Source organism: Neobacillus sp. SuZ13, from assembly GCF_030123365.1.
GTDB lineage: Bacteria > Bacillota > Bacilli > Bacillales > Cytobacillaceae > Neobacillus.
The window spans coordinates 5,078,603-5,136,273 of the sequence record NZ_CP126107.1; the positions used below are offsets into that span (position 1 = coordinate 5,078,603).

At 38.7% G+C, this 57,671-nt stretch carries 42 protein-coding genes and 1 pseudogene (2 of these 43 running past the window's edge); 6 read left to right on the forward strand and 37 right to left on the reverse strand.

Annotation, left to right across the window (positions count from 1 at the left end; genetic code table 11):
* Positions 1 to 720, forward strand: partial view of an ABC transporter ATP-binding protein gene (locus QNH17_RS25240; protein WP_283879597.1) — the 3' portion only. The gene continues 6 nt to the left of window position 1, outside the view; only the last 720 of its 726 coding nucleotides appear in the window; its start codon lies beyond the left edge, outside the window; the stop codon is at positions 718 to 720.
* Positions 717 to 1,772 (forward strand): ABC transporter permease, encoded by a 1,056-nt coding sequence (locus QNH17_RS25245; RefSeq protein ID WP_283875876.1) that lies wholly within the window; start codon positions 717 to 719, stop codon positions 1,770 to 1,772. Before QNH17_RS25240 ends, QNH17_RS25245 begins: the two co-directional genes overlap by 4 nt.
* 214 nt (positions 1,773 to 1,986) lie before the next feature.
* On the opposite strand, the gene QNH17_RS25250 is transcribed toward QNH17_RS25245, so the two are convergent.
* The 17 genes from QNH17_RS25250 to QNH17_RS25330 form a co-directional block, all read right to left on the reverse strand.
* On the reverse strand, positions 1,987 to 2,529 hold the full coding sequence (locus tag QNH17_RS25250) for an NADPH-dependent FMN reductase (protein WP_481858550.1): 543 nt from the start codon (positions 2,527 to 2,529) through the stop codon (positions 1,987 to 1,989).
* Between the two features lie 341 nt (positions 2,530 to 2,870).
* Positions 2,871 to 4,061, reverse strand: a complete 1,191-nt coding sequence (locus tag QNH17_RS25255) for a PDZ domain-containing protein (protein ID WP_283875878.1) — start codon at positions 4,059 to 4,061, stop codon at positions 2,871 to 2,873.
* Between the two features lie 484 nt (positions 4,062 to 4,545).
* Positions 4,546 to 6,003 (reverse strand): S41 family peptidase, encoded by a 1,458-nt coding sequence (locus tag QNH17_RS25260; protein WP_283875880.1) that lies wholly within the window; start codon positions 6,001 to 6,003, stop codon positions 4,546 to 4,548.
* Between the two features lie 154 nt (positions 6,004 to 6,157).
* Entirely contained in the window at positions 6,158 to 7,435 is a 1,278-nt protein-coding gene (locus QNH17_RS25265) for a murein hydrolase activator EnvC family protein (protein WP_283875881.1), read from the reverse strand.
* A gap of 163 nt (positions 7,436 to 7,598) precedes the next feature.
* The gene (ftsX, locus tag QNH17_RS25270; protein ID WP_283875882.1) at positions 7,599 to 8,492 is read right to left on the reverse strand and encodes a permease-like cell division protein FtsX; all 894 of its coding nucleotides are present in this window, start codon (positions 8,490 to 8,492) and stop codon (positions 7,599 to 7,601) included.
* Positions 8,482 to 9,168, reverse strand: coding sequence for a cell division ATP-binding protein FtsE (ftsE, locus tag QNH17_RS25275; RefSeq protein WP_026567745.1), 687 nt, complete (start codon positions 9,166 to 9,168; stop codon positions 8,482 to 8,484). The genes ftsX and ftsE overlap by 11 nt, the downstream gene beginning before the upstream one ends.
* Positions 9,169 to 9,422: 254 nt before the next feature.
* On the reverse strand, positions 9,423 to 9,767 hold the full coding sequence (cccB, locus tag QNH17_RS25280; RefSeq protein ID WP_283875886.1) for a cytochrome c551: 345 nt from the start codon (positions 9,765 to 9,767) through the stop codon (positions 9,423 to 9,425).
* Between the two features lie 51 nt (positions 9,768 to 9,818).
* A complete protein-coding gene (locus QNH17_RS25285) occupies positions 9,819 to 10,685 on the reverse strand; it encodes a YitT family protein (RefSeq protein ID WP_144554097.1) in 867 nt (288 codons plus the stop codon).
* 243 nt (positions 10,686 to 10,928) lie between these two features.
* Positions 10,929 to 12,030, reverse strand: a protein-coding gene (gene prfB / locus QNH17_RS25290; RefSeq protein WP_283875888.1) for a peptide chain release factor 2 whose coding sequence is annotated in 2 segments (ribosomal slippage) — positions 10,929 to 11,957 and positions 11,959 to 12,030 — 1,101 coding nt in all. Because the reading frame shifts where the segments join, the coding sequence is not laid out codon by codon here.
* Between the two features lie 361 nt (positions 12,031 to 12,391).
* A complete protein-coding gene (locus QNH17_RS25295) occupies positions 12,392 to 12,658 on the reverse strand; it encodes a hypothetical protein (RefSeq protein WP_283875889.1) in 267 nt (88 codons plus the stop codon).
* Between the two features lie 57 nt (positions 12,659 to 12,715).
* Positions 12,716 to 13,057: a hypothetical protein gene (locus tag QNH17_RS25300; protein ID WP_283875890.1), complete on the reverse strand. Its 342-nt coding sequence runs from the start codon at positions 13,055 to 13,057 to the stop codon at positions 12,716 to 12,718.
* Between the two features lie 186 nt (positions 13,058 to 13,243).
* Positions 13,244 to 15,277 carry a cytochrome c3 family protein gene (locus QNH17_RS25305; protein ID WP_283875891.1) on the reverse strand — a complete coding sequence of 678 codons (2,034 nt, stop codon included), beginning with the start codon at positions 15,275 to 15,277 and terminating at the stop codon, positions 13,244 to 13,246.
* A gap of 285 nt (positions 15,278 to 15,562) precedes the next feature.
* Positions 15,563 to 17,209 (reverse strand): cytochrome c3 family protein, encoded by a 1,647-nt coding sequence (locus QNH17_RS25310; RefSeq protein WP_283875892.1) that lies wholly within the window; start codon positions 17,207 to 17,209, stop codon positions 15,563 to 15,565.
* 364 nt (positions 17,210 to 17,573) lie between these two features.
* On the reverse strand, positions 17,574 to 18,542 hold the full coding sequence (locus tag QNH17_RS25315; protein WP_283875893.1) for an NHL repeat-containing protein: 969 nt from the start codon (positions 18,540 to 18,542) through the stop codon (positions 17,574 to 17,576).
* 17 nt (positions 18,543 to 18,559) lie between these two features.
* A complete protein-coding gene (locus QNH17_RS25320) occupies positions 18,560 to 19,252 on the reverse strand; it encodes a tetratricopeptide repeat protein (protein ID WP_283875894.1) in 693 nt (230 codons plus the stop codon).
* A 26-nt stretch (positions 19,253 to 19,278) separates the two neighbouring features.
* Positions 19,279 to 20,442, reverse strand: coding sequence for a cytochrome c3 family protein (locus QNH17_RS25325; RefSeq protein WP_283875895.1), 1,164 nt, complete (start codon positions 20,440 to 20,442; stop codon positions 19,279 to 19,281).
* A 28-nt stretch (positions 20,443 to 20,470) separates the two neighbouring features.
* Positions 20,471 to 21,850: a cytochrome c3 family protein gene (locus tag QNH17_RS25330; RefSeq protein ID WP_283875897.1), complete on the reverse strand. Its 1,380-nt coding sequence runs from the start codon at positions 21,848 to 21,850 to the stop codon at positions 20,471 to 20,473.
* 543 nt (positions 21,851 to 22,393) lie between these two features.
* Between QNH17_RS25330 and secA the strand changes: the two genes are divergently transcribed.
* Positions 22,394 to 24,904, forward strand: a complete 2,511-nt coding sequence (gene secA / locus QNH17_RS25335) for a preprotein translocase subunit SecA (RefSeq protein WP_283875898.1) — start codon at positions 22,394 to 22,396, stop codon at positions 24,902 to 24,904.
* A 305-nt stretch (positions 24,905 to 25,209) separates the two neighbouring features.
* Here the strand turns inward: secA and hpf are convergent, their stop codons facing one another.
* The 7 genes from hpf to QNH17_RS25370 form a co-directional block, all read right to left on the reverse strand.
* On the reverse strand, positions 25,210 to 25,758 hold the full coding sequence (gene hpf, locus QNH17_RS25340) for a ribosome hibernation-promoting factor, HPF/YfiA family (RefSeq protein ID WP_283875899.1): 549 nt from the start codon (positions 25,756 to 25,758) through the stop codon (positions 25,210 to 25,212).
* Between the two features lie 278 nt (positions 25,759 to 26,036).
* A complete protein-coding gene (locus QNH17_RS25345) occupies positions 26,037 to 26,753 on the reverse strand; it encodes a ComFC family protein (RefSeq protein WP_283875900.1) in 717 nt (238 codons plus the stop codon).
* A gap of 15 nt (positions 26,754 to 26,768) precedes the next feature.
* Entirely contained in the window at positions 26,769 to 28,256 is a 1,488-nt protein-coding gene (locus tag QNH17_RS25350) for an ATP-dependent helicase ComFA (protein ID WP_283875901.1), read from the reverse strand.
* A 4-nt stretch (positions 28,257 to 28,260) separates the two neighbouring features.
* Positions 28,261 to 29,232 (reverse strand): nuclease-related domain-containing protein, encoded by a 972-nt coding sequence (locus QNH17_RS25355; protein WP_283879598.1) that lies wholly within the window; start codon positions 29,230 to 29,232, stop codon positions 28,261 to 28,263.
* A gap of 532 nt (positions 29,233 to 29,764) precedes the next feature.
* Complete coding sequence (locus tag QNH17_RS25360; protein WP_283875902.1) at positions 29,765 to 30,613, reverse strand: DegV family protein; 849 nt, start codon at positions 30,611 to 30,613, stop codon at positions 29,765 to 29,767.
* Between the two features lie 123 nt (positions 30,614 to 30,736).
* Positions 30,737 to 31,423 carry a response regulator gene (locus QNH17_RS25365; RefSeq protein WP_283875903.1) on the reverse strand — a complete coding sequence of 229 codons (687 nt, stop codon included), beginning with the start codon at positions 31,421 to 31,423 and terminating at the stop codon, positions 30,737 to 30,739.
* Positions 31,424 to 31,487: 64 nt separating this feature from the next.
* The gene (locus QNH17_RS25370) at positions 31,488 to 32,630 is read right to left on the reverse strand and encodes a sensor histidine kinase (RefSeq protein WP_283875904.1); all 1,143 of its coding nucleotides are present in this window, start codon (positions 32,628 to 32,630) and stop codon (positions 31,488 to 31,490) included.
* A 323-nt stretch (positions 32,631 to 32,953) separates the two neighbouring features.
* On the opposite strand from QNH17_RS25370, the gene QNH17_RS25375 reads away from it, so the two are divergent.
* Positions 32,954 to 33,586 carry a YigZ family protein gene (locus tag QNH17_RS25375; RefSeq protein WP_283875905.1) on the forward strand — a complete coding sequence of 211 codons (633 nt, stop codon included), beginning with the start codon at positions 32,954 to 32,956 and terminating at the stop codon, positions 33,584 to 33,586.
* Positions 33,587 to 33,732: 146 nt separating this feature from the next.
* Positions 33,733 to 34,734, forward strand: coding sequence for an LCP family protein (locus QNH17_RS25380; RefSeq protein ID WP_283875906.1), 1,002 nt, complete (start codon positions 33,733 to 33,735; stop codon positions 34,732 to 34,734).
* Positions 34,735 to 34,854: 120 nt separating this feature from the next.
* Here QNH17_RS25380 and QNH17_RS25385 read toward each other — a convergent pair whose 3' ends face one another.
* The 13 genes and pseudogenes from QNH17_RS25385 to QNH17_RS25445 all read right to left on the reverse strand — a co-directional run bounded on the left by QNH17_RS25385 (position 34,855) and on the right by QNH17_RS25445 (position 56,955).
* Positions 34,855 to 35,904 carry a glycosyltransferase family 4 protein gene (locus tag QNH17_RS25385; RefSeq protein ID WP_283875907.1) on the reverse strand — a complete coding sequence of 350 codons (1,050 nt, stop codon included), beginning with the start codon at positions 35,902 to 35,904 and terminating at the stop codon, positions 34,855 to 34,857.
* 236 nt (positions 35,905 to 36,140) lie between these two features.
* Positions 36,141 to 36,872, reverse strand: coding sequence for a WecB/TagA/CpsF family glycosyltransferase (locus QNH17_RS25390; RefSeq protein ID WP_283875909.1), 732 nt, complete (start codon positions 36,870 to 36,872; stop codon positions 36,141 to 36,143).
* Position 36,873: 1 nt separating this feature from the next.
* A complete protein-coding gene (tagH, locus tag QNH17_RS25395; RefSeq protein ID WP_283875910.1) occupies positions 36,874 to 37,680 on the reverse strand; it encodes a teichoic acids export ABC transporter ATP-binding subunit TagH in 807 nt (268 codons plus the stop codon).
* A gap of 17 nt (positions 37,681 to 37,697) precedes the next feature.
* The gene (locus tag QNH17_RS25400; protein ID WP_283875912.1) at positions 37,698 to 38,528 is read right to left on the reverse strand and encodes an ABC transporter permease; all 831 of its coding nucleotides are present in this window, start codon (positions 38,526 to 38,528) and stop codon (positions 37,698 to 37,700) included.
* Between the two features lie 120 nt (positions 38,529 to 38,648).
* Complete coding sequence (locus QNH17_RS25405) at positions 38,649 to 39,857, reverse strand: CDP-glycerol glycerophosphotransferase family protein (protein ID WP_283875914.1); 1,209 nt, start codon at positions 39,855 to 39,857, stop codon at positions 38,649 to 38,651.
* Positions 39,838 to 40,236 carry a glycerol-3-phosphate cytidylyltransferase gene (gene tagD / locus QNH17_RS25410; protein ID WP_026567721.1) on the reverse strand — a complete coding sequence of 133 codons (399 nt, stop codon included), beginning with the start codon at positions 40,234 to 40,236 and terminating at the stop codon, positions 39,838 to 39,840. Before tagD ends, QNH17_RS25405 begins: the two co-directional genes overlap by 20 nt.
* Positions 40,237 to 40,452: 216 nt before the next feature.
* On the reverse strand, positions 40,453 to 42,228 hold the full coding sequence (locus QNH17_RS25415) for an SH3 domain-containing protein (protein ID WP_283879599.1): 1,776 nt from the start codon (positions 42,226 to 42,228) through the stop codon (positions 40,453 to 40,455).
* A 68-nt stretch (positions 42,229 to 42,296) separates the two neighbouring features.
* Positions 42,297 to 44,624 (reverse strand): SH3 domain-containing protein, encoded by a 2,328-nt coding sequence (locus QNH17_RS25420; protein ID WP_283875916.1) that lies wholly within the window; start codon positions 44,622 to 44,624, stop codon positions 42,297 to 42,299.
* A gap of 313 nt (positions 44,625 to 44,937) precedes the next feature.
* Positions 44,938 to 46,092: pseudogene (locus QNH17_RS25425) on the reverse strand (CDP-glycerol glycerophosphotransferase family protein); the annotation flags it as partial.
* A gap of 108 nt (positions 46,093 to 46,200) precedes the next feature.
* On the reverse strand, positions 46,201 to 47,085 hold the full coding sequence (gene galU / locus QNH17_RS25430; protein ID WP_283875917.1) for a UTP--glucose-1-phosphate uridylyltransferase GalU: 885 nt from the start codon (positions 47,083 to 47,085) through the stop codon (positions 46,201 to 46,203).
* Positions 47,086 to 47,157: 72 nt separating this feature from the next.
* Positions 47,158 to 49,632: a glycosyltransferase gene (locus QNH17_RS25435; RefSeq protein ID WP_283875919.1), complete on the reverse strand. Its 2,475-nt coding sequence runs from the start codon at positions 49,630 to 49,632 to the stop codon at positions 47,158 to 47,160.
* A gap of 191 nt (positions 49,633 to 49,823) precedes the next feature.
* On the reverse strand, positions 49,824 to 53,426 hold the full coding sequence (locus QNH17_RS25440) for a CDP-glycerol glycerophosphotransferase family protein (protein ID WP_283875920.1): 3,603 nt from the start codon (positions 53,424 to 53,426) through the stop codon (positions 49,824 to 49,826).
* A gap of 178 nt (positions 53,427 to 53,604) precedes the next feature.
* Entirely contained in the window at positions 53,605 to 56,955 is a 3,351-nt protein-coding gene (locus tag QNH17_RS25445) for a CDP-glycerol glycerophosphotransferase family protein (protein ID WP_283875922.1), read from the reverse strand.
* Positions 56,956 to 57,179: 224 nt separating this feature from the next.
* Here QNH17_RS25445 and QNH17_RS25450 point away from each other — a divergent pair, with 224 nt between their 5' ends.
* Positions 57,180 to 57,671, forward strand: partial view of a glycosyltransferase family 2 protein gene (locus QNH17_RS25450; RefSeq protein ID WP_283875923.1) — the beginning only. Its footprint extends 846 nt past the window's final position; 492 of the gene's 1,338 nt are visible here — the first part of the coding sequence; it begins with the start codon at positions 57,180 to 57,182; its stop codon lies off the right edge, out of view.

A 57,671-nucleotide genomic window follows, 5' to 3' on the forward strand; every position in this document is an offset into this window, starting at 1 on the left:
TCAACCATTAATGTAGAAGACGTCAGTAAAAGTTTTGGAAAAAAAACCGTCTTAAATGAGGTCAACTTAACGATCGAGAAGGGGCAATTATTTGGATTGATTGGACCATCTGGTGCCGGAAAAACCACCCTTGTCAAAATGATTGTTGGTATGGAAAAGGCGGATAAAGGTTCCATTCATGTATTAAATAAAAAAATGCCGAACCTTTCCTTACTTCAAGACATTGGCTATATGGCCCAAGCAGATGCCTTGTATGGTGAGTTAACGGGAGAGGAGAATCTAAAGTTTTTTGCTTCTCTATTTGGGTTGAATAAAGAAGCACAGAAAAAACGGCTATTGTATGTAGCCAATTTAGTCAACCTCACCAATGACTTAAACAAAAGAGTAGCAGCTTATTCGGGAGGGATGAAACGACGTTTATCCTTGGCAATCGCATTAATTCAAGACCCGCAAATCTTAATCCTTGATGAGCCAACCGTCGGCATTGACCCCGAACTAAAATTGTCGATCTGGAAAGAATTCCTGCGCTTGAAAAATGAAGAGCAAAAAACCATCATCGTCACCACCCACGTCATGGATGAAGCAGTGAAATGCGATTATGTCGCCATGGTTCGCGATGGTCGGATTTTAACAAGCGGCACGCCTAATCAATTAAAGGCGTTATACGGAACCGACGATTTCGATGAGGTATTCTTGAAAGCTGGGGTGAAACAATCATGAGAGTGTTCGCGTTAGTTAAACGAATCTTCCGGCAGATGTTTCGGGATAAACGTACGTTGGCCTTGCTGTTTGTGGCACCACTGCTCATTCTTACCCTGATGTATTTTTTATTCAACGGCAACACTGTCGATCCTAAATTAGGTGTCACTGGTGTGGATGATAATCTTGTCAGCGGATTGAAAAAGGCAGACATACAAGTGAAACAGTACGAAAAAGTCAATTCTCAAACGGTGGTAGATGACGACCTTGATGGATTGTTAGAACAAGAGAATGGACGTTTAAAATTAACATTACAAAATAACGACCCAGCAAAAGCGAAAGGCTTGCAAATGAAAGTCAGCCAAGCGGTCGCGGCCCAAAGTCAAGCTAAGTTAATTCAGCAAAATAAAGCAGCGGCAGGTCTGGCCCAGCAAAGCATCGATATTGATTATGTGTATGGAGATGCTGATACCGTCTTTTTTGATGTATTAAGCCCGATATTAGTTGGCTTCTTCGTTTTCTTTTTCGTCTTTATTATTTCAGGAATTGGATTATTACGTGAACGGACAACAGGAACACTAGAACGGTTGATGTCGACACCGATACGGAGATGGGAAATCGTTACGGCGTACTTGGTGGGGTATGGTATTTTTGCAGTCATCCAAACTATGATCGTGGTATTCTACTCTATTAATGTATTAGATATCGTTCTGGTCGGATCGATTGGGAATGTGCTTCTCATCAATTTAATTCTCGCGTTGGTAGCTCTCTCCCTTGGAATCCTTTTATCAACCTTCGCTGCTTCTGAGTTTCAGATGATTCAATTTATCCCAATTGCCGTTATCCCTCAAATATTTTTCGCAGGAATCTTTCCGCTGGAAGGGATGGCCGATTGGTTACAGGCAGTTGCAAAGGTTATACCGATGTACTATGCAGGGGACGCTCTAAAAGGTGTGATGTATAAAGGGTTGGGTTTTAGTGAGATTAGCGGCGACCTCTTGGCCTTACTTATCTTCGCAGCGATTTTCATTGTGTTGAATATCTTCTCATTGAAAAAGTATCGAAAACTATAAAGTGGAAGCGCCCGTTTAGCAGCGTAGGGACTGGAGCGCTTTGACTGAGATAAAGGAAACACGAAGAGCGTTAGCGCATTCGTGCTTGACTTATCGTAAGGAAAAGAGCGAAGTACACTAGCTGCTGGGTGTTGGAACTAGACTGTTTTCTAAGTTCAATCTTATTAAAAATAAAGGGAGAGATGATCAATGATTCATCTCTCCCTTGTTATTCTTATCGGATTGTTTTTAATGCTCCGCTCCATTGGTTAACTTCATCAAGCATAGCATTTACATTTGTAAGGTGTAATTCTGCTGGTTTGAAAACACTGCCGTTTTCAAAGTCTGTGAATAATGATAATGTTGGATGTGTACGAACATCCGCTACTTTTAACTCACCTAGGATTCCACGTAAATGTTCAGCAGCACGTGCTCCGCCTGTTGAACCATAGCTTACGATCCCGGCAGCTTTGTTATTCCATGCTTCACGTGCAAAATCAAGCGCATTTTTTAAGGCACCTGTGATGCTGTGATTGTATTCTTGCACGATGAAAACAAAGCCATCTAATTCCGCAAGTTTTGTATTCCATTGTGCAATTCCTGGTTCTGAACCGTCTGTTGTGCCTAAGAATGGTAAATTAAAGTCTGCGATATCAACGATTTCATAGTTTGCATCGCCGCGTTTGTCAGCAATTCCTTTCACCCATTCCCCAACTTGTGGGCTTACACGTCCTTGACGTGTGCTACCTAAAATAATCCCAATGTTTAATTTTGTCATTGTTTTTTCCTCCTTCGTTGATTCACCAAATAGTCTACCTAGAAAACCCAACTTCAACACCACCTATAAAAATTTTTTATATAAAAATTACGTAGTGTTCATGAATAAACAAAACGTTTCTTTGCAGGATTTCTTCCTACAAACATACTCACCAAGATATTATCAATTAAAATATTAATAAATTAAATATTATTAATTAATATATCTTTAATTCAAAGTAATTTTATAATATTTATGTTTTCTTGTCAATCGATTTAACTTTAGATTTTGCAAAGATATTATTAATTATTCTAAAACACATAAAAAAACCACTTAGCACACTAGCTAAGTGGTTTTGGGTGTCAGGCACCAACATCATATTTACGATCGTCCTGTACAAAGAGGATACCGAGTTCATGGTGGTCACCTTCGTATAGAGCGCGTTGGACGAAACGGATTTCTCCATTTGTATCGAGAACCTCTAGTTTGCAGTGGGCACGATTTTTTTGAAGTGCTTCGTAAAACACCTTTTCATCACGAACCAAGACACCATTCGCTTTCGTGATCACTTCCCCCACCTGCAAATCCATTTTACTTGCGGGTGACTCGGGAATAACCCCGATAATCATCAGACCTTGATTCTTTTTGGAAAAATAAAACGGGAGATTATCATCCTTCATACCAGCGAGTAAAATAATAAACTCACGGCCGAGAACAGCCAGAGCACAGGTTACAATCGAACTGAGCGGGAACCAATAGCCTAGAACAGAAAGAAGTGTAACAAACACTCCAAGCAGGATTACCCGGCGGCCATGAAGCTCAATCGCAATCTTAGGCAGCATTCCTTTAACTTGCTGATGAAATCCAATCGCAAATGGAACAAAAATCAGCGAGTATTCCTTGGCACCCAAATGGAAAACGGGCCACCAGTCGAATGGAAGCTGTAACGCATTGCCTGGTATAAGTAAGAAAATCGGCAGCATCCAGAGACGCTTTCCTTCGTGCAATCCTACATTTTGACCGCGTTTGCTTTTAGCTAGTTTAGGGGATGTCCCATAACTGCCATTTTTAAGGATTAGCATCCCTTCTGCGATTAGCATCAACCCCATCAAAACGACTATAGAAGGATAGATCTTGTCACTCAATGCCTGGAACGACTTCGAAAAGGGCGGGATTGTCCAATTATTTTCCGCTATCAATATGATAGAGAAAAAGGCTGCCCCCATCGTATAGGCAGGCGAGATCCAGCGAACATTTGTCGTTAGTGACCACAAAAAAGTAAATCCAGCAATAAGCAGGATGCTTGCGAATGGAACCGTGATCCCTGCTGCAATAACAACTACCGAAAGTACAAGTCCGATCAAAATGCCGGGTGGAAATAACTGTCGAAGTTCAAAATAGGCATCATGTGCCCGAATATGAAAATTTTTCCTTTCACGTTTCACCCTCATTACACCTAAAATTCCAGCCAGGAAAACGAGATAGTATAAAACAGGATGAAGAAATAACTTGCCTGTCCCTTTAAGAAGTTCTACAAGCCATATTTGCACCAATTCCTGCCACCTGCCTCTATTAAAAATTTCTAGTAGTCTATTAGGGAAAAGTCTCCTAAAGAGTATTTTACCAAATTGCCGCCATAAAACATATTGCTAGTTTTTAGAAAATGGTAAAAATATTGTATCACTACAAAAAGCGGAAGCGCCCGTTTAGCGGCGTATGGACTGGAGCGCTCCAACCGAGATAAAGGAAACACGAAAAGCGGAAGCGCCTTGCTCAGGGGCGACAGGCATAAGACGAGCCGGCATGAAGGTTGCTTTTTGACCTTCAGGACGGATTGGCTTATGACCCCGAGCTCCTAGGCGCTGGAGCTAGACAACACGAAGAGCGTTAGCGATTCGATGTTGACTTATCGTAGGGCGGAGAGCGAAGTACACTAGCCGCTGGGCGCTGGAGCTGGATTCAGAGAACTATATCAATTTATCTACAATTAATTATATAATTTGATATAAAAGAAAAACAGAGGCATAAGCCCCTGCTTTACTCTTTGGTTATTAATCGCAATGCGGTTTGTAACTGAAGATCGTTTTTCTCTTTTTTCATTTCCGCGATGGCTGCTTCTTCAAGTTTAGCTGCAGTCTCTGGGCCAATTTTTCCAGTTGGCTCCAAGTTCGCTTGGAGTTGGAACCCTTTAACAGCCATGGCAGTTTCCTTACTAAAATAACCATCCGTCCGGCCTGGTGCAAATCCTAAGCCAGCTAACACCTCTTGGGCGTTTTTCACTTGCTCATTGTTCATATCCTCTTCCAATATCTCTTCGACTTGAATCGGATGGGTAGCGAAGATCGCTGGTTGTTTAATGGCCACATCTGGCTCGATTCCTTTTTTATGAATCCAGTTGCCATCTGGGGTCAGCCATTTAAACAACGTCAGCTTGATGTTGCTTCCATCCCCCATCGGAACAGCCTGTTGAACGGTACCTTTTCCGAAGGTAGTTTCTCCAACAAGTTGGTAACCATCCGCTTCTTGAAGTGAACCGGCGAGAATTTCGGATGCAGAGGCACTACCTTTATTGACAAGGACAACCACGGGATAATCCTTTTTCTCCGAAAGATTGGAGAAGTATCGTTTTTTCTCACCATTCCGCTGCTCGATTTGGACATATGGCTTATTTTCTGGGACAAATTCCTTTAAGATCTCACCAACACTGTCGAGCAGACCGCCAGGGTTTCCACGCACATCAATAATCAGCCCTTTAATATGATCGTTTTCTAAGGCAGATAATTCTTTTTCAAAATCAGCAGCTGTATCCTCTGAAAAAGAAGTTAGTTCGATATAGCCAATTTTTTTGCCGTCATGTTCCTTAATTGAAGCATGGACTGTTTCAAGAGGAATTTCATCGCGGGTAACGTCAATCGCCAGCGGATCTTTTAACCCTTTTCTCGCAATTAATAATTGAACCTTCGTCCCTTTTTTACCACGAATCTTGAGTGTTGCCTTATTCAAGTCCAGCCCTTCTACACTTTTCCCATCCACCTTTAGAATTTGATCATTTGGCTTAATGCCTGCTTTTTCAGCAGGAGAACCTTTAAAAGGAGAGACGATTACAATTTTGCCATCAACCATGCCAACTTCTGCTCCAATCCCTTCGAATGAGGATTCCAAAGTTTGTGTAAATTGTTTGGCGGTTTCCTTGTCCATATAGACAGAGTACGGATCTTTTAGAACAGATAACATCCCTTGAATTGCGCCTTCTACCAACTTGTCCTGATCTACCTTTTCAACGTATCTGCTTAAAATAAGATCATAGGCATTCTCTACTTTTTCTAAATCTACAGCATTTTCCGCCGAACTGAATCCCTTATTATCTGAGGGTTTCACCAGTTCGAGTTTATTACTGCCATTTTTATGATCTAATAGCTGCATGCCTGCATATGTGCCCCCCGCCCCAGTCAGGAGCGAACCCGTCATCAAAAGGGCAATCCATCTACGATTCATCTAAGGTCCTCCTTAAGTTAAAAATGCCTGTCCTTTCTATTTTTCTAAAAAGGCACCAAATTCCTGCCCGATTATTAAGATATATGTAAAGAGTGGACGAGTTATGATGATTGATAGGTATAAAAAAAGAAGAAGCAAAAAGCTTCTCCAATTATTATGGTAATGGAACTATGCCGACAGGATTGATGGCATAACGCTTATCCTGTGTCCATGGACCTTTATGAAGTTCAAAATGCAAATGCTGTCCTCTTGAGGCACCAGTATTCCCCATCAGACCAATCTTTTGACCTTTTTTCACTCTTGCCCCGCTGCCAACATAACGTTGGGTCATATGAGCATAAACAGTTGTATACACTTGTCCATTAATCGAGTGAGAAACAAAAATACAATTTCCATACGTGCTAGAATAATAGGATCTGATTACCACTCCATTAGCTGCTGCAACGATTGGCACCTTCGTCCCGTTGGCAATATCGACACCATAGTGATTCCCATCACCACGACCGCCAAAACCAGAACTACGATATCCCGTTGTTGGCTGGGTCCAAACACCACTCGAAACATTCGGTGTGGTATTGGATTGAGATCCACTATCATTTCCATTGTTAGAGCTCGTGGTTCTTCTTTTCGCTTCTTCTGCTGCTTTAGCTTGAGCTTCTTTTTCCATTTGAATAGCTTGCTTTATCGCCGCCTCTTGAGCAGCAAGAATTTGCTCCTCTTCTTGTAACTCCATCATACCTTCATGGACTTCTTCTTCCTGGTCTTTAAGGCTAGCTAACATTTTATCTTTTTCTTTCTTTTGTACATTCAATTGCTGATTCATAGTTTTTAAGTCTGCTAACATCTTTTCGAGGCTAGCAAGATCTTTTTCTACTTTTGCCTGCTTCTGTGCCAGTTCCTGTTTATCAGCCTCATGCTGCTTAATAATATCTTGGTCAGCCTGTACGATCGTAGCAACTGCATTGGCCCGGTCAATGAAATCGCTAAAACTGGTTGATCCCATTAACACATCTAAATAATTGACCATGCCGCCATTTTCCTGGTAACTGCGTGCCCGGTCCTTCAAAAGCACATTTCGCTTATTAATTCGCTCTTTGATCACCTTTGTTTCAGCTTGAAGTTTCGTAACCTCTGCTTTGGTATCTTTTATCTTTTTGGATTTATCGTCTATTTTTGTGGTTGTATCTTCAATCGCAAAATCAAGGCGCTTCATTTCACTCTTTACATCAGCCTGCTGACTTTTTAAGGTATTGATCTTATCATTTGCTTGATTGATACCTGATTGTATATTAGTACGTTTATCGTGGATTTTATTTTGTTCACCTTTTAGACTAGAGAGTGATGCAGCTTCTGTTTTAACAGAAACTCCACCAAATATTGTTCCTAGTCCGACCGCTAGTGCAACCGCACTGGTGATTACTGATTTCTTCATTTTCGAATTTTCCTCCTATCTCTCTATGTACAGGTACATCAATTCCTGTTTGTGACGAATGCTGGTGTACGTAACATTCTGAAGGACATATGCGTCCATCCTAGTTATAGGTCGGATAACAGTAAATCAGGAAGGACACTGGTACCATCCTTCCTGATCTGGATTATACTTTTAAGAATTTTCGAACGGACATTAAGCTTCCCCAAATTCCTATCAGAGCACCCATTAGAATAAGAATTCCGGAAACCTGATACATAAACGGGTCAAATGGTAGTACCTTAATGAAAGTTCCTTCAAGCCGCGGACCAATATAATCATAAGCACGATAATAGGCAATGGAAATCAGGATAATTGGCAATATTGATCCAATTACACCCAGCCATAGACCTTCTAAGAAAAACGGCCAACGGATAAACGTATTTGTGGCACCTACTAACCTCATAATCTTGATTTCTCTACGTCTAGCAATAATCGTAATTTTAATTGTATTAGAAATTAAGAAAATAGCTGTAAAGAATAAGCCAATAATTAATACAATACCGACGTTTCGGCTTGCTTTAATGAACTTAAATAATTTTTCCACCTTGCCCTGGCCATATTTGACCTTGGCAACATAAGTGGATTTTTCGATTTGTTTAGCTACTTGCATCGTATCTGTCGGTTTTTTCGTTTTGACAATATAGACATCGTTTAAAGGATTATCCTGTTCAAAAAGTTTAAAGGACTTTCCTTCTTCGCCAAGACTATTTACTAAATTGTCTAGTTCCTGCTGTTTGGAGGAAAATGTGACACTTTTTACCTCAGGAATACTTTCAATCTCAGTTTTAAGCTTTTGCTGATCTTGAGCGTTTGCAGCTACATCAATATGAACGCGAATTGACACATCGTCTTCAATTGTTTCTGCTACTCTATTAAGATTCATCATAATAACGAAAAAGACACCAACTAAAATCAAGGTAACGGTAACAGCACTTACCGAAGCAAAAGTCATCCAGCCATTTCTGCTGATATTCTTTAAACTATCTCGTGAGTGACGGCCAATTGTTCTAATTTTCATAACCGTATTCACCTCTTTCATCATCACGCACGATTTTACCGCCTTCAATGGCAATCACTCGATGCTGTAATGTATTAACAATCTCGCGGTTATGGGTTGCCATAACGATCGTCGTACCTCTTGAATTAATCTCTTCAAATATTTTCATAATTTCCCAAGATGTTTCGGGATCAAGGTTTCCGGTAGGCTCATCCGCAATTACTACTTTCGGTGAATTGACAATCGAACGAGCTATCGAAACACGTTGCTGCTCCCCGCCTGATAGCTCAGACGGCAGCATTTTTATCTTATGCTTTAAGTTAACAAGATCAAGAACTTCCATCACTCGTTTTTTTATTACTTTCGGCTGAGCTTCGATAACCTCTAAGGCAAAAGCTACATTTTCATAAACAGTTAATCTCGGAAGCAGCTTAAAATCCTGAAAGACAACACCAAGATTCCGTCTGAAAATAGGAACCTTTTTCATTTTTAATTTTGCTAGGTTTACACCGTTCATAGTGATGGTCCCAGAAGTCGGAACCTCCTCACGATACATCATTTTTATAAATGTTGATTTTCCGGCACCGCTTGGTCCGACGACATAGACAAATTCGCCCTGGTTAATCCGGACGTCTATTCCATTAATGGCCGAAACTCCATTCGGGTACTTTTTATAAACATCTTGTAGTTCTATCATTTTTTATCACCTTTATTTAAAGACATCTCGAATTTTTTCGACAATTATCTTTTTTTATTTGCAAAATGGACTAGGATAACAAAAAAAATATGTGCATAATTTCGCATAATCCTATTATAACATCATAAATTGTTAAAAAAAGCGGTAAAAATATTACAGTTTCTTTTCAAAGAATTACAAAACCCGACAAATTTCTCATTTTGGCGCAAATAAAAAACGCTCTGTTTTTACAAACAGAACGCTTCCGAGTATTTTTATTTTTTCGCTGCAAGCCACTCAGCAACTTGGTTTGCATCATCGCCAGTTATTACGTTTGCAGGCATTTGCCCTTTACCATTTTTAATGATATTCAATATTTCGTCCTTAGAGTACTTTGAGCCAACCTTGGTAAGATTTGGACCCATACCACCTGTCAAATCACCGCCATGACAGCTGGAGCATTTTTGATCAAAAATCTTCGCCGCCGTATCACTGCTGGCTGTTTCCGTTCCTTTGTCAGTTCCTGTGTCTTTACTTGTGTCTTTATCCCCGCCTCCGCAGGCAGCAAGACCCATTACTAATGCAGTTCCCATCAACATTGTAAGCCACTTCTTTTTCACGTTGTTACCCCCTTCAGAAAATATTACCATCAATGCCCTATTATACCAATCCTATGCCCGTTTGAAACCCTCACCTAACACTTCAGCTGCATCCATGACAACGACAAATGCAGATGGGTCAAGGGCTTTAACCAATTGTTTCAATTTTGTGAACTCCGATTGATCTACAACGCACATAAGAACTGGCCGTTCATGGTCAGTAAATCCACCATATGCTGATAGTTTTGTCACACCACGGTCTATTTTATTCAAAATTCCGGCACGAACTTCTTCTTGTTTACCAGTAATGATCATTGCCATTTTTGAACGGCCGAAACCAACCTGAATCAGGTCGATTGTTTTGCTTGTTACATAAAGAGCAATCAATGCATACAAACCTTTTTCGATATCAAATACAATCGCAGCAGCAAGCACGATTAAACCATCAATTATGACGACGCATCGTCCCAGCGAAAACCCTGTATATTTATGAATAATTTGGGCTGCCAGGTCCGTTCCGCCCGTCGATGCTCTTCCCCTAAAGACTATGCCCAGTCCAAGTCCTACACCAATTCCCCCAAACAAAGCCCCAAGGAGGGCGTCATTGGTCCAAGGATCTAAATTCCTAGTAAAAAACACTACTAATGGTAAAAAAATCGTTCCCGCTAGGGTTTTCACACCAAACTGCTTTCCTAATAAAACTACACCAGCTACAAATAAAGGGATATTAAAAGCCCACTGAACATAGGCCGGTTCCCACCCAAGCACTGATTTTAGAATCGTACTAATACCACTTACTCCACCTGAAGCCACTTGGTTCGGAAGTAAGAAAACATTAAAGGTTAAAGCAATGATTGCTGCACCAATTAATACAAAAAGATAATCGATTGCTATTCTCGTTTTAGGATAGGTTAGTGTTAAATTACTTAAGATATTCATAAAGCTATTCTCCTCAAAATTTTAGATACTTTCTATTAGCTGAAAGTGAGTATAGCATGCGTAAATATTGGTGTAAATGGCAGTAAGTTGACGTGGTAAAGGATTAAAATTTTCCTTAGCATTTGCCAGTTAACTGGTTTTTATAAGACGTTAGAGAGGTTAGCGATGGTTTAGTATAGAAGGCGAAGGTTTTATAAAAAATAAGCCTGTGCCGAATTAGTCGGCACAGGCTATAAATACAATTTATGAAATTCTCGATCTGAGATACGAATTAATAAACTGATCCAAATCCCCGTCCATCACAGCCTGAACGTTCCCGCTTTCTGTGCTAGTTCTGTGATCTTTCACCATCGAATAGGGATGGAAAACGTAAGAACGGATTTGACTTCCCCAGCCGATTTCCTTCTGCTCGCCGCGAATTTCTAGAAGTTCTTGTTCCTGACGCTCAATTTCAAGTTGATACAGTTTGGCTTTGAGCATTTTCAGCGCCGCCTCGCGGTTTTTAATTTGCGAACGTTCTGCTTGACATGTAACAACTACACCAGTTGGCAGGTGGGTAATCCGGATGGCCGAATCGGTAGTGTTAATATGCTGTCCGCCCGCACCTGTCGCACGGTAGGTATCAATTTTTAAATCCTCTGTCCGGACTTCTATTTGAATGTCATCGTTAAGTTCAGGCATGACTTCACAGGAAACGAAAGACGTATGACGACGGCCTGAGGAATCGAATGGAGAAATCCTTACCAAACGGTGAACCCCTTTTTCCGCTTTTAAATAGCCATAGGCATTATGACCTTTAATCGCAAGTGTTACACTCTTAATCCCCGCTTCATCACCAGGTAAGTAATCGAGGGTCTCAACCTTAAAGCCCTTTTTTTCCGCCCAGCGGGTATACATCCGTAACAGCATCGAGCCCCAGTCCTGTGATTCTGTTCCGCCTGCACCTGGGTGTAGCTCCAGAATTGCATTATTTTTATCATACTCCTCACTAAGGAGAAGCTGAAGTTCAAATTGGCTCAAACGCGCTGTTAACTGCACGAGTTCATCTTCCAACTCAGCACGTAATTCTTCATCATTTTCTTCTTTAACAAGTTCGTAGGTTAATTCCAAATTTTCAAAGCTGCTATTCAAATCATAAAATTCATTGACCTGATCCTTCAATCCATTTGCTTCACTAATGACGGTCTGCGCTGCTTGCTGATCGTTCCAGAAATCAGGATGAAGCATCTCATCGTCTAATTCAGCAATTCTTGCTTCCTTATTCTCAAGGTCAAAGAGACCCCCTAAAGTCCGCTAATTTCTTAGCTGTTTTTTCAAGTTCATTACGAATTTCTGCTAATTCCATTATTTTCACCTCTATAAAAATTACCTATATCGTATTTTATTCCGAAATCAACGTTCAGTACCTTAACCATTATAGCGTGATAGCAGGGTAAATTTCAAAGTTTGGATTAAAAAAGGGCAACGGAAATATGAGATAGGTCCATGATAATAACGATATTTCCCTTAATCATGTATTAGGGGGCACCAAAAAGTCGACTAAATGACTTATTGGTGCCCCTTATGCTTAGGCTATTTCCCTGAATGTATATTAATGTACAGTTCGTGACTCTTCATAACTACCTTTTGAGTGACAGTCCGCACACTTCGCATGCACCTCTTTATGGGCGGTATCCTTGGAGTGGCAGGTCGTGCAGGATGTATTTTTATCTTTTATCGGCTTGGACGACTACAGGATTAGTACTTTTGTGACAAGTATTACATGTGATCGGATTACCATCTGCATCAATTCTGCCGTCACGGGCATGTTCATGGGTAAGTGATTTTGCATGGCATCCTGCACAGTCTGGTTCATTTGCTTTATGAAGCTCCGGTATGTCGTGGTGATTCAGAAGTCTCGTGGGTGTCGCTTGGTATCCTACATAACCTTTTACCTGGGATCCAGGCTGGTGGCAGAGAATACAATCATTCATTTCACGATTTTCCGTTATCCTGATTGGATTTTTGGATCAACATTGGTTGGCTGATATTTAAATTGTAGGTGTAGATCCATGTGGTGCATAAGCGAACTGTCCATCCGGATCATCATGACACTGACTGCATCCCGCGGAAACAGAAATATAATTATGACAATTATCACAACGACTGTTGGAATGTGTTCCGTGGAAATATAGTTTATTACTATGGACATTTTCCAAATCGCCGTTGCTGCCTGTAAAGCTATTTGATGGATGGCAGGCAGTACAGCTGGAAATATTTGAATCCCTCATGTCAGGGTAAGTATTGGTGTAAAATTTCCACTCTTCACTTATTGAAATACCTGAAATGTCGGAAGCAGCAATATAAACAGTATGGTAAGCCTCATTTTCCAATGACTCTGTTGGAGTATAACTTACTAAGCCTGAATTTGGATCATACTTGAAGCTAACAGCTTAGTCACATAAAAAAGCAGTGAGATTTCACGATGATGAAATTCACTGCTGGAAATTTTAAATAGATCCTAACTTGGATGCCAGGCAACGAGGGATGTATAAATCATAAATATACACACCTCTCTTTTATGGAGTATCAACAATGTTATTTTTGTCGACATCAGTTCCAGTTTCATCTGAAGCAGTAGTACTAGAATCTGTAGTTGTTTGACTACTATCAGTAGCTGTTGAACTATTTTCTGTTGTAGTTGAACTATTTTCATTTGTAGTTGAACTATTTTCCTCCATGGTGGCATCAGATGGCTTTTCTGTTGGACTACTCGTATCTGTTGTTGTTTCGCTTGTATTTTCAGTCGAACTAGGTGCTGTTGGTAAACTTTCTGTTACAGGTTCTGGTTCAGAAATTGGAACGTATTTTGGTCCATGTGCAGCACTTAATATTCTGTCTCTAGCCAACCCACCTGTACCATGGCATAGGGAACATGCCGCTGTTTGACTTGGATGATATTCTGGACTTAATGCCTTTGCCGTTACACCATAAAGCGAAGTAGAACCATTGTGGCACTGCAGACAAAAACGTCTCTCTGTACTAACATCCCAGCCTTTAATATCACCAGTAAACGAGAATGAAGTTGACGCTGGATTATCATGGCCAAACTGGCTTCTCAACAAGAAGGAATTGTTAGAACCATGGGTTTCGTGACATTCAGCACAAGGCATGAAGCCATTCAATTTCCTTCCGTCATCTGATGTAATCGAGTGTTGTGATGTTTCTTTAACTTTATAGAATTTTTTTATATTCGTATGACAGGACAGACATAATGAATAATCTTCCATGGCCCCACTAGATGTTAAAGATTTATTATATTTAAGATACTCATAATATCCTTGTTTAAAGGTTTCACTATCGAAAATACTCTTATTTGTGTTTGAAACAGTATCCAATGCCGTATTATCTTCATGACAGGTAGCACAATCTGTTTCTAAGCTATCCACACTCAATGTTGTTAATCCTCTTTGATTTAAATCAGCAGTCTTATGATTATATACATAGTGGTCTTTTAATAAGTTAGGATTTTCCACAGTCCAATCTAAATGTGGATTATGACATGTCGTACAGGACTCTTGTTGTTTTGCATCTAATCCAGCAGTGTGATGATTCTTACTATCACTATTATCAATAAGTGGTGCATTCGTGGTTCCATCATGACAAGCCAAACAATAGTTTTTGGTTGAATCATCACCAGGTTCTAATTCGAGTTTATCAGTTGAACCTTTATGTGAGCTATGACATGTGGCGCACATATTAGTATTGTTTGAATAATGCCCATGTGGATTGCTACTTGTCTTATGGGTCTCATCATCATAGTCATCCCAATTTACTGCACTTGTTCTTGTTGTAAACTTAAATGATTTTGCATTGACCTTGTTAAGAGTTACATCTCCTATAGCACTGGGAACTAGCTTAGCAGTAAAAGACTTATATAAAGAGAGTTTTTCGTCTGGTGTAAAAGTAATACTGTAAGCATGAATGCCTGGCACTTCAAGATCTTTCAGTGTTGAGGTTCCTTTAATTTCAGTGTCTCCTTGCATCACCTTGACTGCTTTGTCTTGATCAATTTGAGCAATAGGATACTCGTCCACAATAGTAAACTTTATTTTGGCGTTTTTAGGAGTACTTGTTAAATCATCCCCATAGAGGACTACATTATTTGGAAGAACAATCCCCGTACCGGAAATATAAAACTTTACTTTATCCGATTCTATAACATCAGCAGCTGTATCTTTAATTACCACTTTAATTTGATGCGCTCCGTCGCTTAGTCTTTTAGAGAATGTCCATGTTTTTTCTGTTGTATTGATAGTCCATTCGGCAGGATTGTCATCAGAGTTGGATATCTTTCTATCTGGGTCACCTACTTCGTACGCTGTTAATAGTAGATTTTTAGCCCGAACATTATCATAACTACCTTTAACAATAACTTTCGTATCATTCAGTAATGCTTCAGAATCTGTTGTGCTATCTGGTTTGGTAATACTAATTAACGGTAGATCTGCAGCAAAAACTATCATACTTGTGCAGCTGAATAAGGTTAGCAATAAAAAAAGAAGTAACAGACCACTGAGAAATACCTTATTATGACTCAACATAGGATTCATTCAATTCAACTCTTTTTCTGTAAATTTAATTATGTTTATTAAAGTTATTTTTTTATATAGGAGTTACAAATCAATTATAGCAGTGATTTCGGAGGAAAATAGGGCGGAATTTGAGCAATTTATTGTCTGTTTTGTGTCTTTAATATTGACAATTTTGTGTCAAATAGTAGATAATAATAGGAAAGCAAGGTAACATCAATTGCTACCTTGCTCTCTCTAAAAATGACATTTCAACTCTTCAAAGCTAACAAGTAGTGGCGCTATTTGTTGGCTTTTTTATTTGAACTATTCTCTAGTTCCTGGTTGTCCTGGCTTTAATGGGGCTTCACCGTCATCTATGCCAACTCCAGCATCATTAACACCTGAATGACTGCCGTAAATAGCACTAGTAGGACCATCAAGACGGTCGTTGTTTACGTTATTAATGAACTGACCGCCAGAACCGTGACAAGCGTAACATACTGACATACCAGTGTAACGTTTTAATGCAGAAGATGGGTTTGGATCAACATAATAACTTAAGTTTCCTGCGTGATCTCCTTCGTAATAAGACTCATCGTTAGAGTCCTTCATGATTGTAGCATCTGTACCGTGACCGTAGTGGCAACGTACGCAAGTAAGATTGTCTTTTCCAGTTGTGTGGCGGTGTGCTTGAGTATAAGTACCAGTTTTAATAGTACGTGTATTAGACAAATAGTCAGTGTGACAAGCTGAACAATATTTACTCATTTCTGTACCACTATCATAAACATAGTTTGCATAAGTACTATCAAATAAAGATCTAATATTAGTAGTAGTTTCAACATCAATACCTAAAGAGATTGTTGCTTTAGTAACTGCATCAACATCTGCAGAAGTACCAACTGCAAAACCATCTCTCCAGACAATTTTTAGGGTTGTAGGAGCACCAGTTAAGACAGTATTAGCTGCCTCACGGCTAGAACCTCTTAACCAAAGAGAGAAGTCTTTAGAATATGATTTTCCAGTCCATCTGTAGGTTTGGATGACCTTTTGACCTACTACAACACCTTCGCGGCTATACATGTAACCTTCTTTTGTTTTATCTGTAGAAAGATCACCGGCTGCTACAGTTTTCTTAGCAACAATATACGGTGTAGTCATTGATGATGGTAATGAAGCTGTATCTAAGTTAATGATAGTAAGATCTTTGAATAATTTACCATTTTTTCCGTCTGATGTAGATGTGTCATAAGCAACTCCACCCCAGCCGAGTGGATCCATGTTCAAGTTGTTTTCCATTGTTGAACCAGATCCGTGTGGTGCGTGGCAGCTAGCACAGTTAAATTCGTTTCCCCAGATTGTGTTATTGCCTGCTGCTTTGGTGTTTCCTCCAGGAGCCGCACTTACATTAATGGAACCGTCAGATTGGTGAAGGGAACCATTGTGTGTAGTATCTTGTTTAACGTTAAATGTACCAGCGATTTCTTTTGTTGTTTCTTCAGTAGTTGATGCAAATGCGTTGTATGCACCAGTTGTACCATCATGACAAGCAGAACATGTGCTGTATACGCCGTCTTTGAATAATAATGCTTCACCTTCAGCAGCAGTGTGAGTTTGGTGACAAGCAGCACAAGAGTTTGTGTTGTTTTGATAGAAACCGTGTTTATTACCGCCTTTACTAGCAGCTCCAGGTACGCCAGTATGGTTGGCATTAACTAGACCTGAACCATCAACATCTAAAAGTCCTTCAGGGTCATTAGCAATTGAGGCTAAGCTTGGATTCTCATGAGTCCAATTTACTGCATATTTTGTCTCAGTCTCAGTTGTTCCATCCATAAGAACAAATTTGTAAATTACTTTCTGTTCAAAATTAACACCAGCAGAACCATCAGCTGAATAAGGAATATTGATCGTTTTGTACTCAGCAGCTGCACCTGTTGGTTCCGGGTATGCAGGTACATCGCTTAGCATAGCAGATGTATATACTTCTGCATACTCCCCGTCTTGATTCTCATATACCTTTACGCTAAAGTCTTTCGAAGAATCATGACTAGTATTAATAAACTTAAAATCATATCCTGTGCCGTTTGCAGTCAAACTGCCCCAGAAAGCTCCTCTTGCAAATACTGAGGTGCTAAGTATTCCCACTAGAATAATCGTTAAGACTAGTGAGAAGCTAAGTTTCATCTTACTCATTCCAAAAAACCTCCCAGTTTTTCTGTCTCTATTTCTCTCTTTTTCTCTTTTTCTCTTTTTCTCTTTCTCTCTTTTTCTAATTTGTAATACTAATCTCTCCCTCTATTAATGCACCACCTCCTTTAATGTTAAAAAGTTATTAGTAATAAAGACCAACTCTTGCATTAACGGTATCGGTGATAAACACCTCTCCCTTATCATCTACAAACAATCCGTTAGGAAGATAAAATTGCTCTTTTTCGCTGCCAATTCCACCAATTTGAAAAACTTGTTTTCCTTCCTTATCGTATCCATAGAGATAATGAGTCATATTATCGACCATTAATAAAGTTCCATTAGCCTGAACTCCAATTCCTCTTGGATTAACGAATTTAGAACTGCCTTTGCCATCTGCTGAACCGTTAATAATCCGCTTATACTTTCCGTTTTGATCATAAACTACTAGACGTTGATTACCTGTATCGGAAACATAGATATTATTATCATCGTCAACAGTAACTGCGTTTGGCGCATTGAGAGCATCTTTTTTCCCTGTTGCGGTATTAATTTCAAGTAATTTTTTCCCTGTAAGATCAAAGACATTTACTTTGTTTTTCGGAATATCTGTTACATATAGTTTGTTATTGTAAATTCGTAAACCGCCGGGACCTTTTAATGAGTCCTTTTTATTGGCAACTTCAAAGTATTTAATGAATTTTCCCTTTGAAGTAAAAATGGAGATTTTGCCATTGTATAGGTCAGCGACATAAACATTACCATCTTTATCACCAGCAATACCGTATGGAAATTTAAATTGACCTTTATCGGATCCTTCCTTACCAAATTTGAAAATAGGCGTACCCGAAGTATCAAAAGCTTGAACTTGCTTGTGGTTTGTATCTGTTACATAGACATATTGTCCAACTTTCGTAACATCCATTGGTTTTTCAAGCGGGTCATTCATGTCCCCTTGAATGTAATAACTCAAGGTTGGAGGGCCACCTGCATCCACTTTACTAGCCACTTTTATAGCATTATCCTGAAGATTGAAAAAGTAAATCACGGCGAATAAAATGACACTAAGTGCGACAATGGTTCCCATCCATATATACGTTGTCTTTTTTTTCACGGATCCCATCTCCTTCCTTATTTCTTTTTAGTCTTTAGACGTTCTAATGCTTCTAGTGCTGGCTTAAATGTTGGATCATAAGAAAGAGATTCTTTATAAATATCTTCTGCATCTTTAAGTTTTCCTTGGTCCTCTGCCACTAAACCAGTTTCATAGATTACATCTGTATTTCCTGGTTTATAACGATTGGCTGTTTCCAGTGCCTCAGTTGCTTTATCATACATTTTTAATTTACGGTGGCTTCTTGCTTTTAATAAAAGACTTTTATAATCTTGCGGAGCAAGTTTAGATGCCTTACTAGCCATTTGCAGTGCATCGTCAGTGCGTTTTTGCTTGTCATAAACAATAGCCAAATTCAAGTAGGCAGCATAATAATCTTTATCCAAGCTTTTCGCTGTCTGATATTCTTTTATAGCTTTGTCATCGTCACCCTTTAAAAAGTAACTATAACCTAATTGCACTCTTAAACTTGCATCATTAGGTTTCTGTTCAACAAGTGCTTTGTTATATTCTATCTGCTTGACGATTTCATCATCATTTTTATTCCACAGGTATTTAGCACTTACATAATATCCTGCAGAGAGACAAATCGCTAAGGTCACAACAAGAATAATTAGCGATTGCCACCATGTAAAGCGGTCTTTCTTGACCTTTTTAATATTTTCTGTTCTGGATTGTTCCTGGGCATCAGGCTTAACTTGACTTTCCATATTAGCCCTCCTAATCTAATAAATTACTAATCTTCTTTATGGCATGATGTACATTTAGGTTTATTATGACAGGTATAACAAAAATCAGTTGGTCTTGTTGCATCTTGAATATTAACTGGATGTCTTTCTTTAAAATTCTTGTCAGCATGCATTGCTGGATGACAGCTATTACACGTAACATTATTCGTTTTATTAAATCCAGTCTTTTGTTTATCATGGCAGGCAAGACATGTTTCCGTACTCACCTTAGCTTTAGCACCATGAAGATTGACAAAACCTTTAACGTGATTTTTTGGTTTCGTCGTATGACAATCTTTACAAAACGTATTTTCCTTAGCATAATCTTGAGCTGAAATCTGGGTTGTTTTCGAGTCTGTATTACTTAAAAATTGTTGTGAAGCAGGGATTTCTACAAAACCCTTTATTTCAGTTTCGGACATATATGAATGACATTTATTACAGCTTTTTAAATCTATCTTAGCTAACTCTCCGTGACTACCAGTTTTAAAATCCGACTCTTTGTGGGATTTCGGTAACACACCAGTGGTATGACAAGTTATACACTCGGTAGATACGTCACGTACTTCATGACATTCCACACAAGTTTCCATTTTAGTCTTAGTAAACTTCAAATCACTCATCATTGATTTTCCCAGTGAGTCATCCCATTTTCCATAGTCTGTTTTGAAGGTTACTTGACGTTCTGCTATTTTCCCATGTGCAACGCCACTATGACACTGAGTACATTTAACATCCTTGGCTAAGTGCTTATCATGTGGAATAATAATATCCCCAGAAGGTGTTACTTCTCGTTTTTCCATATTGTGACATGATTCACATGCTGAATTTGGTATATTTTTTGGCATTTGAATTGGTGCTGAGTAGGTGTTCATCGTCTTTTTATATAACTCGACAACCCCGTTAGCTTTATTCTTTGCTAGATTCTTGGCCCCAGGCTGGATATGACAGCTAACACAATCCACTTCACTATGCGTGGAGGCTTTCCACGTATAGTACTCGGGTTTCATCTCATGACATGATGAGCAGTACCCTGAGCTAGAAGTAGCCTTTAGCCCAGAGAACCCAAGTGCAAGGAAGATTACTATAAAAAACAGTGCAAGAGTCATAAACTTAATTAATTTATACCGATAACGAGGAGGGGCCGATCGCATTTCCTTTTCCTCTTCCATAAAAGCGTCCCTCCAGATTGTTAATTAATTACTTTCCATCAGATTTAAAGCCAGTTCTATGGCAGTATTGGCAATAAACATCTGTAGGCGCTTTTGCATCAGTCGGGCCTGCTTTTGGTTTTTCACGATCATGACAGACCATACATTCAGATTTCTGGGTTGCTGTTTTTGCCTTATCAGCATGTGCTGTCAGCCATTGATCACTTTCACCATGTCCCGAAGGGCGATCAGCGTGACAGGCGCTACAGAATTTATTTGTTCGTGCTTGATCTTTTACAAGTGTTAAGTTTGGCGTGTATTTAACTTTTTGATTGCCCATTTTTAGAAGGGACATAATATCTTCTTTCGGAATTGCTCTAACCCATTTAGAATCTTGGTGACAGTTAACGCACTTATCTAGCAGTTGAACTGCGGTCCTGCCATGATTATTGCTCCAATTAACAGTTTGGTGTGTTTTTGGAATTTCCGTTTGCTTGTGGCAGGTTTTACATTCCATTGAAATCTTAACGTCTTTCTTTTGTTTACCAATCGCTTGTAAGATGATTTCTTGTGTTTTTACATCATGCTCTGCTGCAACTGCTTCCGGATTTTCTCCTTCAGTTGTGGCTTCAGTTGAGACTTTAGCTGTTGCTTCTTTTGATTTTTCTTCGAGTTTTTTCTCTAATTCTTCTGGATTTGGCGGAACGTTATATGCAGCTTCTTTCCAAGGCTTTTCGCCATTATTTACTTTGTCATGGCAGTCAATACAAGTGCCCATATTAGGCCTCAAGTATTTTTTTTCCATTAACTTTTCAGCACTTTCCTTTGTCCATTCACCACGTACTTCTTCAACGTTGATTCCGCGGGTTGCCATTTTTGCGTGAACAACACCAGCATGACAAGTAATACAAGGGATATCTTTCTCGATATGGCCTTTGTGATTAACCTTTAAGTCACCAGACGCTGTAACTAGACGGTTCTTCGAGTGACATTGCAAACAGTTTTCGTTTGAAACTGCTTCTTCTTCAGTTTGAACGATTTGTTCAGGTACTCCAGTTACGTGATAATATACTTCTTTCACCGATTTCATCTTGTGTGTGATCATGTTCGTAAAGCCAGGCTTGATATGACACTGAACACATGAAATCTGATTGTGGGCACTTGCAGTAAACGTTGAATATTCGGGTGCCATTTCATGACAACTCGCACAGAAAGTCGGGGAGTTTGTCATGGTTAAAACTCCATATCCTCCCCCAAAAACAACAATACAGCCAACAAGTGAAACAAACAGTAATTTCCACCTGTTCACTGGGTTCTTCCAGTCAATCCCTCGAAACTTTTGCCATAATCCTCGAATCAGGCCAGCCTTTTTTCTATCTTCTCTACTTTCGGGATCTTTATCTTTATTTTTTTTCCCCCAAATGGCCACTTAACTCACCCTTCCCATTTTGGATTCTTTCTCTCTCTATATTTTCCATATCAACCTCTCTAAAGGTAGTATCTAACATTGTAAGAGTATATTCCAATGTACAATTTGTGAATAATATTTCAAAGAAACGAAATGAGTAATTTCTACTAAAAACAACACATAAATGTTGTTATCACAATGATATTTAATACTATGTTAATGTTGTTTATTTTGCATACAAATGAGTATTTATTCATTTTCGTAATTTTTTATACATTTTTCAAGCTTTTTTCGAGCTTTGAATTTCTAGTTGAAAATACATTCTCAAAATCACGTCATATTTCTGACATATATGACGAAAAATCGAACTTATCGAAGTCCAAGCTGAAGTGATTGACTTGGAAGGAAATATAATAGATGATTGTACGAATCTTGTTTCCTTCTATGATTGTTGTCACTGTATTGTGGAAATGGTAAGATAAAAAAGGAAAATAGCGAATATTCTTGAATGGATTTTTTTTAAAATAGTGTATTAGTCTCGATAAAAAGGAGCGTTCATCAGATATGGGGATTTTAGATAAAGTGTTTGACTTGAACAAGCGTGAGCTGAAGCGCCTAGACAAGCTTGCGGTGAAAATTGACGCGCTGGCTGCGGAAACAGAAAGGTTGACCGATGACCAGCTGCGCGAGAAAACGGAAGAGTTCAAGTCCCGCTATCAAAACGGGGAGTCTTTAGATGATCTCCTGGTTGAAGCATTTGCTGTTGTCCGTGAAGGTGCTAAGCGTGTACTCGGTTTATATCCGTACCATGTTCAGTTAATGGGGGGGATTTCTCTTCATGAAGGGAACATATCGGAGATGAAAACAGGGGAAGGTAAAACGTTAACTGCGACCATGCCGGTTTATTTGAACGCACTTTCTGGTCGAGGTGTTCACGTTGTTACTGTCAACGAATACTTAGCAAGTCGTGACGCCGCCGAAATGGGTGAATTGTATCAATTCCTTGGTTTAACGGTTGGCTTAAATTTAAATAGTATGGATAAGGAAGAAAAACAAGCAGCCTATGCTGCTGATATTACGTATGGAACGAATAACGAATTTGGTTTCGATTACTTGCGTGATAACATGGTCCTATATAAGGAACAAAAAGTGCAGCGACCACTTTTCTTCGGAGTGATTGACGAGGTTGACTCTATTTTAATTGATGAAGCACGTACACCGTTAATTATCTCAGGGTCAGCACAAAAATCGGCTGTCCTCTATATTCAGGCCAATGGCTTTGTTAAGATGCTTTCAAAAGAAACAGATTATACGTACGATGAAAAAACGAAGGGCGTAATGTTGACCGAAGAAGGAATTAGTAAAGCTGAGAAAGCTTTTGGCATTGATAACCTTTTCGATATGTCCCACGTAACCTTAAATCATCATATTAACCAAGCCTTAAAAGCAAATGTCAGCATGCATCTTGACGTTGACTATGTGGTTCAAGACGGCGAAATTGTCATTGTTGACCAGTTTACCGGTCGTTTAATGAAAGGCCGCCGCTATAGCGAGGGCTTGCACCAAGCGATTGAGGCGAAAGAAGGCCTCGAAGTTCAAAACGAAAGTATGACTATGGCAACGATTACGTTCCAAAACTACTTCCGGATGTACGAAAAATTAGCAGGGATGACCGGTACTGCAAAAACGGAAGAAGAAGAATTCCGTAATATTTATAACATGAATGTTATTGTTATTCCTACGAATCGCCCTATTGCCCGTGATGACCGTCCAGATTTAATTTATTCTTCTATGAACGGTAAATTCCGTGCCGTTGTTGAGGATATCGCGGTCCGTCACCAGCAAGGACAGCCTGTACTTGTGGGTACGGTGGCAATCGAAACGTCTGAGCTTATCTCCAATTATTTAGTAAAAAAAGGGATTCGCCATAATGTGTTGAATGCGAAAAACCATGAACGTGAAGCTGAGATTATTGCCGAAGCTGGACACAAAGGGGCCGTCACCATCGCAACGAACATGGCTGGACGTGGGACGGACATTAAGCTCGGTGAAGGGGTATTAGAATTAGGAGGACTTGCTGTCATTGGAACGGAGCGTCATGAAAGCCGACGGATTGATAATCAGCTGCGTGGCCGTTCTGGACGTCAAGGGGACCCAGGTATTACTCAGTTTTATTTATCCATGGAAGATGAACTGATGCGCCGCTTTGGGTCAGATAATATGAAAGCAATGATGGAACGACTTGGCATGGATGATACACAGCCAATCCAGAGTAAAATGGTATCAAGAGCGGTTGAATCGGCACAAAAACGTGTTGAGGGCAACAACTTTGATGCTCGTAAACAACTCTTACAATATGATGATGTTCTTCGTCAGCAGCGTGAAATTATCTACACCCAGCGTGATGAAGTACTAGAGTCTGAAAATCTCCGTGACATCGTTCAAAAGATGATTTTAAACTCCATCGAGCGAAATGTCGATGCTCATGCATCACGTCATGAGGATGAAGAAGAATGGAATCTTGAAGCTATCATCGATTTTGTGAATGCCTCCCTTCTCCAAGAGGGTGACATTATAGTGGATGACTTGAAAGGAAAAGAACCTGACGAGATCCGCGATACGATTTTTGCAAAAGTGAAGGAACGTTACGATGAAAAAGAGGAGATTCTCTTCCCTGAGCAGATGCGCGAATTTGAAAAGGTTGTAACACTGCGTGCGGTAGATTCCAAATGGATTGATCACATTGACGCAATGGATCAGCTTCGTCAAGGGATTCATTTACGTGCCTATGGTCAAATCGATCCGCTCCGTGAGTACCAGCATGAAGGATTTGCGATGTTTGAAGCGATGGTTCAATCGATTGAGGATGAAGCGGCCATGTACATCATGAAGGCTGAAATCCGCAATAATCTTGAGCGTCAAGAAGTGGCAAAAGGTCAAGCGGTGAACCCAAAAGAAGACGGGGAAGCCGTTAAGAAAAAGCCAAAAGTTAAGCAACTTGATGTAGGCCGTAATGATCCATGTATTTGTGGCAGCGGCAAGAAATACAAGAACTGCTGCGGGGCAGGAAAATAAAATTTTGTTTTGATAGGCCGGCGATCATGTATCGCTGGCTTTTTTATTATTAGGAATTAGTGGCAACTGGTGGAATTGTAGATAAGTAGCCGGAATTTGTAGATATCTTCTGAAAATTGTGGATATTATTCACGGAATTGTGCGTGAATTTCAGTAATTCTCGGTTATCCACATGGGGATAACTTTCAATAGGAAATTTTATAAAGAAAAAACAAGTAAGTAGCTAGTAAATTAGAATAATGAAATTTATGCGCATATAAAAAAACGCCGCTCCGTTTAAGAGCAGCGTTCTTCTTTATATATGTTTAGTGTGCCTCGATTAAACCATATCGGCCGTCACGGCGCTTATAAACAACGTTTGTTCTGTGTGTGTCTGCATTAGTAAATACGTAGAAACTATGGCCCAACATATTCATCTGTAAAATAGCTTCTTCACTATCCATTGGCTTAAGGTCGAAGCGCTTTGTACGAACTAATTCTAAATCATCCTCATCTAATTCATGCACTTCTGTGTTTTCAGTTGTTGCAAATGTAATTGGAAAGTCGCCTTTTTCGCGGAATTTGCGGTTTACCTTTGTTTTGTGCTTGCGAATTTGGCGCTCTAATTTGTCAGTTATCAAGTCAATCCCAGCATACATATCAACATTTGTTTCTTCTGCACGAAGAACAAGTTGTGGAAGCGGAATCGTTACCTCTACTTTAGAAGTTTTATCTTGATTGAATCTTAGATTCACATTTACCTTTGCATCAGGTGCTTCTGTAAAATAGCGTTCCAATTTTGCGATTTTCTTTTCTACATACTCTCTAATTGCTGGAGTTACCTCAATGTTTTCACCACGAACGTTATAATTCATTTGTGGATTCCTCCTTTAGTTAAGGCTATGTATTAACATTTCTATTTTACCCTATGATTATCCTGCTAAATCAGAACAAAAATTTTGTCGATTTATTGACAAAAACAAAGGTAATATAGTGACAAGGTTTTACATGACCTTTGACATCAACAGGTGATTTTTACTAAAATGAATGGTTATTCACTATTATTGTAATCTTTCTTGGAACAACTATCCAGTCAGAAGCTCACAACAAAGTAAATTGAACATTCAACCGAATTGGATGATTCACTATCTAACTATCTAGCAATTGTCAGCGATTGAATGCTGGCTGCGCCTGCCTCCTTCAATCGTTTGGCAGCATGCCTTAGTGTGGAGCCGGTTGTGTAAATATCATCGATTAGGATCACTTTTTTTCCTATTACATTGACATCCGGATGAACCTGAAAGACTTGCGGGAGATGGATTCGCTCCGTCCGGGATTTTTTCGATTGCTTTTCAGAGTGAACCCGGCTGAGGAAACGTGCAGGGGAAAAGCCTGCTTCGATGAGAAGTGACTCTGCTTGATTAAATCCCCGCTCATATTGCCGTTCGCCACTTAATGGGATAGGCACCAGCAGTTCGGGGGATAATTCGCCTATTTTACCCTTGAAAAGTTCCGAAAATATCTTTGCTAATACATAATCACCGCGAAATTTAAACGTTGCAATGACTTCTTTTAAAAAATCATTATAGAGGAAAAAGGAATGGTTTTTCTCAAGGCTTCCTTGCCATTTTGGGTCTTCCTCCCAGCGGAAGCAATCATGACACACATCCCCATTACGAAATTGATCATTTATTTGGGATAACGGCCGGCAGCATATTCGGCATTGGTCCCCTTGAATTGGTTCTAATTTTCCTTCACAGACAGGGCAAATATGATGGTCCCTATCAATGGAGAAAATAGCTTGCCATCCGATGCTTGGCACAATCAATTCATGGCAGATTAGACATCGATTTTGATGGAATAAATTCATTATTAAAACTCCTTTTTACCTATCGAGTAATTCCCTTTTAATCCCTTCCCGGTTCATTCTGACGATTTGCTTTCTTGCCCTTACCATATCCTCGGTTTTTCCATAATGAAAATAAGTCACTACCCCCTCTGGATAATCCTTGCTCCTCCCCGCTCTTCCAGCAATTTGGACAAGGGCACTTTCTGAAAAAACAGCATCTTCTGCTCCTACCACGGCGACATCTATGTTGGGGAAAGTTACCCCTCTTTCAAGAATAGTCGTCGTCAAAAGCAATGGGATATCTTTGGAACGCATTCTTTGCACCTTCTCTTTGCGGTCAGGGTCTTCGGCATGGACTGCTTCTATGGTTGTAGCCAATTGCCGTAAGATAGGGAGAGCTTTTTCCATTAAAGGGATATGTGGAAAAAACACTAAGGCTTGCTTGTTTGCATGAATCCGCTCAGTTATCCAGCGGAGGACGTTGTTCGGAAGCTTATTCTTTTGCAGCTGCTTTTGCCAATTACCACACCATTCAAATTCAGGGACTGGGAGTGGATGGCGATGGAAACGTGCTGGAATCGTGGTAAATGTTCGTTTTCCTGTCCGGCATTCTCTTTGCCATTTTTGATTAGGTGTAGCAGTAAGGTAAATCATGGCGGAGGACGTCTTTCGAGCCTGGATAGCGGCATACTGAAGCGATTCCTCGACTGTAAACGGAAAAGCATCGACCTCATCTAATATAATAGCGTCAAAGGCCTCGTAAAAGCGGAGCAGCTGGTGTGTGGTTGCAATAGTGAGGGGAGCATAGACATGGCGGTCCTCACTTCCACCGTAAAGAGAGGCAACTTTTATTTCCGGGAAGGCGGCTTTCAATCTGGGTGTAAGTTCTAAGACGACATCAGTCCGTGGCGTGGCAATGCAGATTCTTTTTTTAGCAGCAAGTGCCGTTTCAATCCCAGCGAAAAGGACCTCAGTTTTCCCTGCCCCGCAAACGGCCCAGACTAAGTGTTCTTGATTTTGCTGAATAGCACTGGTTACATGGTCCGATGCCATCTGTTGCCCCTTAGAGAGCGTCCCCTGCCAGTGTTTGATGGTTGCTGGAAGTTTGGTGTCAGGCACCGGACCATTCCAGCCGATGAGCGTGGTGCAGGCACTGATCCTTCCCATCATGATGCAATGACGGCAATAGAGGCAAGTTTCTCCACATCTTGAGCATGGGTAGGAGGCAAACCAGTGCGGCTCTTTGTTGCCGCATCGGGCACAAACTGGCTTTTTCGCTACATAGTGAATTCCTTTCCGGTAGGTGATATAGCCATTTTCATAGTGGGTTTGGATTTCAGTGAAGGGTATGGGGATATCATCTGGGAGGAGCTGTTTGCCAGTGAGAAGCTGCTGCAGGTCAGGATTGTAAGAGAAGGATGGATTGAGCGGCGGCTGGGGGATGCTGGGCAGTTTTGAAATTGGAAATGAGTCTTCTTGTGTGGCGGTTGGTATTAATAGGTTGTTTTTTATAATAAATCGCACTGGGTCACCTTCTCTGGACGGAATAATATAGTCGATCTTTTGTTTTCCCTGTTGTTTTCAGTTCTAGTTTATGAAGTTGTTTTTGTGTGGTATGAATAGTTGGGAGATGAAGGAATACTCTTGCCTCTTGGTTAGTGATTGTTGGCTTGTAGAGGTAGAAATAGTGACTAAGGTTTTTTAGAATGACATCATTCGAGATAGTATGACAAGCGGGGCAGCTCCATCTCCCTCTTTTGTACTTCATCGGAATATAGTTGCATTGTTCATTGGGACAGCAAACACCACTGCGTATATCCTTTTCTGTTAGATTGTATTCTTTTAAGATGTTAATAGGCTTTGGGCTGTGTTGATTTAAGAGTAAGTTTCCTATTTTAGTCATTGTCTCAGGATCAATCCTTTCGTGATTATATCGTTGTTCCATGCCATCAATCTTATTAAAGAGGTCTCTTCCTTTGCATATTTTGGAAAAATCTAATTTGTCTCCGGAATTAGCTTTTAAGATTGTACTAGTGCTTTTGAAAAAAATTAGAGTATCAACCGGGAGTAGATTGCACTGGTTTTTGATCAACCAATTGCGCAGGAGGGATTGAAGTCGTTGACATTGAACGCGCGGGTCCTCGAAGGATTCCTCTGTTCCATCTTCATGTGTTCGGATCAGTTGTTTGAAGGTATTATCAAATGTTAACGTACCCAGGATGTTTTTGGCTTCGATGATAAGGATGTACCTTTGAGAAAGTAGAAGGGTGTCTATTTGGAAGTGGATACTATTGTATTGAAGTTGAAGGTCGTGGAAGATGTGGTATTTATCTTGTGGAAGTTCTTTAACGTAGTTTGCTAAGGCAACTTCTCCCCAGTATCCAGCCCATCGTTTCGCTAGGTCTTTTTCAATTTCTTGATATTTTCTGTGGCCGATGATGAGACGTAATTTTAAGATTTCTGTTAAAAATAGTCTTTGGGGTGGGATTAGCTTTTTCATGATCAAAGTATCGATCAGCTCCTTTATCGTTTTTGAGAAATTTCTACAAATTTTGAATGATTTCCTGCTTATTTGTGGAAGTTTTTTTTGGATATGTGTCAGTTTGATGTCTTTGCTCATGTGGTTGGGCGGATTTCGCCAACTTGGCCCAGGATTTCGCCAACTATCGGGGTTATTTCGCCAAACAGGGGAGGGATTTCGCCGATCTCGGAACTTATTTCGCCGAATTCCCAAATGATTTCGCCAATCCCCTTTTTGATTACCTATTTTAGAGACTTCGAGTCATATACCCGGGCTGATTTTCAGCTTGCTCTAGCTGGAGTGGATTTCGCCAACTTAGCCCTGGATTTCGCCACCTATGAAGTTATTTCGCCAAACCGGGAAGGGATTTCGCCGATCTCAGAACTTATTTCGCCGAATACCAAAATGATTTCGCCAATCCCCATTATAAAGGATCACAACAACACCAATCCTTCCACCCCCAAAAATAAAAACCATTCCGGCCCAAAAGACGGAATGGCAACTCACTTATTTACTTATCTAATTTTTTCATCCAGCCCAGGCCCATGGCTCCTTCGCCGAGATGGGTACCGATGACGGCGCCGAAGTAACTGATTGTAAATTCGACGTTAGGATACTTGGCTGCCAGCTCGTCTCTCCACTCCTTGGCTTCTTCCTCACGATTGGCATGGATAATGACAGCTTGATAGCTGTTGCCGCTAGAGGCATCCTCATCAAGAAGGTCAACGATTCGCTTCATCGCTTTCTTACGCGTGCGGATTTTTTCAAATGGGACAATGACTTTGTTTTCGAAATGGAGCAGTGGTTTCACCTGAAGGAGGCTGCCGATAAAGGCTTGAGCACTTGAGAGGCGTCCCCCTCGTTGCAGGTGAGCTAAATCGTCCACCATGAAATAGGCCCGTGCCGTCATTTTTAATGCTTCTAAATGAGCCATAATCGTTTCAGGATCCTCACCCTTAGATGCCAATTTTGCTGCCTCAATAGCATAAAAACCTTGCACCATGCAGCTGATTTCCGAATCAAAAGGGTGCACCTCAATGCCCTCAACCATCGAACTAGAAGTGACCGCCCCCTGAAATGTACCGCTGATTCCACTGGAAAGATGGATGCTAATGACTGCATCATGCTCCTTCGCAAGGCTCTCAAAAAGCTCAACAAACTGGCCAATGGGTGGCTGGGAAGTGGTTGGCAGCTCTTTTGTCTTAACCTCTTCATAAAACTGACTCCAAGTAATATCCACTTCTTCGTGGTAAACCTCGTTTCCAAAGATGACATGTAACGGGATCATATGTATATTCCATTTATCACGTAAATCCTTTGGGATGTACGCAGTACTATCTGTGACGACAGCTGTCTTCATAACAAAATACCATCCTTATCTTTTTACCTACTATATGGTATTTTATCTGAAACACAGCTAAATTGCATTAATTGGTCAAACAAAAAGAGCATACTTTTAAAAAGCATGCTCTTAAAAACCCGATTACTTTACCTCGACCCAGCCATTTTTAATGGCGACAACCACGGCTTGGGTGCGGTCATTGACGTTCATTTTTTGTAAGATGTTGGAGACGTGATTTTTAACTGTTTTTTCGCTGATGAATAAAGCTTCGCCAATACCACGGTTGCTTTTTCCATCGGCAAGCATTTGAAGAACTTCGCATTCGCGTCGTGTCAATAAATGCAACGGGCGGCGAATTTCCATTGTTTGCAGGTAAGCCCCGCCACTGCGAGCGACGCCCGCTGCCAGTTTGCGGTACTCGTTTACTAAATTATGAGTAACCTTTGGATGCAAATATGATCCGCCGTCAGCGACAACTTTGACTGCTTCTATTAAGGCATCCGCATCCATTTCTTTTAATAAGTAACCAATGGCACCGGTTTGTAAGGCATGGGTCACATAGTTTTCATCATCGTGAATGGATAAGATAATAATCTTCGTGTCAGGATATTTATCGACTAATTCACGCGTAGCCTCGACACCATTCACTTGTGGCATATTGATATCCATGATCACCACATCAGGTCTGAATTCTTCTACTAATCTTAAAGCTTCGCAGCCATCATCACCCTCAGCGACAACTTGGAACGATTTTTCAAACTCTAGTATTCTTTTAACGCCTTCTCTAAATAGTTGGTGATCGTCTATAATGACAATTTTCGTAGTCAATTGTAACGCCTCCTAATCCTTCTAATTTCGAAATTTTCTCCATTGACGGTAGGTTCATAGTTTTCTAGTTAATTAGTGGTACTCGAATCAGTACAGCGGTCCCCTTACCTATTTTTGAGTCAAAGGTAAGTTCCCCTTCAAGCAGGTCAACCCGCTCACGCATTCCGATCATGCCAAATGACTCAGGTTTCTTTTCTGTGATATCAAAACCAATACCATTGTCCTTAATTAAGACGGTAACTGATGCATTGGTTATTTCTAACCGTACTTTGATTTCACAGGCATTGGCATGTTTTAATGCATTTTGCACTGATTCCTGTATCATCCGGAAAAGCGCGACTTCATACTTAGTTGGAAGTCGGCGCTCTAGTCCGATATTCACAAAATCAATTTTCGATTGGTTATGATATTCTTCGATGGTTCGCAGGTATTTTCTGAGGGTAGGAACAAGACCTAAATCATCTAATGCCATCGGACGAAGGTCATAGATAATTCTTCGGACTTCATAAAGTGCCGAACGGACCATTTTTTTAAAGCTGCTGACTTCAGAAAAAGCCTCATCCGCGCCCTTTTCCCTATAGACACGTTCAATTAAATCAGAACGCATAATGACATTAGCTAGCATTTGAGCGGGGCCATCGTGGATATCCCGTGAAAGCCGCTTACGTTCCTCTTCTTGTGCTTCAATGATTTTTAATCCAAAATCCTGTTTGGCTTTAGCATGTTCAAGTACTTTGCCAACCTGCTTAAGATCACTAGTTAAGTAATTCATCACAACAGAAATTTGCGATATCAATTGGTCGGCACGATCAATCGTTTCGTCCAACCCTACCAGACGATTTTCAAGGTCTGCCCTTTTATCCAAAAGTTGCTTTTTGTATTGCCAATTAATAGAAAGATCCATTTGCAATTGATGGGCCTTTTCATAGGCATCACGGACCTCTTCTTCCGAATAATTTTTAAAATTCATACTGACTTCTGACAGCATGCTCCTTGCTTCAAGGACTTGTTTTTCAAGTCCCTCGCCTTCAGTAGTGAGTTTTACCATCATCTGCTTAATATTGTCTAACTCATTGATCATGTTTTCATAATCTTGACGGCATTGCTCACCTATCTGGAAGATGTCACTTTTTGAGCAAGTAACGGTTTCAATCATTTCTTCACGAATTTCATCAATTGATTTCATATTGATTTGCTTAATCTTCATACACATTCCTCCGATAAGAAAAGCAATAAGCGTTTGAACGCTATGGTTAAACAATATACTAATTTCAAACAAATGATTTCATTATCTTTGGATTTTACCTAAATGTCTTGTAACATATTTTACATTGGATTGAATCAATTTGCTAATCTTATCATACACGTTACCATTAATTTAAGTAAAAAGTAGTAGTATAATAGGAATGCCACTATCTGCCCATAAAACAGGTTTCCACTACTTTTATCTGTTTTATTATAACATGGATATTTTACTGCCATATTAAAGTTATATTACACCATTATGAAATTTAGAAAGGAGTGCACTGAATGCTGCCTCGATACAATACCGTAAAACAAGCTGGTGAACATGAAATTATTATACAAAAATCACGATTTATTGCCCATGTCCAAAGAACGGAAACTGAATTGGAAGCTCAAGAATTTATCCAATCCTTGAAAAAAAAGTATTGGGATGCCACCCATAATTGTTCTGCCTATCTCATTGGTGAGAATGATCATATTCAAAAAGCCAATGATGACGGAGAACCAAGTGGTACAGCAGGAGTACCTATTCTTGAGGTATTGAAAAAAAGAAAATTGAAAGATACCACAGTTGTCGTTACCCGCTATTTTGGCGGAATCAAATTAGGGGCCGGCGGTCTTATCCGTGCTTATGGGAAATCTGCATCAGAAGGCCTGGATGCAGTCGGAATCGTCGAAAGAAAGTTGATGCAGATCTTCCATATTACAATGGATTATTCTTGGCTTGGAAAGATTGAAAACGAATTAAGATCATCCAATTATATACTTAAGGATATTCAGTACCAAGAAAATGTCGAATTTGAAGTATTTGTGGAAGAGGTGCAACAGCAGGCATTTACCGAATGGATGATCGAATTAACAAATGGACAGGCTCAGATCACAAAAGGAGAAATGACCTATCTAGAATGTGATATTTAGGCATTTCTTTTCTCTCACTTTGTCCAAATGCAGGAAATTTCAATTTACAAAAAATTTCATTTTACCAATCTCCATAAATATTATAAAATAGAGTAGATTTTCAACAAAAGCTGACATTTTTCTACTTTGATACTAGGAGGCAATCTATGTCTATCAATAGACAAGTTTATAAAAATAAGAAAAAAGGTAAGAAAAAGCGAAAACGAATTTTGCTATGGATCATCATGCCGATTCTATTATTGATTATCGGTGCAACTGCATACGGAGGATTTCTATATAACAAAGCTGAATCAGTCATGAATAAATCCTATAAGCCGATTGAACGCGATACAAAGTCAACAAAAACCAATGTTAAACTTGAAAATACATCGATCTTATTTATTGGTGTAGATGACAGTGAAAAACGGAAGGAGAGCGGCAGTTCTCGTTCCGATGCGTTGATGCTGGCTACTTTTAATAAAGAAGAAAAATCTATTAAACTATTAAGTATTCCACGTGATTCCTATGTTCATATTCCTGAGAAGGATATATATACAAAAATTACTCACGCCCACGCGTACGGCGGCGTGAAACTTACGCTTGAAACAGTAGAAGAATTACTAGACGTTCCTGTCGATTATTATGTGAAAATGAACTTTAACGCGTTTATTGATGTCATTAATGCCCTTGATGGTGTCGAAGTAGACGTCCCGTTCACCTTTTCTGAACAAGATTCCGAGGACCATGCCAAAGCTATTACCTTGAAAAAAGGTTTACAAGAACTAGATGGTGAAGAAGCTCTTGCATTTGCACGGACCAGAAAAATTGATAGTGATATTCAAAGAGGTCTTCGCCAGCAGCAAATCTTTAAGGCGATTCTCGCAAAGGGTTCATCCCTTAAATCGATTACTAATTACACCGATGTCATGGAAGCAGTCGGAAAAAATATGTCAACAGACTTAACGTTTGATCAAATGAAATCATTTATCAGCTATGTTCAGGCTGGATCTGGAATTGATGTTGAATCGATGTCACTAAAAGGATCCGATTCCTATATTGACCATGTTTATTATTATCAACTTGACGAAGCTGCTTTAGAAGAAACAAAGTCTAAACTGAAGGCACATCTTAACTCAACAACAACAGCAAGTACAACAGAAACAGAATAAACAAAAAAACCCGGATCTTTAAAGGATCCGGGTTTTTTTTTTGCATAAATTTCAAGTAATAGAAAACAATAAAAGGGTAATCCACTGTTGTGATTCACCCTTTTAATAGTAACTATTATATTATCTGTTTTTGTTCAAAATTCCCATAATACGGAGAAGCGGCCGATAATTTTTATTGATTAATCCAAGCGTTTCAACAAAGAGCTCAATCGCCAAAACGATTATGGTCATGATTAAGATCGAACCCCATACGGTTGTGATCGTAAAAATAAAGGCTGCAAGACCAAACATGGCACTCATTGCATAAATTAACAGAACCGTTTCGCGATGCGTAAAACCTAGTTCTAGTAAGCAATGGTGTAAATGGGATTTATCTGGAGCTGCTAATGATTTCTTATTATATATACGGCGGATGATAGCAAAAAATGTATCCGAAATGGGAACACCTAAAATAATGATCGGAACAACAAACGAGATTAATGTTACATTTTTAAAACCGAGCAAGGAAAGAACCGAGATCATATAACCAAGAAAAAGTGCACCGGAATCACCCATAAAAATTTTAGCTGGATGAAAATTATAGATCAAAAATCCTAACGTGCTGGCGAGAAGGATTGTCCCCATTGCGACTACATAGCCATTCCCCATCACAATCGCCATCCCAGAAATAGTGATAAAGGCGATGGAAGAAACACCTGCGGCCAAGCCATCCAGACCGTCAATTAAATTAATAGCATTGGTAACGCCCACAATCCAGATGACCGTAATTGGAATACTGAAAACCCCAAATTCTAAGTAGCCGTTAAACGGTAAGTTAATAAACTCTACTTCCACACCGCCCCACATAACAACGATAAGTGCAGAAAGGATTTGTAAAGCAAATTTTATTTTGGCTGACAATTCATAGATATCATCTAACATACCAGTAAGTAATATAATAACGCCCCCAGCAATAATGGCTGCATGGTAGGGACTATTTGGTTGCAGAATCAGTAGACCGAAAAGGAAACTAATATAAATCGCTAACCCGCCTAAACGCGGCATAATCTTAGAATGTACTTTACGCTGATTAGGACTGTCTGTTGCTCCTAATTTAAAAGCCAATTTTTTGACAATTGGTGTAATTAAAATGGAGCATAAAAAACATAATATTAAGGTCAGATATAACATGAAGACCCTCCCTATTAGTATAATGCCCCATTAATAAATTTTAGAAACAGGCACATATTTCTAAGTACACTACAACGAACATATTATAGCACACCCAATTTTACTTTGGTATAAGTTAATAAATTATCAGAATATTCAAACTTAACATCACGATGCTAGTAATTACTACTTTCACCATGTAAGACGATTGGTCGCTCCAAAAGGTTACAAGTATTTTTAGCAAAATAGACAGTAGGCTATTTGCGCAATTTTAATTTAAAGATTTGTATGATAAAACGTGGTATGGCCAACATTCGTCTCCATCTGGTTGGCTGGCTAATCAAGCGATAAAACCATTCAAGATTCAACTTTTGCCAGATATGCGGTGCACGCTGGACCTCACCGGCAAGCACATCGATACTGCCTCCTACCCCCATAAATAGCCCATGGGAAAACTGGTCGAGATGCTTAGCGATCCATTGTTCCTGTCTAGGAAATCCTAATGCCACAAATACGACATCAGGGTTAGCTGCTTTAATTTCAGCAGCCACCTGACTTTTCTCCCAATCAAAAAATCCATGATGACGTCCGACGATTTGAATGTCAGGATAGGTATTGTGAATATTGTCTACCGCTTTTTGATTGGTTTCTTCGCGCCCGCCTAAGAGATAAATTTTCAACTTTTTCTTACTTCCAAGTTCAAGCAGGCGGACTGTAAGATCATAACCAGCCACTCTTTCCATGATAGGAGTACCTAATATTTTCGATGCAAGAATAATTCCATATCCGTCTGGAACGACCATGTCGGCCGATTGGACAATTTTTCTATAATCAGTATGTTCATGTGAATACATGACAATTTCCGGGTTAGCAGTGACAATAAAGGATTTACGCTTATTATTTATTCTTAAAAAGAGATCCTCGACCACTTGATCAAAGCGTTTGTTCACAAAATCTATTCCTAAAATGGTAACCAAGTTTGTTTTCATCCTAACTACCCTTTGCAGCTAAGCCTTTTTGTTTTTGCATGACCTGTTCACGGAATTTTTTCTGCTGTTCCGGAGTCATTGTCTTATATTCTTTTAGGAATTTTTCATATTCGGGAATGACTTCTTTAACAGGTCCAAATTTTTTAATTTCCCCATATTCTAACCAAACAGCTTTTTCACAGAACTCTTTAATTTGACCCATCGAATGACTGACAAAGAAAATGGTTTTCCCTTTTTCTTTAAACTCAAACATTTTGTTCTTTGATTTTTGCGCAAAAACCTGGTCACCTACAGATAAGGCTTCATCGACAATTAGAATATCTGGATTAACAGTGACCGAAATTGCAAAACCAAGCCGAGACTTCATCCCGCTGGAATATTTTTTTACTGGTTGGTCAATAAATTTTCCGATATCGGCAAATTCAATGATTTCAGGTTCCATCTCTTTGATTTCTTTCTTTTTAAAACCGAGCATTAAGCATTTTAACTCAATATTCTCTCGGCCTGTCAATTGATTATTCAGACCAGAGGAGATTGCGATAATCGAGGTGGTTCCAAACGTGGTAACCTCACCTGAAGTGGGCGGGATCACGCCTGCTATAATGTTAGACAGCGTCGATTTTCCGGAACCATTGACACCGACAAGTCCGATGACATCCCCTTTCTGGGCAGTAAAGGATATATCTTGAAGCGCATAAAAATCCTCGCCATACCCACCCGGTAAAACGACATCTAGAAGCTTTTCTTTTGGTGATCGATGCATTTTATATTTTTTAAAGACATTCTTTACTATCACCGTTTCACTCACGAAAAATCAACTCCAATTTACAAGTAATCAACAAAACGGTTTCTAAATTTCAAATGAAGGACAGAACCGATGAAAAATAACACGACAACAGTAATCCAAAAATACAATGTTAATTGTGGATATTCAGCTGGATACCATGTCGTTCCAAGTAAGGCCGCTCTGTACCCTTCAACAATGTAATACAAAGGATTTAATTTTAATACAAAAACAAAGTCGATTCCATTGATCATTAAATGATCTGTTTGCCATAAGAGTGGTGTTAAATATAATAACATTTTTAATACGGACTGAACGACCTGCTGGACGTCCCTAACAATGGTTGACAGTGTGGACGTAACCAGGGCAAGGGAAAGCAAGAATAATAACGTAGCAATCATAAAATAAGGCAGCTGTAAAAAATAGATGCTAAGTTTAAAATCAGTAAATTGTAAAAAGACAGTGACAACGGCCACTAATATGAGATGGGTATAAAAATTCGCCATGATGACAAAAGAAGGAATTGCGCTCATCGGGAAACTCATTTTTGCGATTAATTGGATTCTCGAATAAATCGATCGTGATGAAGCAGAAATCGCGGGATTGACGAAAAACCAGACAATCATTCCTGTGACCATCCAAATAAAAAACGGAACATCTATACCATTATCCATCGGAACCTCTCGGCCTTTCCGAATTCCGGCCCCAAATACAAACCAATAAATAGTCAGCTGAATCATTGGATTCAGTATTTCCCAAAATCTGCCGAGATAATTATTCGTATTCGCACTTTTCAATTCAAAGGCAGATAACCTCAGGATCAAGTAAAAGGAACTGATTTGCTCCTTTACAATCGTAATCATCGATTTCATGAAAATTGTCCTTCCTATCGCTAATAATAACCTTGTTCATTATACATTAATTTCTCCAAAGGGACATAATAAAAACAAAGCTTCGACATGAAAATATCGAAGCTTGTCACATTTATTAAATTAATACCCTGTACTCTTTGCTTTAAACCACTCTTCAGTAAATAAATACTGCACAAGGTTTTGACTTGAACAGCCCTTAGAGTATTGATTCCATTTTTCAGAATAATATTCGACTTGGCTTAAATCAAAACGGTTGTTTTGAATCAGTTCAATAATCGATTCCGTATCTTTCACTAAAGGTCCTGGCAGGTGCTCTTCAAATCCTTCCATGACTCCACGCTGTTGTTTGTATTCATCTAAATCATAGGTGAAAAAAATCATTGGTTTATGTAAAAGTGAAAAATCGTATGGAATCGACGAATAATCAGTAATCAGATAATCGGCGGCAACTAGCAGCTCATTAATATCATATTGGCTTGAGGAAAGGTCGACAACGAAATCTAACGATCTTGTTGCAAAATCCTCCTTGTGAACAATTGCCGGATGTAACCTTAGAATTAACCGATAGTCTTGTCCTAGCTCACGCGCCATTTTTTCAACCTCTAAGACAAGGTTAAAATGTTCTAACTCATGGTCTCGATAGGTTGGGGCATAGAGGATTATTTTTTTATCTCTCAAGCTCGGATGTTTTTGTAGTAATGTATCGATTGCTTTTTGTTTCGCCTCTTTATTATAGAAGAAATCAGTTCTCGGAACGCCTGTCGGCAGGATATTCTCCTTTTTTAAATGAAAGGACTTCATGAAGATCTCTGTCATCACATCCGAACCGACCACTACTCGGTCAAATTTACTATATACCTGTAAAAAGCGCTCTCTTGCTCGAACTGTTCTCGATTTGATGGATTCATCTTCAAGACCGAACTTTTTAATTGCTCCCGAAGCATGCCATAACTGTATACACTTGACTTCTCTCTTAAAGGACACGGCAGCTAGGAAGCCAAAGTAGTTATCGATAAAAATACGGCGGGAAGTGGCTAAATGAAACACAGCTTTCATCCAGTTCAAGAGATGTTTAGCCTCAAAGAGAATGGTCGTGGCCCCTTGTTCACCTTTAAACCTAGGAAACGCCTTTTGTTCACAGAGAAACACCACTTCAGTTGGAATGCGCTGCCGGAGAATTTCTTCATACACATACTGGGTGTTATCACCAAAACTGACCACGAACGTGGTTTTGTTTCTAAGCGGCCACAGACTAAAGATGGAAAATAGACACTTAAAGATGAGTAAATAAAAACAAATGGCTAGTTCCCTAACCATTTGTGACAGCATTTAAATCTTCTTTTATTTGTGAAGTAGAGATTCCAATGGTTCTTGGCAGGTACACCACTTCGCAATATTCTTTTAGAAAGTCAAATTTTCCTTTCCAATCATCACCCATCACAAAAACATCAATATCATGTTTAATTACATCTTGAATTTTTTGGTCCCATGTATTTTCCGGAATCACTTCATCCACAAAGCGGATGGATTCTAAAATTAACTTTCTGTTTTCAAAGCTGTGGTAGGCTTGTTTGTTTTTCCCCTTGTTAAATTCATCTGTGGAAAGACCGACCACTAAATAATCACCTAAGTCTTTTGCTCGGCTAAGTAAATTTATATGTCCAAAATGTAGTAAATCAAATGTTCCATATGTTAAAACCTTTTTCATTAGAGTAATTCCTCCTTCTATTAGTATTCGGAAAAAGCGGTAATATTTATTCAATATCAGAAATTATTTCTCATTTTCAATGTATTTGACTTCACCAAATCATTATAAGACTATCAAACTTAAAATTCAAATAAGAACTGAAGTTTTTCCAACAAATACCACAAATTACTACGTTTGTTGAAAAAGCTGACTTGATCAACAAGTCAGCCCCAAACACTATTTCAGTTCTCGAGTAATATACATTTTACTTACCCAGCCTTTTTGGCCATTCGCTAATTGGACATTGTACCACTTTTTTGTTTTATCCATGACGATGTTGCCTTTTGAATCCAAGACCAAATGGACATAAGTATTTAAAGTAAGTTTAGCGATTTCCTTCTTATTGGTTGAGGGCTCCGGTCGAACATTGACAGAATCCGTGTCTGTAACCCTTCCTAAGTTAAGAACGAAAAAATAATTATTGTACGTTGAGAAAGCAATTTTAAGCGAATCAACTTTGTTATTAACATTGACCTTGAGCATATAATCATTTGATTTCTCAAGCAAAATAAACGTTGAACCTTTTTTAATCTCGCTCGATAAATCTTTTGCTGCTTTCGCTTGTATTCCTGCTGGAAAGGTATCTTTTCCAACTGGGATTCCCGGTATGGCCGGAACTTTTGTCTGAATTGCGGCCTTCTCATAATATTTTTGATCGAAGGCCATGATCTTTTGCATGTGCTTAGCAATCCCGTTTGCCCAGTAAGGGTCACTCGCATACCAATAGTTCAAGCCAATACTTTTACTTTCTATCCTTTTTTGTTTGGAGTCCTTTGTGAGTTGTCCAAGGAAGGCTCCTTCAAAATGTGTCCCATTCGGATTTAGGTAATCAGCTTTCATTTTTTGGGCAACATAATTGATACACGACTCAACAGTGGCGAAACGGTAGGCCCCAACAAATGGAGCGGAATCGTAGGCACCATAACCAAATAAGTTGTTTTTACCTAAAGATATATTAGAAGTTCCAAAGCCGCTTTCGTGAATGGCATGAGCAGCCAAGTAAAGGGCATTGACGCCATACTTGTTCCCTGCATCAATAAATGCTTGTCCTTTATTAAGCAGCACACTAGGTTTATTCATATATTTGACATTGGTGGCGATATAATCATTAATTTTTTTCGCGGTTACCGTCGACTTGGTCCGTAAATCAATAAACCGATAATCATTTGATTTTACATATGACTTTACATAGCTTTTTGAAACATACCCAGTTTTTCCTTGGTAGGTAACTTGATACCAGTCATCATTTTGTTTTCCCTTCGAGACCACAGTAGTTCCTTTTGGAATCACAGCTAAAACTTTTGTTCCTTCACCTGCTTGCCGAAAATTCACATCCCCTGTAATGAGATAGGTGGTTCCTGCCGTTGTAATTACGGTAGGTTTATTTGTACTTGTTACGGGTGAAGATGTGCTGACATCCCCGCTATATATGTACACTAATTTTCCTTTATAGGTTACCCGATACCAAGTTTGACCGATACTGTTGATCACCTTTTGTGTCGAGTATAATCGGTTTGCACTAGCAAGACTAGCAATCGCTTTTTTCTTCGTATTTGGACTTGAGTAAAGCTTGGTTGTTTTGTTAGTAAAATAATATGTCCCGCTGGTTTTTGTATATAAATTGTATTCCTTTAAAAAACTGCCGCTTACCCAGCCAACTTTCGTTGTATTTCTACCTTTTGATTTGTATGTATAGGAAACTTTGTAATAACTCTCGTTTTTCTCGGTGGCATACACGACTTTTCCTTTAGGAATTGTCAGAATGGATTTGTATTTTGTGCTGGCCCCTGATCGTAATCTTAAATTGGCTGTTGTTTGAAATGATGTTTTACTAATTCGAACAAGGCTGGCAGCGTCGGCATGCTCGATGCCGATTGGTGTGATCGGGATGGGCCCCCCGCTGCTTAAACCAGCGATTAATAACCCGGTGGATAACAATATGACTTTCCCCATGTTTTTCAATGCCCAGCAACCTTCTCTCTCTCTATAATGCTACTAATTTTTTAAAAATAGCAAAATATCTATTTTAAATCCCTCGTATAAATATAAGCCGCACTAACCCAGCCTTTGCTTCCATTGGCTGTTTTTACCTGATACCATGCTTTCGTAGAATCAATCGTTAATGTGCCATCTGCTTTCATGACAATAGAAACATAATCATTTAACGGCAGCTTTCCTAGCGAGGAATTAGATGTTGATGGACCCGTTCGGATATTTAACTCCGAAACTGTCACTCTTCCTAGATTTTGAACAGATATGTAGTTTTTAAAGTTGCTAAAGTCCACATCATTGGTCCAATATTCTTTATTGTCCACTTTCACCCGCAGCCAAAAGTCATTGGTTTTTTCCAGAATATAAAAGGAGTTTCCATTTTTCAGCGTTTTTACTGAATCGTGTACGCCCTTTTTACTATTAAGGACAATTTGTTTATCCGCAGGGAGTGTGACAATTGTCTTGATATCAGCTGGAAACACATCTCCGCCATCGGGAATGGACGGCCTCGTTGGGACATCGGTATTGGTATCAGCCTTTGCATAATAAGCTTTATCATAGGAAAGAATCTTTTCCATGTGCTGGCCAATCACTTTTCCCCAATTTGGATCGCTGGCGTAAAAAAAGTTCATGCCCTCACTACTAGCATCAATTCTTTCATTCGTTAATGTTTTAGTACTGAAACCCAGATATGCCCCTTGATACTTCCAATTGACCGGATTTAAGTAGGTCGATTTCATTTCACGGGCAATATAGTCAATACATAATTCCACACTTGCAAAACGATAGGCAGCTACAAATGGCGCTGCATCATAGGCACCAAAGCCAAACAAGTTGTTCTTGGTAATCGAAATACTAGAGGTCCCATAGGCACTTTCGTGAATGGCATGGGCCGCCAAGTAAAGGGGATTGACCCCATATTTCTTCCCGGCATCAATAAATACCTGTCCTTTATTCGTTAAAACGCTCGACTTCCCCGTACTTTTTACATAGCCAGCAATGTAGTTATTAATCTGACTGGCGGTTACAAGGGATGGAGTCCTTAAATCAATAAATTGGTAGGTATCTCTACTGCCCATTGGATCACCCGATATTACTTGTTGCAGGTACGTTCCAAATACATAGCCGCTTTTCCCTGCATAGCTGACTTTATACCAGCCATTAGATGTTTTGCTGGTTGGAATAATGATTGATCCTCTAGGAATCACGGTTAAAATAGCAGCTGTTGTCGCCGCAGCTTGTCTTAAATTTAACTGATCCGTAACCGCATAGGTCGTCTTCGTTACGGCTTGCTCGGTAATGGTGTCGGTTGGAGGATTTTTGACCTCTCCGTTGTCTGTTCCTACCGTATCGGGCGTTTCGGCAGGCTTAGTATATTTCGTAATATCGCCGCTATAGACATAGCCAGATTTCCCGTTATAGGAGACTTTATACCAATCTCCGATTTTTTGATTAGAAGAAATGATCGTTTGTTTTGGAATCTTCACTAGTTTTGTATAGGCTTTTCCATAGGATACATACAGATAGGTATCTAGTTTGGCTTGATACTCCGCTGCCGCAAAGGAAGTCAATGTTGCTTTGCTTACCTCTCCGCTATAAACATACAGTGTTTTTCCATTGTAAGACACCCGATACCAGACCTGTCCGACGCTATTAACTGCATGATAGGCAGAATAAAGTCCGTTGCCGCTTGCGAGGCTGTATATCCCGCTTTTCTTTGTATCTGGAGTAGAGTATAGCTTCACTGTCTTTTTTGTAAAATAATAGCCGCCGCTAATTGCATTATATTTATAGTATTCCTTTAAAAAATTACCTTTTACCCAGCCCGTGGTTGTTGCATTTTTCCCTTTGGAAGAATAGGTATAGGTCACCTTATACCAATCCGTTACTTTCTCTGCGCTTATGATTGTCTTGCCTTTTGGAATTGTTAGTAATGTTTTATATTTTGTGCTGGCTCCCGAGCGGATGTTGACGTTATCAGTGGTTTGATACGTTGTTTTTGCAAATTTAACCGTTTTTGGTGCTGTAGAAATTTTCTTGATATAAGAGGCGCTAACCCAACCTGTTTTGACGACTCTTTTCCCTTTCAGGGTGTATTGGTAGGAAACCTTTACCCAGGTGCCTTTTTGTTCAGTGGCTCTGATCGTTTTTGACTTAGGGACTAGGAAGATTGCCTTATATTTTGTCGAAGGTCCCGTTCGCAAATTAACATTGTCAATTGTTTGGTAGCTGATATTAGCCAATTTTATGGTGCTGGAGGCATATGCCAGCTGCACTTTTGATGGAATAACTGGGGTGACAACTTCTCCCACTAATAAACTAGTAGATAAGAGAAGAACTTTCCCGATATTTCTCATTGACACACCTCCCTGTCGGATTTCAGATGATGCATTTTTCTACAAATATAAAAAAACTCAGATTTTGCCGAATGTTCCATTCACCCATTAAATCTGGGAAAATATAACGATATCAATTCCTATTATCGCTGATAACCTATTGATTTTAAATAGTTTCCAATAAATACTTGTTGCAATCAAGAAAAATAGGTATATTTACTCATATGAAATAAGGGGATTTTTCGGAGAATTTGTCAGCAATCGCTGACCTATGTGGGTAAAACGACAAAAACACCCAAATTCCAACCTTGGGTGTTTTCGATTCGGTTTATTTTCAATTTTTTAAAATGACTTCATTGACCACTCTTTCGGCCGCATGCCCATCTTCTAGGTAACAAAACTGTTGATAAAATTCATTCATCCGTTCATTTGAAACCGTTGAATTTACTAAGTCTTTTATAGCAGCAATCACTTCTTCTGTTGTCTCGACGAGCGGTCCTGGTGCTTTTTCTTCAAAATTAAAGTAAAAACCTCTAATATCGTCCTTATATTCCTCAAGATCATAGGTAAAGAATATCATTGGCCGTTTTAGATTCGCATAATCAAAAAATACAGACGAATAATCCGTAATTAGTAAATCACTGATCAAGTATAGTTCTTGGATGTCCTCATGCTTGGAAAAATCCCAAGCAAAGCCTTTATACGCCTCCAAGTCAAAGTTTTCAGCGACTAGATAATGCATCCGGAGAATGATAATATATTCTTCCCCGAGTTCTTGCTTAAGTTTTTCCAAATCCAACTGCAAATCAAGCTTATATTTACCTTCTTGATGAAATTGATTGTCGCGCCACGTTGGCGCATAAAGGATCACCTTTTTATCTTCAGGCAGTTGATGTTTCTTTTTGAATGCCTTTGCAATTTCTTCATGACCTTGTTTATAAAAGATATCATTTCTCGGATAACCTGATTCGATCATTTCTTTATCGAATTTAAAGGCACTCTTAAAGATTTCTGTTGAATACCGATTAGGAGAAATTAAATAATCCCAGTTCCGTGATTCAAGATAAAATTCTTGCTTATACTGCTCAGTCGTTGTACCAGCCATGAGCACTTCTTTCATATCATGGGCCAGCTTTTTCAAAGGGGTCCCATGCCATGTTTGTAAGTAAATGGTCTGCTTTGGTTTAGGAATCCACAGGGGCATCCGGCTATTAGTCACCCAAAATCTTGCCCTCGCCATCAAAAACAGCCATTTTACCGAAAAGCGTCGTGCAAAAGGAATTCCTTTCTCAATAAAGCCTTTTTCAAACCGTGGATCAACACTCCAAATAAGTTCATATTCAGGATGATTTCTTTGCAGGTATTCGTAAATCGCCCGAGGATTACAACTATATTGCTTGCCAAGAAAGCTTTCAAACATAATCAGATTTTTCTTCGCTGGGAGGATGGAAATAAATTGAAATAAATATTTGTATGCCCAAATAACTAACTCTTTTAACGATGCAACCACTAGAAACCGCTCTCCTAACCATGTTAAAAGAAACACCGATAAGGCTGCTTTGAAAAATTCAGCAGCCTCGTGTGTTTACTCAAAAACCTATTTATTAATTCTTACTTCTTGTTCAACAAGCTTTACTAAGTACTCAAGCAATTGCTCCCTAAGTTCCTCTCTGCTTAAAGCCATTTCAATGGTTGTTTTAATAAAACCAAATTTCTCGCCCACGTCATAGCGGATTCCTTCAAAGTCATAGGCAAATACATCTTGAAAACCATTTAAGCGTTGAATCGCATCTGTTAGTTGAATTTCGCCGCCTGATCCTGTTTCTTGATTTTCAAGGAGATCAAAAATCTCAGGCGTTAATATATATCTTCCCAAAATGGCAAGATTCGATGGCGCTAACTCGACGGGCGGCTTTTCAACAAAGTTTCTTACCTCATACATGCGTCCATCTTGCCGGCTCGGATCAATAATCCCGTAACGGTTTGTTTCTTCCATTGGAACGGGCTGCACCCCGATAACGGACGAACCTACTTTATCATACATGTTCATTAACTGCTTCAAAGAAGGCACCTTTGCTTGGACAATATCATCCCCTAATAACACAGCAAATGGCTCATTGCCAATGAACTTTCTCGCACACCAAATCGCATGCCCTAACCCTCTAGGTTCTTTTTGTCTTATGTAATGAATATCAACATTCCCAGGCTTACGAACTTCTTCGAGGAGCTCGAACTTCTCTTTACGAGCTAAATTTTCTTCCAGTTCAAATGCGCTGTCAAAGTGATCTTCGATTGCTCTTTTCCCTTTACCTGTTACGATGATAATATCTTCAATTCCTGATTCGATTGCTTCTTCCACAATATATTGAATCGTTGGTTTATCAACGATTGGCAGCATTTCCTTAGGCATTGCTTTCGTAGCAGGTAAAAACCTTGTGCCCAATCCCGCTGCCGGAATTATCGCCTTTTTGACTTTACTCATCATGTGTGCCTCCTAATCACTATATATAACTATTACATCTTAGTGGTCAAATAAAAAGTGGGACTAGTTCACTTACCTTCCTAATACTCGATAAAATGTTTCCATTGCCTTTTTATTGTATTCTTCTGGGATAAATTCATCAAGTTTATTATTTAATTCATTCCTTGCCATTTGATTAAGCCCATCTGTAAGACCATTAATGCTATTTTCCACTAATAATCCATACCGCCCGTTCTCTAATACCGTTCGATTCGCAACAATATCCGTCGCAATAATTTTCATCCCGTGGGTCATTGCCTCTAATAATACCATCGGTTGTCCCTCATAATGAGAGGATAACACAAAACAATCACATTTTGTCATTAATGGAAACGGATTTTCCAATTGTCCAACTAGAAACACTGACTGTTGAAGCTGCAAATCTGCAATTAATTTCTCCAAATGCATCCTTAACGGACCTTCACCAATGATATATAGCTTAGAATTTGCGAAACCTTGATGAAACTGAGCAAAAGCTTTTATTAAGTTATCTTGACCCTTTTCTGGGGATAGCCTCCCCATCGTAACGAAATTTAAGTTATTGGGTAATGGTTCCTGGATACCGACCTTATTAATTTCATTATATTGTAAAGTATAATCCTCACTTCCTAATTGGAGGATTTTCTTTGGATTAATCGAGTTCATGGCATAATCAAATTTAAACTCCTCAGCAAATTCTGATAGATTATTTCTATTGAGCTCCATTGTTCCTGAAGAAACACTTACAAGCTTGTCAAAGCGGTGATAGACGGAAAATAAACCCCTTAAATTTCTTCGATGCGGTTTCCGACCATTGATGGCTCGTTCACTATCAGATAGTAAATCATTATGCATATAACATAATTTTTTGTTCGCATTTGCAGCGAGGATATATTTAGCCCAATTCAGGCTATATCCACTAAAATCAATTGCATAGTCAAACTTTGTTCTGCCAAAAACCCTCCGAAACTCTCTCCTATATGCGTTTTCAGGGTACAACTTTTTGGTAAAGGCAGTATGGGCGCCACTATGATGAATGAATTTATCGCGATAGTCCTCATAAAGGCTATTAACCGCAAAATCATCTCGAAAAAGGAACCTGGCCTGTTTATTTACTTTTTCGAGATTTTTTAGTATTTCATCAGAGGTGGGTCTATTCATATAGATGCTAACATCATATTTATTAAAATCGATATTATCAGTAAGATTTATAAAAGAAGAGGTAATTCCATTATTCCGCAAACCACCTGGATAAATCAGGATCTTCTTTTTATCCGCCTCTAATGGTTGAATGACATTTAAAGGTGTTTTACTCTCATTAAAAATGTATTGGACGATTCTGGGTGTTACATTTCCATCGTCATGCGCGGTAAATTTTTCTTTAGCTGCCTGATATACCGGCGTATAATCGTCGCTTATTTTTGAGATATCCCGAACTGCCGCTGACACTTCCTGAATCGTAAAAAGAGTAGGTCCTGGCCATTTATCCTCGCTTAAATAAACGCCACGTTCCTCCTTATATGTTTGATAATCCCAGATATAGAATAAAATAGGTTTATCTGTGACAAGGAAATCAAAAAAGATACTAGAGTAGTCGGTTATTAAAATATCCACGACACTTAATAACTCATTTGTATCCACTGCATCAGGTATTAATAAATCTTTGATTTCACTAAATTTCCTAGCCTCATTATATAAAAATGGATGTACTTTAATGAATACATTATATTCTTCACCCACTCGCTGCTTTAAATAGGACATATCACGTATGATTTGATCCATATCATTTTTCGCTTTGGAAACACTGTTCCCTTTCCAAGTCGGAGCATAAAGAATGGTCTGCTTGTTTGGATCAATCCTTAGTGCTAATTCTGCTAGGAGTGATTTGAACACACCTGGATCAGTATGGTAGGTAGAATCGATTCGTGGGTATCCCTCTTGGATAATTTCCCCATGATAGAGACCTTTAAGTTTGTAACTTTCAAGGAATATATTGGTGGTATGTTGATTGGGACTTAACAGATAATCAGCACTAAGAAAATTCCTTATGACATTTTGTGATTGTGCTGGATTACCTGGGATATCATATCCCATACTTTTAAGTGGTGTCCCATGCCAGGTATTAATATAAACTTGTTCATCTTTAGGGATAAAAAAAGATTGGAAGGTAGAGTTATTTATTAGATATTTACTAGTTGCTAAACATTTAAGATATTCCTTGGAATGGCGTTTCACAAAGGTGACATTGTTCAGCCCTTTATAGGGTGCCACCACATTATCTATTTCGCCTGAGCTGTTGATCGACCATATATGTTTGAAATGTTTATATTCAGGGTGATTGACAAGGTATTTAAAGATGGCATAGGGACTATCTGATAAACTCTTTCCATCCCTGCTCTCATAAAAAATAGTGTCATCCATCACTTTCAATTTTTCATAATATCCTCGATACTGATAACGCCTTCGATGACTTGCCTTTCTAACATAATTATAGATTGGTCCAATCATAAACTTTATCCGCTTTTTCATGTAAACCTGCAACTCCCTTATCAATTCAACTTACTTATTTATTTTTGGTAACTATTTTTTCCATCTTTAAGTCGTTATATGTAAGTATTGATAATTTCGAAGCATCTGATACTGGTTTTTACCTTTTTTAGAAAAAATAAAAAGCAAATGGATTACAGGATGTTTTCCTGCAACCAATTTGCTTTAAATGTTTATTCTAATACCCTATAGAATGTTCCCATTGCTATTTTATTGTACTCTTCTGGAATAAATTCATCCGGGGTGTAAGCGGGCTCATTTTTAGCCAGTTGATTGAGACCTTTTTCCAGACCCTCAATACTATTTTCTACTAAAAGGCCATATCTTCCCTGTTCTAATACAGTTCGATTGGCGACGATGTCCGTTGCGAGAATTTTCATTCCAAGTGTCATCGCTTCTAATAAAACCATCGGTTGTCCCTCGTAATGAGAAGATAATACGAAACAATCACATTTTTTCATTAATGCAAACGGATTGTCTAATTGTCCCACGAGGTAAACTGACTCTTCGAGTTTGAGTTCTGTAATTAAATTCTCTAGATCTTTCCTTAATGGACCCTCACCTAAAAGATAAAGTTTAGAGGTTTTGAAGTTTTTTTGAAAATTCGCAAAGGCTTTAATCAAATTATCTTGACCTTTTTCTGGAGATAATCTTCCCATCGTAATGAAATTATAATATTCATTCGATGGCTCAGGGAAAAAAACTTTTCCTTTTTGTATTCCTAAAGTTTTGATGATTTGGAAACAACGTTTATTTAACCAGCCAATTTCTTCATTTTCATAGGCAAAATAACAGAATGTTTCATCAAGGGTACTGGCTTCTTTAATAATTGTTACTGTTTTTCCATTATACTTTCGTAAATCATTTATTTCCTTCGCACCTTCAAGTCCATTCACTGTCCTCATGATTACATTTTCATCTGCTAAGTTGATCGTAGCTACCCTCTTTATTGTCTTTTCTGAAATAATAACCGGTTCCTCAATCATCGAAAAGGCATTTTGATCGAGCCAGCCAATTTTTTTCCCATCATGATAAAAAAAGTAATACGTCCCTTTTACAGTTTTATTACGTTTCGTCACGATTACTTTTTCACCTTTTAATGCCTGGGCATCGATGATTTTTCTGCAGCCTAAATTAGGATACGGTTTTGACCATACTTCGTAATCTCCTGGATTTGAAATCATAGCCAGGTCAAATAAGTTCTTTTCCTCTAGTATTCGATGATTGATTATTTGTTTACTCTTTTTTGAATTAGCCAGTTTATACAGAGATATCTTGATGTTCCCTTTGATTCGTTTCTTATTATCGTACTCTTTAATAATCGACAATGCCGAAGAATCAATCCAGCCGATGACAGTTCCATTAATTGAAAACCTGTTATAAATTCCCCGCTGCGTTCTAGCCTCTAAATCCACCATAACTTGCACACCTTTATAATCCTTACTTGAGGAAATTTTTTTAACTCCCTCAATTTTATATGGTTTACTCCAAATATCACGGGCATGTACAAACTTTAAAATGGCTATTTTGTTTACTTGCTTTTCATATATAATTCTGTCGGGTAAAAGTTCAAAACATTCTTTGTCAAGCCAGCCAACAATACGATCTTCGATACTGAATTTATAATAAACATTTGTTTCAACCCGTGCTTCACGTAATATCGCTACCTCTTTATTTAAAAGGCTATCTGCAGGTGCTAATTTTTCAGCCCCTGTTAACACCGCTGGTCTATTCCAGATAAAATGATCCTTAGTATTGTTTATAATGGCCCGTGATTGAAAGGGAATATTACTCATTTGCTGATCATTTTGCATACCATTCCTTGAGTGGTCCATTAATTGGCCAATGCTCTCTTCACTCTCTAGTTTTAAAATTTTTTCAGGATTAATCGAATTCATGACAAAATCAAATTTAAATTCCTCGGCAAATTCCGTTAAATTACTTTTATTAAGCTCCATTGTTCCGTGGGAAACACTTACTAGCTTGTCAAACCTATTATAGACAGAAAAAAGTCCTCTTAAGTTAATCCGATGCGGCCGGCGGCCATTGATGACCTTTTCACTATCTGTAAGTATGTCATTATGCATAAAACATATTTTTTTCTTCGTATCAGATGCGAGCAAGTATTTTGCCCAATACAAGCTGTAACCACTAAAGTCTATTGCATAATCAAATTGTGATTTCCCTGAAAATCTTTTGTATTCCCTCCGATATGCATTCTCAGGGTAAAGTCTTTTTGTGACATTACTATGTGCCCCTCTATTATGAACAAATTTATCTCGATAGACTTCAAGAAGGCTATATACCGATAATCCATTCCGAAAAAGGAACCTAGCCTTCTTATTTACCTTCGCGATATTATTCAATGCTTCTTTCGATTTTGGTGTATTCATAAAAATACTAACATCATACTTAGTAAAATCAATGTTATCGATCAGATTAATAAAGGATGATGTAATGCCATTGTTCATCAAACCGCCTGGATAAATGAGAATTTTCTTTTTATCCCTGTCTAATTGATTTATGACATTTATTGGCGACTTACTCTTATTAAATACGTATTGGACAATTCTTGTAGTAACATTACCATCTTCATGTTTTGTGAATTTATTTTTTGCAGCCTGATATACAGACCTATAGTTTTCACTTATTTTTGAAATCGCTTGAACAGCACCTGCTACTTCTTGGATGGTAAACAGAGTCGGACCTGGTAGTTCGTCATCGGATAAATACATACCTCTTTCTTCACGATAATCATCGTAATCCCAGATATAGAATAAAATTGGTTTATTTGTTACTAGAAAATCAAAAAAGATACTCGAATAGTCAGTTACCAAGATGTCCACAATGCTTAATAACTCATTCGTGTCCACAAAATCCGGTATTAAGATATCTTTTATTTCGTCAAATTTCCTGGCCTGTTCATATAAAAATGGATGGACTTTGATATATAAGTTATATTCTTCTCCCACTTGATTCCTCAAATAGGTCATCTCACTAATAATTTGAAACATATCATTTTTCGCCTTGGAAACATGGGTCCCTTTCCAGGTGGGTGCATATAGAATCGTTTGTTTTGTTTTATCAATGGTTAACCCCAATTTAGTTAATAGAGATTTAAACACCTCTGAATCTGTATGATAGGTAAGATCGATTCTTGGATAGCCTTCCTGAATAATTTCTCCGTTATAGACACCGTTCAATTTATAGCTATCAAGAAACATGTTTGTTGTATGATCATTGGGACTTAATAGATAATCCGCACTTAGAAAATTCCTTACCACATTCTGGGAATGTGCTGGATTACCAGGGATATCAAATCCCATGCTTTTAAGGGGCGTTCCATGCCAAGTATTAATATATACTTGGTCATTTTTAGGAATAAAAAAAGACTGAAAGGTTGAATTATTAATTAGGAACTTACTAGTAGCTAGACACTTGAGATATTCCTTTGAATTACGTTTTACAAATTTTACATTTTTCAATCCTTTATAATCTGCAATTACCGTTTCTAACTCATTTGAACTATTTATAGACCAAATATGTTTGAAATGCTTATATTCGGGGTGATGTAAGAGGTATTTAAAGATGGCATATGGACTATCTGTTATACTTTTTCCGTCTCTGCTCTCATAAAAAATAGTATCATCAATTACATTTAATTTTTCATAAAACCTTCTATATTGGAAATTTCTGCGATGATTTGCCTTTTTGAAATAATTATAGAGTGGTTCGACGATAAAATTTTTTCTTCTTTTTAAAACCTTTTTATTCATGAAAATCTACAGCTCCCTTACCAGTTCACTTTCTTATAATTTTTTATTAGTTATTCTTACCATCTTTGATGCTTTATATGTACGGAGCTGACAATCTACTTTTTCTAAACAACAAATAAGCAAATCGATGAACAAGTTTCCTTGTCATCAATTTGCTTGTTAAAACTGCCTATCATTCTTACTGTAATACCTTATAAAATGTATCCATTGCTTTTTGATTATATTCTTCGGGCCGGAAATCGTCAGGTGTATGTTCAAGTTCATTTTTCGCCAATTGATTGAGTCCTATTTCTAGCCCCTCAACGCTATTATCTACTAATAAGCCATATCTTCCATTTTCCAATACAGTTTGATTCGCAATGATATCAGTGGCTAAAATCTTCATGCCAAGAGTCATCGCTTCCAATAACACCATCGGCTGACCCTCATAGTGCGAGGAAAGCACAAAGCAATCGCATTTTTTCATAACTTTAAACGGATTTTCAACCTGTCCAACTAGGAATACCGACTTTTCCATTTTAAGTTCGCCAATTAAGTTCTCTAAATCCTTCCGGAGGAGTCCCTCCCCTAAAATGTAAAGTTTAGAATTCGGGAACCCTTGATGAAACCTTGCAAAGGCTTTAATTAAATGATCTTGTCCTTTTTCAGGTGATAATCGACCCATATTTATGAAATTGTAGTTTTCCTTCACCGGCTCGGGAATGGCTGATTCTTCACTGACAATCTCTGCACCTTCGATAATAGAGAAAGCACGTTCATCCAGCCAGCCTAGTTGTTTTCCATTGTGATAAAAGAAATAAAATGTCCCGGCTCGAGTTTTATTACTTTTTGTCACAATCACCTTTGAATCTTGTAATTCACTTGCATCCATTATTTTTTGGCAGCCAATGTTTGGGTATGGTTTCGTCCAAACGACATAATCATTGGGGTGATCAATAACAGCTAGTTCGTATAGGTTATGTTCTTCCAGCGTGCGATTGTCCAGTGACTGGATAAAACTTTTATACTTTTGATTATTCACCCTTTTAAAGGCTGAATATTTTACGTTATGCTTGGTGTCTGTATCATACCTAATTACTAATGCCGAAGAATCGATCCAGCCAATGAGGGTGCCATTGATTGAAAATCGGCTATAGATCCCGTGCTGCGTTCTAGCTTCACAATCGACGTCCACTAAAATCCCTTTATAATCCTTACTTGATGATATTTTTTGAATACCTTCTGTTTTATAGGGTTGATTCCAGATATCATTGCCAGACACATTCTGTAGAACAGCAGAATTTTTAACCTTTTTTTCGTATAGGATGCTGTCTGGAAGCAATTCTACACAAGCTTGATCAATCCAGCCGATGATCCGTTCTTCCAAACTAATCTTAAAAGATACACTTGTGTTGGTTTGAGCTTCCTGTAAAATAGTAACCTCTTTCTTTAACAATCTATCAGCCAGCGCTGTTTTTTTCGCCCCTTCCAAACCTACTGGCCGATTCCAGATAAAATAATCTTGTGTTTGATTAATAAATGCTCGGGCTTTGAAAGGGATGTTGCTAATCAGTCCTCCTGCTTGTGAATGGTCTTTTGAGTGCTCATCGGACTGATCCGCTGCCCCCTCATTGCTTAATGTTAAGATTTTTTCGGTATTAATGGAGTTCATCACGTAATCAAATTTCGATTCAGCTGCATAGGCCGACAAGTTCTTTTTATTCAGTTCCATGGTCCCAACCGATACGCTGACTAGTTTATCAAAGCGATGATAGACGGAAAAAAGTCCTCGTAAGTTAATCCGGTGTGGTTTCCTGCCATTAATGGTTCGTTCACTATCTGACAGCAGATCATTGTGCATATAACAGATTTTTTTCTTCGCATCGACAGCAAGGAGATATTTTGCCCAATATAAACTGTACCCGCTAAAATCGATGACATAATCAAAATGTGACTTTCCAAAAAGTCGTTTTACTTCGCGAAGATAGCCGTCTTCGGGATAAAGTCTTTTTGTGACATTGCTATGCGCCCCGCGATTATGCACGAATTTATCACGATAAACTTCATCAATACTAAAGACAGCCAGTCCATTTCGGAAAAGGAATCTCGCTTGTTTATCTACCTTCGCCATATTATGAAGTGTCTCTCTTGAAGTAGGTGTTTTCATAAAAATACTCACATCATACTTCGTAAAATCAATGTTATCCATCAGATTAATGAAAGAAGAGGTAATCCCATTGTTCATCATCCCGCCTGGATAAATAAGGATTTTCTTTTTGCCGGTGTCGCAATTTTTGATTACATTTAACGGAGCCTTTTTTCCCTTAAAAATGTATTCAGCGATTCGCTCTGTTACATTCCCATCATCGTAATGGGCAAATCTATGTTTTGTTATAAGATATACTTCTTTATAATTATCGCGTACTTTTTCAATATTCTGTACAGCATCTGCCACTTCATTAATCGTAAACAATGCCGGACCTGGCAGCTCGTCATCTGATAAGTATCGTCCCCTTGTTTCCTTATAATCATCGTAATCCCAGACATAGAAAAGGATGGGATTATCCGTGACGAGAAAATCAAAGAAGATACTAGAATAATCGGTGATTAAGAGATCAATCACACTTAATAATTCATTCGTGTCGACAATGTCAGGGATTAAGACATCTTTAATCTCCGTAAATTTTCTAGCCTCTGCAAATAAAAATGGATGAACTTTGATTAATATGTTGTATTCTTTGCTGACCTGTTGTTTTAAATAGGTCATATCCGCAATAATTTGATACATATCATTTTTTGCTTTTGAGACATTGGTCCCTTTCCAGGTAGGTGCATACAAAATTGTTTTTTTGGTCCGATCAATTTTCAACCCAATTTTGGCTAAGTAGTCGAAAAATGGATTTGCTTCCGTATGGAAAGTAAGGTCCATCCTGGGATAGCCTTCTTCAATAATTTCGCCATTATAAATCCCTTTTAGCTTATAACTGTCAAGGAACATGTTGGTTGTATGTTCATTCGGGCTAATTAAATAGTCGGCACTAAGAAAATTGCGGACAACATTTTGGGAAACGGATGGGTTTCCTGGGATATCAAACCCCATACTTTTCAGGGGAGTTCCATGCCAGGTATTGATATAAATTTGCTCATGTTTGCGGATAAAAAAAGATTGAAAGGTAGAATTATTGATTAAGTATTTACTAGATGCGAGTGCTTTGAGGTATGCTTTGGAGTTTCGTTTGACGAATGTTACATTATCTAGGCGTTGATATGCAGAAATGATAGTTTCTAAATCTTCAAAGTTGCTAATTGACCAAATATGATTATAATCCTTATATTCAGGATTATGCAGTAAGTATTTAAAAATAGCATAGGGGCTATCTGTTAAACTTTTTCCATCGCGGCTTTCATATAAAATGGTTTTGTCGTTTACAGTACATCTTTCATAGTACTGTGTATATTGATAATTGATGCGGTATTTTGACTTGGCAAAATAATGATAAATCGGATTAATGATAAATTTGATTTTTCTTTTCAACACTTTCAGATTCATGGAACAGCCCCCTATCCGACGAAACGTTGATGAAAAAATACATATATTTTCCAAAAAATTATAGCATATTTTAAGATGACAAACTATACCTTGAGGATACCATGTATCCAGCATTGGTTTGTATTTTTGTCGAATTCTGTTGGCCTAGGACATTGTACTAACCCAGCCACTTTACTATAATGGATACAAGACCAATCACAAATACAGTTAGGGGCAGTTACAACATGCTTTTTTCGATGATCATTCCTGTCTATAATGCAGAAAAATATTTACCTGAAGCGATTGAAAGCCTTATTAATCAAACAGTGGACTTTAAACAAAATGTCGAAATTATTTTGGTTGATGACGGTAGTACCGATCAATCAAAGGATATATGTCAAACCTACGTCAGCCAGTATCCTAACAATATTACATATGTCTACCGCGAAAATGCCGGCCCAGGCAGCGCAAGGAATACTGGTCTCAATCATGTTTCAGCGCATTCAGATTACGTTGGCTTCCTAGATGCCGATGATCTTCTGTCCGAGGATTCACTTGAAAAAGTGGGCACTTTTTTTTCTCAGCATGAGGATGTTCAACTAGCAGTAATTCCCCTCTACCATTTTGAACGAATCGATACCCCGCACCGATTGAACTATCGCTTTGAGCAAGGGGACCGGGTGATTAATATTCTTGAGGAGTATACGGGGATTCATTTTCATATTGGCGGATGCTTT

What these genes read in the sequence shown, in the direction of transcription:
- tagD (WP_026567721.1), bottom strand. Translation starts at nt 40,236, where the DNA reads ATGAAAAAGGTTTTAACATATGGAACATTTGATTTACTACATTTTGGA.
- ftsX (WP_283875882.1), bottom strand. Translation starts at nt 8,492, where the DNA reads ATGAAAATTAGAACAATTGGCCGTCACTCACGAGATAGTTTAAAGAAT.
- QNH17_RS25380 (WP_283875906.1), top strand. Translation starts at nt 33,733, where the DNA reads ATGTCTATCAATAGACAAGTTTATAAAAATAAGAAAAAAGGTAAGAAA.
- QNH17_RS25405 (WP_283875914.1), bottom strand. Translation starts at nt 39,857, where the DNA reads ATGCTGTCACAAATGGTTAGGGAACTAGCCATTTGTTTTTATTTACTC.
- QNH17_RS25325 (WP_283875895.1), bottom strand. Translation starts at nt 20,442, where the DNA reads ATGGAAGAGGAAAAGGAAATGCGATCGGCCCCTCCTCGTTATCGGTAT.
- QNH17_RS25310 (WP_283875892.1), bottom strand. Translation starts at nt 17,209, where the DNA reads ATGCTAAGCGATGTACCTGCATACCCGGAACCAACAGGTGCAGCTGCT.
- QNH17_RS25415 (WP_283879599.1), bottom strand. Translation starts at nt 42,228, where the DNA reads ATGGGGAAAGTCATATTGTTATCCACCGGGTTATTAATCGCTGGTTTA.
- QNH17_RS25420 (WP_283875916.1), bottom strand. Translation starts at nt 44,624, where the DNA reads ATGAGAAATATCGGGAAAGTTCTTCTCTTATCTACTAGTTTATTAGTG.
- QNH17_RS25345 (WP_283875900.1), bottom strand. Translation starts at nt 26,753, where the DNA reads ATGAATTTATTCCATCAAAATCGATGTCTAATCTGCCATGAATTGATT.
- hpf (WP_283875899.1), bottom strand. Translation starts at nt 25,758, where the DNA reads ATGAATTATAACGTTCGTGGTGAAAACATTGAGGTAACTCCAGCAATT.
- QNH17_RS25390 (WP_283875909.1), bottom strand. Translation starts at nt 36,872, where the DNA reads ATGAAAACAAACTTGGTTACCATTTTAGGAATAGATTTTGTGAACAAA.
- QNH17_RS25265 (WP_283875881.1), bottom strand. Translation starts at nt 7,435, where the DNA reads ATGAAGAAATCAGTAATCACCAGTGCGGTTGCACTAGCGGTCGGACTA.
- QNH17_RS25385 (WP_283875907.1), bottom strand. Translation starts at nt 35,904, where the DNA reads ATGTTATATCTGACCTTAATATTATGTTTTTTATGCTCCATTTTAATT.
- QNH17_RS25245 (WP_283875876.1), top strand. Translation starts at nt 717, where the DNA reads ATGAGAGTGTTCGCGTTAGTTAAACGAATCTTCCGGCAGATGTTTCGG.
- QNH17_RS25400 (WP_283875912.1), bottom strand. Translation starts at nt 38,528, where the DNA reads ATGAAATCGATGATTACGATTGTAAAGGAGCAAATCAGTTCCTTTTAC.
- QNH17_RS25260 (WP_283875880.1), bottom strand. Translation starts at nt 6,003, where the DNA reads ATGAATCGTAGATGGATTGCCCTTTTGATGACGGGTTCGCTCCTGACT.
- QNH17_RS25435 (WP_283875919.1), bottom strand. Translation starts at nt 49,632, where the DNA reads ATGAAAAAGCGGATAAAGTTTATGATTGGACCAATCTATAATTATGTT.
- QNH17_RS25320 (WP_283875894.1), bottom strand. Translation starts at nt 19,252, where the DNA reads ATGGAAAGTCAAGTTAAGCCTGATGCCCAGGAACAATCCAGAACAGAA.
- QNH17_RS25445 (WP_283875922.1), bottom strand. Translation starts at nt 56,955, where the DNA reads ATGAATCTGAAAGTGTTGAAAAGAAAAATCAAATTTATCATTAATCCG.
- QNH17_RS25370 (WP_283875904.1), bottom strand. Translation starts at nt 32,630, where the DNA reads ATGAAGATTAAGCAAATCAATATGAAATCAATTGATGAAATTCGTGAA.
- QNH17_RS25295 (WP_283875889.1), bottom strand. Translation starts at nt 12,658, where the DNA reads ATGAATGATTGTATTCTCTGCCACCAGCCTGGATCCCAGGTAAAAGGT.
- ftsE (WP_026567745.1), bottom strand. Translation starts at nt 9,168, where the DNA reads ATGATAGAACTACAAGATGTTTATAAAAAGTACCCGAATGGAGTTTCG.
- QNH17_RS25285 (WP_144554097.1), bottom strand. Translation starts at nt 10,685, where the DNA reads ATGAATATCTTAAGTAATTTAACACTAACCTATCCTAAAACGAGAATA.
- QNH17_RS25305 (WP_283875891.1), bottom strand. Translation starts at nt 15,277, where the DNA reads ATGAATCCTATGTTGAGTCATAATAAGGTATTTCTCAGTGGTCTGTTA.
- QNH17_RS25360 (WP_283875902.1), bottom strand. Translation starts at nt 30,613, where the DNA reads ATGAAGACAGCTGTCGTCACAGATAGTACTGCGTACATCCCAAAGGAT.
- QNH17_RS25250 (WP_481858550.1), bottom strand. Translation starts at nt 2,529, where the DNA reads ATGACAAAATTAAACATTGGGATTATTTTAGGTAGCACACGTCAAGGA.
- QNH17_RS25355 (WP_283879598.1), bottom strand. Translation starts at nt 29,232, where the DNA reads ATGAAAAAGCTAATCCCACCCCAAAGACTATTTTTAACAGAAATCTTA.
- QNH17_RS25375 (WP_283875905.1), top strand. Translation starts at nt 32,954, where the DNA reads ATGCTGCCTCGATACAATACCGTAAAACAAGCTGGTGAACATGAAATT.
- galU (WP_283875917.1), bottom strand. Translation starts at nt 47,085, where the DNA reads ATGAGTAAAGTCAAAAAGGCGATAATTCCGGCAGCGGGATTGGGCACA.
- secA (WP_283875898.1), top strand. Translation starts at nt 22,394, where the DNA reads ATGGGGATTTTAGATAAAGTGTTTGACTTGAACAAGCGTGAGCTGAAG.
- QNH17_RS25440 (WP_283875920.1), bottom strand. Translation starts at nt 53,426, where the DNA reads ATGAATAAAAAGGTTTTAAAAAGAAGAAAAAATTTTATCGTCGAACCA.